At 61.3% G+C, this 57671-nt stretch carries 47 protein-coding genes and 1 pseudogene (2 of these 48 running past the window's edge); 19 read left to right on the top strand and 29 right to left on the bottom strand.

All coding sequences use genetic code 11. From position 1 onward, the window contains the following. A protein-coding gene (locus NKI54_RS04560; protein ID WP_352576428.1) for an ABC transporter substrate-binding protein crosses the window boundary here: on the bottom strand, positions 1-558 show its 5' portion. It extends 714 nt beyond the left edge of the window; 558 of the gene's 1272 nt are visible here — the first part of the coding sequence; it begins with the start codon at positions 556-558; its stop codon lies off the left edge, out of view. A gap of 244 nt (positions 559-802) precedes the next feature. On the opposite strand from NKI54_RS04560, the gene NKI54_RS04555 reads away from it, so the two are divergent. Continuing rightward, positions 803-2005 (top strand): ROK family transcriptional regulator, encoded by a 1203-nt coding sequence (locus tag NKI54_RS04555; RefSeq protein ID WP_352569054.1) that lies wholly within the window; start codon positions 803-805, stop codon positions 2003-2005. Positions 2006-2031: 26 nt separating this feature from the next. On the opposite strand, the gene NKI54_RS04550 is transcribed toward NKI54_RS04555, so the two are convergent. The 6 genes from NKI54_RS04550 to NKI54_RS04525 all read right to left on the bottom strand — a co-directional run bounded on the left by NKI54_RS04550 (position 2032) and on the right by NKI54_RS04525 (position 11026). Next, positions 2032-3402, bottom strand: a complete 1371-nt coding sequence (locus tag NKI54_RS04550; RefSeq protein WP_352690769.1) for an alpha-glucosidase/alpha-galactosidase — start codon at positions 3400-3402, stop codon at positions 2032-2034. A 21-nt stretch (positions 3403-3423) separates the two neighbouring features. Next, complete coding sequence (locus tag NKI54_RS04545) at positions 3424-5091, bottom strand: ABC transporter ATP-binding protein (protein ID WP_352636082.1); 1668 nt, start codon at positions 5089-5091, stop codon at positions 3424-3426. A gap of 10 nt (positions 5092-5101) precedes the next feature. Then, entirely contained in the window at positions 5102-6235 is a 1134-nt protein-coding gene (locus NKI54_RS04540) for an ABC transporter permease (protein WP_352467677.1), read from the bottom strand. Position 6236: 1 nt separating this feature from the next. Further along, entirely contained in the window at positions 6237-7244 is a 1008-nt protein-coding gene (locus NKI54_RS04535; protein WP_031211897.1) for an ABC transporter permease, read from the bottom strand. 112 nt (positions 7245-7356) lie between these two features. Then, a complete protein-coding gene (locus NKI54_RS04530) occupies positions 7357-9441 on the bottom strand; it encodes an ABC transporter substrate-binding protein (RefSeq protein ID WP_352635919.1) in 2085 nt (694 codons plus the stop codon). Between the two features lie 118 nt (positions 9442-9559). Beyond that, positions 9560-11026: an alpha-glucosidase/alpha-galactosidase gene (locus tag NKI54_RS04525; RefSeq protein WP_023677174.1), complete on the bottom strand. Its 1467-nt coding sequence runs from the start codon at positions 11024-11026 to the stop codon at positions 9560-9562. A 71-nt stretch (positions 11027-11097) separates the two neighbouring features. Between NKI54_RS04525 and NKI54_RS04520 the strand changes: the two are divergent. The 5 genes and pseudogenes from NKI54_RS04520 to NKI54_RS04500 all read left to right on the top strand — a co-directional run bounded on the left by NKI54_RS04520 (position 11098) and on the right by NKI54_RS04500 (position 16437). Next, positions 11098-12101, top strand: a pseudogene (locus NKI54_RS04520) (AraC family ligand binding domain-containing protein). Between the two features lie 499 nt (positions 12102-12600). Further along, entirely contained in the window at positions 12601-13038 is a 438-nt protein-coding gene (locus NKI54_RS04515; protein WP_031211895.1) for a CBS domain-containing protein, read from the top strand. Between the two features lie 186 nt (positions 13039-13224). Beyond that, positions 13225-14079, top strand: a complete 855-nt coding sequence (locus NKI54_RS04510) for an NADP-dependent oxidoreductase (RefSeq protein WP_352690768.1) — start codon at positions 13225-13227, stop codon at positions 14077-14079. A 358-nt stretch (positions 14080-14437) separates the two neighbouring features. Beyond that, a complete protein-coding gene (locus NKI54_RS04505; RefSeq protein WP_352635915.1) occupies positions 14438-16129 on the top strand; it encodes an FAD-dependent oxidoreductase in 1692 nt (563 codons plus the stop codon). After that, entirely contained in the window at positions 16126-16437 is a 312-nt protein-coding gene (locus NKI54_RS04500) for a UBP-type zinc finger domain-containing protein (RefSeq protein WP_036238601.1), read from the top strand. The genes NKI54_RS04505 and NKI54_RS04500 overlap by 4 nt, the downstream gene beginning before the upstream one ends. Before the next feature lie 219 nt (positions 16438-16656). On the opposite strand, the gene NKI54_RS04495 is transcribed toward NKI54_RS04500, so the two are convergent. The 3 genes from NKI54_RS04495 to NKI54_RS04485 form a co-directional block, all read right to left on the bottom strand. Beyond that, positions 16657-17826, bottom strand: coding sequence for a GNAT family N-acetyltransferase (locus NKI54_RS04495; RefSeq protein ID WP_352635913.1), 1170 nt, complete (start codon positions 17824-17826; stop codon positions 16657-16659). Next, positions 17823-18818, bottom strand: coding sequence for a sterol desaturase family protein (locus NKI54_RS04490; protein ID WP_023677167.1), 996 nt, complete (start codon positions 18816-18818; stop codon positions 17823-17825). The genes NKI54_RS04495 and NKI54_RS04490 overlap by 4 nt, the downstream gene beginning before the upstream one ends. A gap of 223 nt (positions 18819-19041) precedes the next feature. Beyond that, positions 19042-20970: a heparinase II/III family protein gene (locus tag NKI54_RS04485; RefSeq protein WP_352635910.1), complete on the bottom strand. Its 1929-nt coding sequence runs from the start codon at positions 20968-20970 to the stop codon at positions 19042-19044. 116 nt (positions 20971-21086) lie between these two features. Between NKI54_RS04485 and NKI54_RS04480 the strand changes: the two genes are divergently transcribed. Beyond that, positions 21087-22328, top strand: a complete 1242-nt coding sequence (locus NKI54_RS04480) for a glycoside hydrolase family 5 protein (RefSeq protein ID WP_352569044.1) — start codon at positions 21087-21089, stop codon at positions 22326-22328. Positions 22329-22495: 167 nt separating this feature from the next. Next, entirely contained in the window at positions 22496-24421 is a 1926-nt protein-coding gene (gene asnB, locus NKI54_RS04475) for an asparagine synthase (glutamine-hydrolyzing) (RefSeq protein ID WP_352635908.1), read from the top strand. Here the strand turns inward: asnB and NKI54_RS04470 are convergent. Next, entirely contained in the window at positions 24395-25513 is a 1119-nt protein-coding gene (locus NKI54_RS04470; protein WP_352635906.1) for a glycosyltransferase family 4 protein, read from the bottom strand. The two genes, asnB and NKI54_RS04470, sit on opposite strands and share 27 nt — an antisense overlap. A 169-nt stretch (positions 25514-25682) precedes the next feature. Between NKI54_RS04470 and NKI54_RS04465 the strand changes: the two genes are divergently transcribed. After that, positions 25683-27122, top strand: coding sequence for a lipopolysaccharide biosynthesis protein (locus NKI54_RS04465; RefSeq protein ID WP_352690767.1), 1440 nt, complete (start codon positions 25683-25685; stop codon positions 27120-27122). A 44-nt stretch (positions 27123-27166) separates the two neighbouring features. On the opposite strand, the gene NKI54_RS04460 is transcribed toward NKI54_RS04465, so the two are convergent. From NKI54_RS04460 to wecB, 3 genes are read right to left on the bottom strand one after another with little or no spacing between them, the layout of a single operon-like run. Then, entirely contained in the window at positions 27167-27970 is an 804-nt protein-coding gene (locus NKI54_RS04460) for a WecB/TagA/CpsF family glycosyltransferase (RefSeq protein ID WP_031211886.1), read from the bottom strand. Continuing rightward, positions 27967-29298 carry a UDP-N-acetyl-D-mannosamine dehydrogenase gene (gene wecC, locus NKI54_RS04455; RefSeq protein ID WP_352635903.1) on the bottom strand — a complete coding sequence of 444 codons (1332 nt, stop codon included), beginning with the start codon at positions 29296-29298 and terminating at the stop codon, positions 27967-27969. Before wecC ends, NKI54_RS04460 begins: the two co-directional genes overlap by 4 nt. Continuing rightward, positions 29291-30445: a non-hydrolyzing UDP-N-acetylglucosamine 2-epimerase gene (wecB, locus tag NKI54_RS04450; RefSeq protein WP_352635901.1), complete on the bottom strand. Its 1155-nt coding sequence runs from the start codon at positions 30443-30445 to the stop codon at positions 29291-29293. The genes wecC and wecB overlap by 8 nt, the downstream gene beginning before the upstream one ends. A gap of 201 nt (positions 30446-30646) precedes the next feature. Between wecB and NKI54_RS04445 the strand changes: the two genes are divergently transcribed. Beyond that, the gene (locus NKI54_RS04445; protein WP_352690766.1) at positions 30647-32089 is read left to right on the top strand and encodes a glucosamine inositolphosphorylceramide transferase family protein; all 1443 of its coding nucleotides are present in this window, start codon (positions 30647-30649) and stop codon (positions 32087-32089) included. Between the two features lie 19 nt (positions 32090-32108). Here NKI54_RS04445 and NKI54_RS04440 read toward each other — a convergent pair whose 3' ends face one another. Next, positions 32109-33419 carry a VpsF family polysaccharide biosynthesis protein gene (locus NKI54_RS04440; protein ID WP_352635899.1) on the bottom strand — a complete coding sequence of 437 codons (1311 nt, stop codon included), beginning with the start codon at positions 33417-33419 and terminating at the stop codon, positions 32109-32111. Positions 33420-33586: 167 nt separating this feature from the next. On the opposite strand from NKI54_RS04440, the gene NKI54_RS04435 reads away from it, so the two are divergent. Further along, positions 33587-35137, top strand: coding sequence for a GumC family protein (locus NKI54_RS04435; RefSeq protein ID WP_352635897.1), 1551 nt, complete (start codon positions 33587-33589; stop codon positions 35135-35137). A gap of 8 nt (positions 35138-35145) precedes the next feature. Further along, on the top strand, positions 35146-36252 hold the full coding sequence (locus tag NKI54_RS04430; RefSeq protein WP_352455346.1) for a glycosyltransferase: 1107 nt from the start codon (positions 35146-35148) through the stop codon (positions 36250-36252). Positions 36253-36346: 94 nt separating this feature from the next. Here NKI54_RS04430 and NKI54_RS04425 read toward each other — a convergent pair whose 3' ends face one another. Further along, positions 36347-37207: a hydrolase gene (locus tag NKI54_RS04425; protein WP_023677154.1), complete on the bottom strand. Its 861-nt coding sequence runs from the start codon at positions 37205-37207 to the stop codon at positions 36347-36349. A gap of 238 nt (positions 37208-37445) precedes the next feature. On the opposite strand from NKI54_RS04425, the gene minC reads away from it, so the two are divergent. Genes minC through minE form a run of 3 tightly spaced genes read left to right on the top strand, consistent with a single transcriptional unit; the run spans position 37446 to position 39269 of the window. Continuing rightward, on the top strand, positions 37446-38165 hold the full coding sequence (minC, locus tag NKI54_RS04420; protein WP_352587357.1) for a septum site-determining protein MinC: 720 nt from the start codon (positions 37446-37448) through the stop codon (positions 38163-38165). Between the two features lie 19 nt (positions 38166-38184). Further along, positions 38185-39000: a septum site-determining protein MinD gene (gene minD, locus NKI54_RS04415; protein WP_023677152.1), complete on the top strand. Its 816-nt coding sequence runs from the start codon at positions 38185-38187 to the stop codon at positions 38998-39000. Then, positions 38997-39269, top strand: coding sequence for a cell division topological specificity factor MinE (gene minE / locus NKI54_RS04410; protein ID WP_023677151.1), 273 nt, complete (start codon positions 38997-38999; stop codon positions 39267-39269). The genes minD and minE overlap by 4 nt, the downstream gene beginning before the upstream one ends. Before the next feature lie 181 nt (positions 39270-39450). Here minE and NKI54_RS04405 read toward each other — a convergent pair whose 3' ends face one another. The 6 genes from NKI54_RS04405 to NKI54_RS04380 form a co-directional block, all read right to left on the bottom strand. After that, positions 39451-40770 carry an ABC transporter substrate-binding protein gene (locus NKI54_RS04405; protein WP_352449655.1) on the bottom strand — a complete coding sequence of 440 codons (1320 nt, stop codon included), beginning with the start codon at positions 40768-40770 and terminating at the stop codon, positions 39451-39453. 94 nt (positions 40771-40864) lie between these two features. Then, the gene (locus tag NKI54_RS04400) at positions 40865-41713 is read right to left on the bottom strand and encodes a carbohydrate ABC transporter permease (RefSeq protein WP_031211878.1); all 849 of its coding nucleotides are present in this window, start codon (positions 41711-41713) and stop codon (positions 40865-40867) included. Beyond that, complete coding sequence (locus tag NKI54_RS04395; protein WP_051406145.1) at positions 41710-42627, bottom strand: carbohydrate ABC transporter permease; 918 nt, start codon at positions 42625-42627, stop codon at positions 41710-41712. Before NKI54_RS04395 ends, NKI54_RS04400 begins: the two co-directional genes overlap by 4 nt. Positions 42628-42646: 19 nt before the next feature. Beyond that, entirely contained in the window at positions 42647-43738 is a 1092-nt protein-coding gene (locus NKI54_RS04390) for an ABC transporter ATP-binding protein (RefSeq protein ID WP_023677147.1), read from the bottom strand. A gap of 49 nt (positions 43739-43787) precedes the next feature. Beyond that, on the bottom strand, positions 43788-45299 hold the full coding sequence (arfA, locus tag NKI54_RS04385; RefSeq protein ID WP_352635893.1) for an arabinosylfuranosidase ArfA: 1512 nt from the start codon (positions 45297-45299) through the stop codon (positions 43788-43790). A gap of 184 nt (positions 45300-45483) precedes the next feature. Next, positions 45484-46410, bottom strand: a complete 927-nt coding sequence (locus NKI54_RS04380; RefSeq protein WP_352455343.1) for an ArsR/SmtB family transcription factor — start codon at positions 46408-46410, stop codon at positions 45484-45486. Between the two features lie 249 nt (positions 46411-46659). On the opposite strand from NKI54_RS04380, the gene NKI54_RS04375 reads away from it, so the two are divergent. The 4 genes from NKI54_RS04375 to NKI54_RS04360 are packed head-to-tail and all read left to right on the top strand — an operon-like array spanning position 46660 to position 50689. Next, positions 46660-47538, top strand: a complete 879-nt coding sequence (locus tag NKI54_RS04375; RefSeq protein WP_023675645.1) for an ABC transporter permease — start codon at positions 46660-46662, stop codon at positions 47536-47538. Continuing rightward, a complete protein-coding gene (locus NKI54_RS04370; RefSeq protein ID WP_023675644.1) occupies positions 47535-48356 on the top strand; it encodes an ABC transporter permease in 822 nt (273 codons plus the stop codon). Before NKI54_RS04375 ends, NKI54_RS04370 begins: the two co-directional genes overlap by 4 nt. A gap of 22 nt (positions 48357-48378) precedes the next feature. Then, entirely contained in the window at positions 48379-49521 is a 1143-nt protein-coding gene (locus NKI54_RS04365; RefSeq protein WP_023675643.1) for an extracellular solute-binding protein, read from the top strand. Beyond that, on the top strand, positions 49514-50689 hold the full coding sequence (locus NKI54_RS04360) for an ABC transporter ATP-binding protein (RefSeq protein WP_352690765.1): 1176 nt from the start codon (positions 49514-49516) through the stop codon (positions 50687-50689). Before NKI54_RS04365 ends, NKI54_RS04360 begins: the two co-directional genes overlap by 8 nt. A gap of 20 nt (positions 50690-50709) precedes the next feature. On the opposite strand, the gene NKI54_RS04355 is transcribed toward NKI54_RS04360, so the two are convergent. From NKI54_RS04355 to NKI54_RS04325, 7 genes are all read right to left on the bottom strand, one after another. Then, positions 50710-51687, bottom strand: coding sequence for a branched-chain amino acid ABC transporter permease (locus NKI54_RS04355; RefSeq protein WP_352690764.1), 978 nt, complete (start codon positions 51685-51687; stop codon positions 50710-50712). Position 51688: 1 nt separating this feature from the next. Next, a complete protein-coding gene (locus tag NKI54_RS04350) occupies positions 51689-52570 on the bottom strand; it encodes a branched-chain amino acid ABC transporter permease (protein ID WP_352690762.1) in 882 nt (293 codons plus the stop codon). A gap of 111 nt (positions 52571-52681) precedes the next feature. Beyond that, positions 52682-53674: an ABC transporter ATP-binding protein gene (locus tag NKI54_RS04345; RefSeq protein ID WP_352690761.1), complete on the bottom strand. Its 993-nt coding sequence runs from the start codon at positions 53672-53674 to the stop codon at positions 52682-52684. Further along, positions 53671-54696 carry an ABC transporter ATP-binding protein gene (locus NKI54_RS04340; RefSeq protein ID WP_352690760.1) on the bottom strand — a complete coding sequence of 342 codons (1026 nt, stop codon included), beginning with the start codon at positions 54694-54696 and terminating at the stop codon, positions 53671-53673. The genes NKI54_RS04345 and NKI54_RS04340 overlap by 4 nt, the downstream gene beginning before the upstream one ends. Continuing rightward, positions 54686-55660, bottom strand: coding sequence for an ABC transporter permease (locus tag NKI54_RS04335; RefSeq protein WP_023675638.1), 975 nt, complete (start codon positions 55658-55660; stop codon positions 54686-54688). The genes NKI54_RS04340 and NKI54_RS04335 overlap by 11 nt, the downstream gene beginning before the upstream one ends. Continuing rightward, on the bottom strand, positions 55660-56688 hold the full coding sequence (locus NKI54_RS04330) for an ABC transporter permease (protein ID WP_352449667.1): 1029 nt from the start codon (positions 56686-56688) through the stop codon (positions 55660-55662). Before NKI54_RS04330 ends, NKI54_RS04335 begins: the two co-directional genes overlap by 1 nt. 107 nt (positions 56689-56795) lie before the next feature. Next, positions 56796-57671, bottom strand: the 3' portion of a protein-coding gene (locus NKI54_RS04325; RefSeq protein WP_352690759.1) for an ABC transporter substrate-binding protein. The gene runs 798 nt beyond the window's last position; only the last 876 of its 1674 coding nucleotides appear in the window; the start codon falls outside the window, past its right edge — the gene reads right to left on this strand; its stop codon occupies positions 56796-56798.

The following is a 57671-nucleotide window of genomic DNA, read 5'->3' as shown; positions in this document are numbered from 1 at the left end:
GGCAGCCTTGGACTTCTGGCCGTAAGCCAGGAATTCGTCCCAGGTCGCCGGCACCGTCAGTCCGTGCTCGGCAAAGACGTCCTTGCGATAGAACATGCCCCACATCGTGCCGCCAGTCGGCAGGCCATACTGCTTGCCGTCGACAGTGACGGCACCGGTCATGGCACCCAGCACGTCCTTGTACTTTTCCTTCTCGAACAGATCCGAAATGTCGTCGAACAGGCCGCGGGTGACGAAGGCGCGCATGCGGTTTCCGGAGAACCAGAAGCAGACATCCGGCGCCCCGGCGACAAGGTAGTTGCGGATCGCGGTCTTGTGGGCCTCGTGATCCATATTGTTGATCACAACCTTGGTGCCGGACTGCTTCTCGAAGTCGGCCGCAATGCGCCGCAAGATCCGCAGGGCATCGGCATTGTTTTCGTCTGAAATGATGGTGACTTCGCTCGACTGGCTGAGTGCCGGCATCGGGAAGCCCGCGAGGGCTCCAGCGGAAATGCCCCCAGCTCCCTTCAGGAAATTGCGCCGCGTCGACGGCTTTTCAATCCACTTGAACGTCATTGTTACTCCTCCCGTGTTGTCAATTTCTCTACTGGCACACCGGCCGGCGCGGTTGTTCTTCTCACCGGCACCGCTCACCTCCCGGGCAAGGGAATATGCTTGCCCGCTCCTTCAGAGCGCGGTGATATTGCTAACCGGATTAATTTCGCTGACCCCCGGTTCGGGTGTTGAACAGTCGGGCAAACTTATGCATACGTTTTCTCGAGAGGCAATAATTAATTTACAAAATTAAGAAAGCGGATCCGTGAAGCTCAAGGGTGACCCGAGCACGACTCGGGCGATGAACCGCAGACTGATCCTCAATCTCTTGCGGCAGGAAGGAGCGCGCAGCCGGGCCGACATAGCGTCAGTTACCGGCCTTAGTCCGGCAGCGGTCACCTTCGTCGTGGCCGACCTCATCGAGGATGGCCTGCTGATCGAAGGCAAGACAGTCGTGGGCTCGGCTGGGCGCCGCCCTATCCCGGTGGATATCAACTATGCCAACGGCCTTGCCATAGGTTTCAAGCTGATGGTCGGATCGGTCGAATGCGTGGTCACCGATCTTGCGACCAATCCGCTGGGCTCTCTGCGCGTCAAGCTCTCGGACAGCGATCCCGACCATATCATAGCGACCTTGGCCAAGGCGGTGCCGGAGCTGATTTCGATTGTCGATCGGCCCGCTGCCAAGCTTGCCGGGATCGGCATTTCAATGCCTGGCGTCATAGACAACCAGAAGGCTGTGTGTATCCGCAGCAATCGCTACAACTGGGACAACGTTCCCCTTGGCCCGATGCTGGCCGAACTGGTAGACGTCCCCGTGTGGCTTGAGGACGACACCAATGCCTATGCCATTGCCCAGCAACTCTTCGGCCTCGGACGCCAGCACCGCAATATGGCCGTGCTGGCGATCGGCGTCGGAATCGGCTGCGCGCTCGTCTTCGATGGCAAACTCTATCGCGGCGCGAACGGTGCCGCCGGCAAGTTCGGCCACAGCTCTTATGAGGAGAACGGCCGCCTTTGCGAGTGCGGAAAACGCGGCTGCTTGATGGCCTATTACGCCGAGCCGGCGATCCTGCGCACCTGGCGCGAAGCCACCGGGCACAACGAAACGGATAGCAAAGTCAGCCTTATGGCAGCCTTGGCAGACCGCGAACCGCGAGCCGTCGCCATTCTCGAAGAAGCCGGACATGGCATCGGCCGGCATCTCGCCAATCTTGTCAACATCACCGACCCGGAGGTCATTGTCGTCGGCGGTGAAGCCGTGTCGTTTGGCGATGCGCTGTTTGGCCCAATGCGGCTGACGCTTGGGAAAAATACCTTTCGCGCGGCACCACCAATGCTGCTGGACTGGGAGGACAATTCCTGGGCAAGGGGAGCGGCTGCTCTCGTAACGCAGAAACTCTTTGATTTCGAAACATCTGCCGGCAACGCCGCTCCGCTTTCAAAGCCGGCCCTATGGTCGGCATAGGTGAGTGAAACAGACAGCCCTGCGCCTCAGGCCGCCCGAACGCTGCGCGCTCCACGCGCCCAGGCCGGCAGCCAATCGCGATGCGCAACCAGCAAATCATCGACCAGCGACCATATCTGGTCGAGGTCGAGCTCGGCCGCCGTGTGCGGGTCCATCATCGCCGCGTGATAGATGTGCTCGCGGTTCTCGGTCATCAGCGCTTGGACCGTCAGCTCCTGGACGTTGATATTGGTGCGGATCAGCGCGGTGAGCTGCACCGGCAGGTCGCCAATGAACGTGGGTTGAATGCCGGAGGCGTCGACGAGGCATGGCACCTCGGCCGCGCAATTATACGGCAATGTCGTGATGCAGCCATTGTTGCGGACGTTGCCGTAGATCACCGACGGCTCGCCGGTCCAGACCGAGTTCATGATCGAGGACGCATATTCCTTCGACTGCTCCACTTCGATCTTGTCAGCCGAGCGATAGGCTTCCGCTTGCCCCTTCCAGCGTTCGATCTGCTCGATGCAGCGCTTCGGGTATTCGTCGAGCGGGATACCGAATTTCTCGATCAGATCCTCGCGCCCGTCCTTGATGAAATAGGGCGTGTATTCCGCGAAATGTTCGGAGCTCTCGGTGACGAAGTAACCGAGGCGCTTCAGCATCTCGTAGCGCACCTTGTTCGGGCAGCGCGGATTCCATCCAGGCTTCGGCGCCCGCCCTTCGCTGTAGGCGCGCAGCAGATCCGGATAGAGATTGCGGTAGGAGCCGTCCGGCTGGCGATGCTCGAACTTCAGGTAGAAGGCCATGTGATTGATGCCGGCCGAGCGGTAGCGAATCTCTTCGTAGGGAATGTCGAGATCATGCGCCAGTTCCATCGCCGTGCCTTGCACCGAATGGCAGAGGCCGACCTGGTTGATGTCAGGGTATTTCTCCGCGATCGCCCAGGTGTTGATCGCCATCGGGTTGACATATTGCAGCATGATCGCCTGCGGGCAGACCGCGAGCATGTCCTCGCAGATCTTCCAGAGATGCGGCACGGTTCTCAAGCCTCGCATGATGCCGCCGACACCGAGCGTATCGGCGATGGTCTGGCGCAGCCCGTATTTCTTCGGAACTTCGAAATCAGTTACCGTGCAGGGCTCGTAGCCGCCGATCTGGAAGGCGACGACGACGAAATCGGCGCCCGCCAGCGCCTTGCGCTGGTCCGAATAGGTTTCGGCTTTGGCCTTTACGCCAAGCGTCGAGATCAGCTTGCCGACGACGATTGCGCTTTCCTCGAGCCGTTGCGGATTGATGTCCATCAGCGCGATCGTCGCGCCGGATAAAGCCGGACGCTGCAATATGTCGCCGACGATGTTCCTCATGAACACCGTCGAGCCAGCTCCGATGAAAGCGACCTTGGGATTTCTTGCCACAACAACCTCCGGCATAAGCAATTAGGCTACCTCGAAAGCGGCTTTGACCAGCCGTTCGGTGTAAGCGGTCTTGGGATGGGACAGGACTTCGTCGACCGGCCCCTCTTCGACGATCTTGCCGTGCTGCATGACGATGACGCGGTGGCACAGCGCCCGCACGACCTTGAGGTCGTGCGAGATGAAGATGTAGCTCAGGCCCCGTTCGCGCTGCAGCTTGCGCAGCAATTCGATGATCTGCGCCTGGACCGAGAGATCCAGCGCCGATGTTGGCTCGTCGAGTACGATGAATTCCGGTTCGAGCGCGACGGCGCGGGCAATCGCAATACGCTGGCGCTGGCCGCCGGAAAACTCGTGCGGGAAGCGCGAGAGGATATCGCCGGGCATGCCGGCGCTGATCAGCGCCTCGCGCACGCGCTCGATCCGATCGTTCCTGGTGGCGCCCATGCGGTTGACGACCAGCCCTTCCTCGATGATCTGGCCGATCGTCATGCGCGGGTTGAGCGACGAGAACGGATCCTGGAAGACGACCTGCATGCGCGACCGCAACGGCCGCATCTGCGCGCGCGAACAGCCATGGATCGGCTGGCCATCGAAATAGATCTCGCCGCTGTCCGTGGTGTTGAGCCTGAGCAACGCCTCGCCGAAGGTGGTCTTGCCCGATCCGGATTCGCCAACGAGACCCAGCGTCTCGTGCCGCCGAAGGGTCAGGCTGAGGCTGTCGACGGCGACGAGTTCGCGCAGGTCCGGCCTCATGAACGTGCCATGCCGCAGCATGAAGGAGACGCGCACATTCCTAGCTTCAAGAATAATGTCGGCGCCTTCCGGCAACGGATTTGCCTGGCCGCGCGGCTCGGAGGCAAGCAGGTGACAGGTGTAGGGATGCTGCGGATTGGCGAACAGCTTCTCCGTCACATTGTGCTCGCGCATCTCCCCATGCTGCATGACGTAGACATAGTCGGAGAACTGCCGCACCACGGTCAGGTCGTGCGTGATCAGGATCACCGCCATGCGCAGTTTCTTCTGCAGGTTTCGGATGAGATTGAGGATCTGCGCCTGAACCGTGACGTCGAGCGCCGTCGTCGGCTCATCGGCGATCAGCACATCGGGATCGTTGGCCAGCGCCATGGCGATCATCACACGCTGGCGTTGGCCGCCGGAAAGCTGGTGCGGGTATTGTTTCAGCCGCGCCTGGGGCTCAGGAATCTGTACCTGCTGCAGCAGCTCGAGCGCTCTTGCTTCGGCCTGCCTGCGGCTCATCTTGCGATGCACCCGTATCGCCTCGACGATCTGGCTGCCGATCGTGTAGATCGGGTTAAGCGAACTCATCGGCTCCTGAAAGATCATCGAAATGCGGTCGCCGCGCAGTTTGCGCCGCGCACGCTCGGAAAATTTCAGGATGTTCGCCCCGTTGTATTCGACAGTCGATTTCGGCGACACGACTGCGCGCTTCGACAACAGTCCCATGACGGTGCGCGCCGTCACCGACTTGCCCGATCCCGACTCGCCGACAATGGCGATCGTCTCGCCGCGATAGAGCTGGAAGGAGATGTCCTTGACGGCTTCGATCATGCCGTGTTCGACCTTGAAATCGACGGCGATGTTGCGGGCATCAATGACCGGGTTTTCCGAACGGCCGTCATGGTCGAGCCGGACAGGCGGTGCGAAGGATTTGACGAGCGCGTGTTGCATCATGTCATGCTCAATAAGGATCGACCGCATCGCGCAGTCCATCGCCAAGCGCGTTGAACGCGAAGACGGTGACAAGCACGAAGCCGACCGGCGAAAGGATCCAGGGATAAGTGCCGATGACCGAATAGGTCGCGGTGTCTTGCAGCATCAGGCCCCAGGAGATCAGCGGCGGCTTCACCGCGAAGCCGAGAAAACCGAGGAAGGATTCGAGCAGGACGACGCTGGGGATCGCCAACGTGACCGCAACGATGACGTGGCTCATCACGTTTGGAAAAATATGCTGCATGATGATGCGGCCATCTGTGGCGCCGACCGCCATCGCCGCACGAACGTAGTCGATCCGCGCCAGTGCCAGGGTCTTGCCGCGCACTTCGCGCGACATCTGCGCCCAGCCGAGTGCCGACATGACGACGATCACGAAGGCCAGGAAGACATTCGTCGGCGCCGTCACCGGAACCAGCGAGGTCAGCGCCAGATAAAGCGGCAATTGCGGAAACGCGAGCACCAGTTCGACGAAGCGCTGGACCCAGACGTCGAATGTGCCGCCGAAATAGCCCGACACCATGCCGACCGTCGTGCCGATCACGGTGACGATGAAGACCACGGTCAATGCGATCATCAACGAGATGCGCGAACCATAGATCGCACGAGCCAGCACATCGCGACCGAATTTGTCGGTGCCAAGGAAGTGCACCGGCTGGCCGTCGGTCGAGCCGAAGAAGTGCCGGTTCGCGGGAAGCAGGCCGAGCAGTCTGTACTCCGCTCCCTTGACGAAGAAGCCGAGCAGCCGCGGATGGTCGTAGTCCGGCCCGACGACGGGTTGGAAGGTAACCGGGTCGAGGTCTTCCGAATCCGCCAGGGCATAGACGCGTGGCTGGAAGACGAAGTTGCCGTCCTTGTCATGGAAGCTCATCATCTGCGGCGGGGCGAAGCCGACATCGGTCACCTTGGGATCCATCGGTGCGAAGAAGTCGGCAAACACCGCCAGCAGCACCAGAAACGCGACCAGGATGAGCCCGGCCATGCCGGTCCAGGACCGTTTCAGGCGGCGCCAGACGAGTGCGATGTAACTCTCATTGCCGCGCGGCTTGATCTTGGCCGGTTCCTCGGCAAGTGGCGGCAGCGAGGGCTCGAAAGCAAGCATCTCAGGACCCTGCATATTGGCGCACACGCGGATCGAGCATGACGAGCAGCATGTCGGCGATGATGTTGCCGACGATCAGCGTCGCCGACAGCACCATCATGAATGTCGCCGTGACATAGACGTCGCCGACCGCCATCGAGCCAACGATCGCCGGGCCGACGGTCGGCAGGGCAAAGATGATCGCGGTCTCGATCTCGCCGGTCAGCATATAGGGCAGCACCACGCCCTGATACATGACCAGCGGATGCAGCGCATTGGGCACCGCATGGCGCATCACGACCGCACCGCCGCTAAGGCCCTTGGCGCGAGCGGTTTCGACATATTGCGCGTTCAGCGTGTCGAGCAGATTGCCGCGCATCACCCGCATGTTGTAGGCGAGCCCGCCGAAGGTGGCGATGGCGACAACCGGCCAGACATGCCGGACGAGATCGACGAACTTCGCCCAGGACCACGGCGCCCCGCCAAATTGCGGCGAAAAGAAGCTGCCGATCTCGGAAACGTTGAACTGGAAGACCAGCAGATAGACGATGATCAGCGCCATCAGGAAGCGCGGCACCGTCATGCCGAGGAAGGAAATCGCTGACAGCGTACTGTCGATCCAGCTGTACTGCCTGGTCGCCGCCCATATGCCGAAGGTGATACCGAGGACCGAGGCCAGCAGATGGCACACCAGCGCCAGGAGCAGCGTGCGCGGCAGGCGCTCGCCCACCACATCGGCCACCGGCTTATTGTAATAGAGGCTGTAGCCGAAATCGCCGCGGGTGATGATGCCGCCGATCCAGTTGAGATACTGGACGGGCAGCGGCTTATCGAGACCATGTTCTATCCGATAGGCCTTGGCCTGCGCGTCGGCCTCGGCGAATGAGGCCCCGCCCTGATTGATCAACTGCGAGCGGATGTAGTCGGCATAGTCGCCCGGCGGCGCCTGGATGATGGCGAAGGTGACCAGGCTCAGAATGGCGAGGACCGGGATCGCCGACGCTATGCGCGTGAGCAGGAATCGCAACATCGGTCGGTCCGCTTCCTTGTCTGGCCGGTCGCTCTCTTTGAGCGTACGGAGGTTTGCTTTGTCCGGCCGCGCCAACTGGCGCGGCCGGAGTTCTCAGTCAGGGGAGGTAAACCTAGTTCATCGGGCCCTTGTCTCCGGGCTTGCCGGGAAGCTCTTCGGGGAATAGCTCGTATTTGGCCTGCTTGTCGGCAGCGACAAAGACCCGCTCGCGGACGATCGAATCCTCGGCCCAGTTGAACATGAAGATCGGCGTGCCCTGCGGGATGTTGGAGAAGCGTTTGTTGATGATCAGCGCGCCGGGATATTCCGTCAGGCCGACATTGTAGACGTGCTCGGTCGAGATCTTCTGGAACTCTCTCATCAGGCTGGCGCGCTCGTCATTGTCCGCGGACGAGACAAATTTGTTGACGATGTCGACGAGGTCCTTCTCGAAAGGCATCATATCGACCTCGCCGTTTTCCGGCGCACGATGGTCCCAGCTGGTTCGTGGACCGACCGGGGCCAGTTGATCGGTATTCTGGACGACGGAAGTCAGCTCCTGATCGTTGCGCCGGACCAGCCAGTCGAAGCGGCCGGAGTATTGCGAGGCATCGCGCTGGGTGCCGTTGAGTCCGTTGAGCACGATCCGCAGCCCTAGCTTTTCCATCTGGGCGACGACACCTTCGGCAAGGCTCTTGTCGGTGGTGTAGTCGTTGTTGACGAGCATCACGATCTCGACATTCTTGCCGCCGGCGGTACCGGCAGGAAAATTGACGAAGCCGTCGCCGTCCGTGTCCTTCAGGCCTGCCTTGGCGAGTTCCGCCTTGGCGCCTTCGAGATCGAAGGGGTAGTAGACCGTCGACTTCCGGTCGTAGAAGCTCGTGCCCGAGGATAAGCCGCCCGGATAGACGGCAGTGAACGGACCCTTGACCAGCGAGTCGCCGAGCGCCTTGCGGTTGAGCGCCATGGTGACGCCCTTGCGGAAGTCCTCGTTGCGGTTCAGCTCGCGTATCGCCTGTCCGCGCTCGTCGGGGTTGCCCCAGCCATTGGCTGAGAAATTCATGCGCAGATTATAGCCGATCAGCCGCGCGCCGAACGCAAGCCGTGCCGGTGCGTCCTTTTGCGCCGCGCGCTTCAGCGAGGCGACGAAGTTCTCCGGCTGCTCCAGATTGGAGAAGTCGCCGGCTCCCGCGACGGCCTGAACGTCGCGGTCGGCCCAGGTCGACAATTTGTAGTGCAGTTCATTGAGATACGGCAGTTGGTTGCCCTTCTCGTCGACCTTCCAATAGTACGGATTGCGACGCATGACGATGATGTCGTCGGGGCGGTATGCCACTGGCACCCAGGCGCCCATCACCGGCATGTTCATATATTCCGGCGGGAACGCGTTCTTGAACTGCTCGTAGGTGTTCTTCGAATATTTCGGATGCTGCGGCTTGAGGATATGCGACGGGCCCGGACAGAAGGTGCCGTAAGCCATGGCGTAAAGGTATTGTTTCGGAAAGGCGCCCTTGAACGTCCACTCGACGGTGTAGTCGTCGATTTTCTTCAACGTCGTGCCGACGCCGAAGGTCTCCTGCGTCGCGCCGTTCAGCGGCGACACATTGGGGTCGATCACCTCGTCGTCCCAGTAGAACATCACATCGTCGGCGTTGAACGGAACGCCGTCCGACCATTTCGCGCCCTCGACCAGATGCATCGTCAGCGTGTGGCCGTCCTTGGACCAGTCCCAGCTCCTGGCGAGGTTCGGCAGCGGCTCCGTGTCCTTGGCCTCGACCTGGAACAGCGGCGCGGTGCGCGTCAGGCATTCGGAAAGGCCGATGTCGATACCGCCCCAGCCTTGCGTCTGGCCGGCGCCGTAGTTCCAGCCCTCCGGCCGGCCGCCGATGACATGACGCATCGTATCACCGTAGACACCGACGCCGTCCGGCATATTGCCGGTCTTGAAGACCAGCGGCTCCTTCGGCAGCCGGTCCTTGACCGGCGGCAGCTTGCCTGCCTTGACGTATTTGTCGGTGACCCAATCGGGTTCGTGGTATTCCGGAAGTGCCTTGAACTCCAGGATGGAGTCGCGCGCGACGTATTTGATCTTTCCCTCGGCGGGAAATTGCGCGGGCACCGGCGGCACGGTCGGCTCGGATGCATACGCGTTCAGCGCCGAGGCCGAGACGCTAAGCGCCAGCCCGGCGAGAATGCCAATGTTTCGAAAATTCCTCATCGTCTCTCCTCCCTGTTGTTCAGGAGCGCGTTGACGCCGCTCCATTTCTCCTCGAACGAATGTACAGACGGGTGCGGAAAATCCTCCGAAAGCTCGCCGCGATCCGTCCTGGCGAAATTCAGACGGCCTGCTTGAGAGCCGTTTTTTCCGCACGCAATTCCTCGATCGAACGGACGTCGCGCCTTGCCGCACCGGCCCATTCGCGGGTCTTGACCCTGGATTTCGAAAGCCGCTCCCTCGCGGCCGGCACCGCATCGGCATATTGAGGCAGCCAGCGGGCCTGGGCGACGACCATTTCGTCCACCATCTGCCAAACCTCTTCCGGCGTCGAAACCGCGCCGACCAGCGGATCGTGCAGGACGGCGAGCTTCAGCAGGTCGATATCGCCGGAGATCGCCGCATGAACCGACATGCGCTGGACGTTGATCGAGGAAATGCAAGTGGCGGCGCAGGCCTCCGGCAGCGCGATGCCGGCGGCCATGTTGATGCCGAAGCGGTCGACAAAGCCGGGCGACTCGACGATCGCATCCTGCGGCAGGTTGGTGATGATGCCATTGTTCTTGACATTGAAATGGCCGCGATAAACGCGGTTCGTCTCCAGCGCCTCGAGAATGTGGCTGGCATGCTCGTTGGAGCGCTTGGCGGGGTCTATCGGCCTGGCGGCGGATTCCAGAAATTGCGGGAACTCCGTTTCGAACCAGTTGCGTGTTTCGGTCGAATAACGAAGGTAGCCGCCGGTCTCGCCGTGGATCCAGTCGGACATGTCGATCCAGCGGGTGATTTCGTCCGGCCGCTTGCGATACCAGGGCAGGTATTCGGAAAGATGGCCGTTGCTTTCGGTCGAATAGACGCCGAAGCGCTTCAGGACATCGATGCGCAGCTTTTCCTGCTGCGAATAGACCGGATGCGCCTCGAAGGCGGCAACCAGCTCGTCCTTACCGATCTTGCGGCCGTTGAGACGCAGGTCGATGAACCAGGTCTGGTGATTGATGCCGGAGCAGACGTAGTCGAGCTCGGTGCGCGACTTGGCGCCGAGCACTTCGGCGATCTGGTCGGCGCCATGCTGGACGCCGTGGCAGAGGCCGACGGTATCGACCCTGCCATATTCGATCGCCGCCCAGGTGTTCATAGCCATCGGATTGGCGTAGTTCAGGAATTTCGCCCCAGGCTCGGCAACTTCGAGGATATCCTTGCAGAAATCGAGGATTACCGGAATGTTGCGCTGGCCATAGAGGATGCCGCCGGCGCAGATCGTGTCGCCGACGCACTGGTCGATGCCATACTTCAAGGGAATGCGGATATCGTCCGCATAGGCTTCGAGACCGCCGACGCGAACGCAGCTGATAATGTAGCGGGCGCCCTCGAGGGCAGCACGGCGGTCTGTCGTTGCCGTAACCTTGGTCGGCAGCCTGTTGAATTCGACGACCCTGTCGAGGATCGACTTGATCATCTGGAGGTTGCGCTCGCTGAGATCGGTCAATGCGAATTCGACATCCCTGAATTCAGGAACGCACAAAATGTCGGTGAAGAGCTTCTTGGTGAACCCGACGCTTCCCGCACCGATGATAGCGATCTTGAAACTCATCAGCCTCACCTCGACCTGATCGAATGCTAGGGCAAAGGCGGAGAAAAGAGGCCTGGCCCGCCTGCCACGCTATGCAGGCTGGAATCCGGCACTTCCTCCCATCCGCTCTTTGACCGCGGTTTCTTTTGCTTTTCTCGAGGGATTATGCGCCTTATTCGGCACGCGACCAGAGAAGGATTATGCTTTTAGGGGTAATTTTGTGCTGCGGAACTTGATCGACATCGGGCCGGCGGGCAGGACGGTATCGCTGCCGCGCGGGCGCCAGCGCCTACACACCATGCCGACAAGCACCGGCTATGAAGTGCGCGAGAACGAGGTCTACGACTGGGATGGGCGCAAGCGCGGCCTGACGCCGTTTACCGTGCTCCAGCATACGATCAGCGGCACCGGCCGATTGCGCTACGAGAACCGGAACTACCGCCTGCAAAAGGGCGACACTTTGCTGGTTCTCGTGCCGCACAACCACCGTTACTGGCTGGCCAAGGGCGAACGCTGGGAGTTCTTCTGGATATCGATGAACGGCGAGGAGGCACTGCGCATCCACAAGTCGATCCTTGCCGCCGTCGGTCCGGTGCTGCGGCTGCAGCCCTCGACGATCGATCATCTGGCTGATTGCAGTGTGCGCCTGATCACGGGCGCGGTCTCGCCGGGAGCCGCCTCGGCCGTCGCCTATGAAGCAGCCATGGCGCTCTACGACGATGTCTTCGGCTCGCATGCCGTCACCGACGACAAGAGCGCCATGCAGCCGGTCATCGATCACATCAGGGCCAATCTCGACAGGCCGCTCCGCGTTGCCGATCTCGCTGAGATCAGCGGCCTGAGCCGCGCGCATTTCTCGCGCTGCTTCGCCGAGAGCGAGGGACTTCCGCCCGCCGAATTTGTGCTGCAGCAGCGACTGCAGCGCGCGGCGAAGTTGCTGACGAAGACCGATTTCCTGCCGGTCAAGGAAGTCGCCATCATGTGCGGCTTTGAGGATGCCAATTACTTTTCGAAGGTCTTCCGCCGCCTCTACGGCATCAACCCGACGCAATTCCGCACCAACGGAATGTATGCCAGCCTGGGAACCGCCCGATAGATTGGCACCGCGCGTGGCGTCGGAAGCGGGAACGCTTTTGCTTCCCCTTGGTTTAGGACAAGAGAGCCTGCTCGCCGCTGCGGCAACCCGCTCTTGGCGGAGATCAGGTCACAGTTGTCAGGGGAGTGATCGATGAACAATCCCGATCCGAATAACCCGAATCCACTGCCGGACAATCCCAATCCGGAGCCGGCCCGGCCGCCTGCCCCGCCGGAGACTCCGCCGGGAGAACCTCCAGGCGTACCCCCGCCCTCGCCGGATCCAATTCCGACGCCGGACCAGGAGCCGATCGGAGTTCCTCCCGGCACGCCTTCCGAAATTCCTTCGGAACCGACCTTTCCCGGGCCGACCGCCTGAAGGGCGGTCGGGTGGAGGATGGCAAGGGTGATTTCGGCGAAGCGCTCGAAACGGGTCTTGCCATGGAACGTTTTGCGCTGGCGCTCATTCACCCTTCCATCATGGAAACCCGCGGCGGGTCCTGCAACCAACGGAGGTTAAAATGAAAGTTAGCAACTGCATGACAAAGGACGTCGAGATCGCCAGTCCGCAGCAAACCCTGCGCGATGCGGCAGAAATGATGGGTCGCCTCGACGCCGGCGCAATGCCGGTGGGCGAGAACGATCGGCTTGTCGGCATGGTAACGGATCGCGACATCGCAATCCGCGGCGTCGCCCAAGGCAAGACACCTGACGCCAAGGTACGGGAAGTGATGAGCACCGAGGTCAGGTATTGCTTCGAAGACGAAGACGCGGAGGATGTTCTGCGTAACATGGCTGACCTGAAAGTGCGCCGCTTGCCGGTGCTGAACCGCGACAAGCGCCTGGTCGGCATCGTTTCGCTGGGCGACCTCGCCACCAACAGCGAAACGGCGACAGCAGGTGAAGCGCTGAGCGGCATCTCGCAACCCGGCGGCGAGCACTCGCAAACGATACACTGACGGCGCACCACCGGCCGGCCTTTGCTACGATCGAACCGCCGGCTGGATAGACGCCGGCCTGCCGGCGAAACTGTTCAGAGCGAACTGGACTGCAACCCGACGAGGAGCAAGCCATGATTACGATGAAGGCCGTCCGTATCCACGATTTTGGTGGACCCGAGGTTTCTTTCGCTGGACGCGGTTCCGTTGCCTCAGCCGCATGACGACGAGGTCACGCTCAAGGTCTACGCGGCAAGCGTCAATCCCGTCGACTACAAGGTTCGCGAGGGCTCTTCGGGCGCGGATCTGCCCGTCACGCTCGGCCGCGACGTATCCGGCGTGGTGGAACTGTGCGGCACGCGGGCCCATATGCTGAAGAAGGGCGATCCACTATATGCCATGCTCGGCAACGACCGCGGCGGCAACGCCGAATATGTCGTCGTCAAGGCAACGGAGGCGGCAGCGAAACCGCAACGCTTAAGCCACGCCGAAGCCGCCGCCGTGCCACTTGCGGGCCTTACCGCGTGGCAAGGCCTTTTCGATCACGGCGGCCTCAAATCCGGGCAGCGGGTCCTTATCCATGGCGGCGCCGGCGGCGTCGGTCATCTGGCGGTGCAGTTCGCAAAGGCCGCGGGCGCGTTTGTCGCGACGACCGTTTCCGCGCAGGATTTCGATTTCGTCCGCGCGCTTGGCGCCGACCAGGCGGTCGATTACAAGAACCAGCGCTTCGAGGAGCTTGTCGAGGACGTCGACCTCGTTTTCGACCTGGTAGCGGGTGAAACACAGGACCGCTCGTGGGACGTGCTCAAGCCCGGCGGGACGCTCGTCTCAACGCTTTCCGAACCGTCGGCGGAGAAGGCCCGCCTGCATCGGGCTCGCGGCGTTTCCTATTTGACCAAGCCGAACGCGGCGCAGCTTGCCGAGATCAGCCGCCTCATCGACGCCGGGAAGGTCAGGCCATTCGTGCAGGCAATCTATCCTCTTGAGGAAGTCGCCAGGGCCGAGGAACAGCTCGAGAAGCAGCATACGCGCGGCAAGATTGTGCTTCAGGTAGCTGCCTGAGCACTCGCCGAACAACAGGCCGCAGGCCAGTTTGCGGAGTGCTCGGACACAGGCCGTTTTCTGCTGTCCAGAAGCCCGGCGGCCGAGAGTTTGACACAGGACGGCCCGCCGGGCCTGGCCGGCTTAGGCAGGTGCCGGCTGAAGCAGCATGCGCCGGGTTTGCCGGGATGCGCAAATCAAACAAATCAAGGAGATGCAACGGATTGTGAGGCACGTCGCGACGACACCTTCGCACCGCCGCCGTCAGTTAACTGCGAAGCGCAGGACACAGCGTTTGCCGACAGGCGGGCTAGTTCCTACCGGCCGCAAGCCGCAAAAACCGCTTCAAACTGTCGGAAACCGGCGATAGGTTCGAACCATGTCTCAACCCGCCAATCCGATCTCCATTGCCCGTCGCGATCAGATGTTTCCAGTGCTGGCTGAGGCGGACCTGGACCGCATGGGCCGTTTCGGCGAAGCTGTGTCCTATGCTGCAGGCGAACAGATCGTCAAAGCCGGCGAGCTGGCGCCCGGTCTGATCGTGGTCCTGTCCGGCAAGGTGGATATCATCCAGGGCGGCAGCTTCGGCCGGCGCGAAACAATCGTCACGCACGGTGCAGGCAATTTCGTCGGCGAGTTGGCGCAGCTTTCAGCCCGACCCTCACTGGTGGATGTGGAGGCGGTCGAGCCGGTCGAGGCGCTCGTCATCCCCTCGCAAAAGCTGAGGGACCTGATGGTGCAGGAAGCAAACCTCGGCGAGCGCATCATGCGGGCGCTGATCCTGCGCCGTGTCGGCCTGCTCGAGAGCGGCACAGCCGGCCCGATCATTGTCGGACCGGTCGACAGCGGCGACGTTTTGAGGCTGCAAGGTTTTCTGGCTCGCAGCGGTCAGCCGCATCGCGTTCTCGATTCGGCTGCCGATCCCTGCGCCAGGACCCTGATCGAACGCTTCCATGTCGATATCCACCATTTGCCGATCGTGCTCTGTCCGAACGGCAAGCTGCTGCTCAATCCCGGAGAGAACGAGCTTGCCCGCTGCATCGGCCTGGTGAGGCCGATCGACGCCGGCAAGCTGTACGACGTGGCCATTGTCGGCGCCGGACCGGCCGGCCTCGCGGCGGCCGTCTACGCGGCTTCCGAAGGGTTGTCGACGATCGTGCTCGATTGCCGTGCCTTCGGCGGACAGGCGGGTGCCTCCTCGCGCATCGAGAACTACCTCGGTTTTCCGACCGGCATTTCGGGAATGGCGCTGATGGCGCGCGCTTACAACCAGGCGCAGAAATTCGGCGTCGAGATGGTGATACCGGACGAGGCGAAGCTGCTGGGCAGCGCAAGCGACACGTCCGGTGCCCACTACACGCTCGCCGTCGGCGGCGGGGAGACCGTGCGGGCACGGTCGGTGGTGATCGCCAGCGGAGCGCGCTATCGCCGCCTCGACATGGCAAACCTGGCGCAATTCGAGGGAACCTCCGTGCATTACTGGGCTTCGCCGATCGAAGCGCGGCTTTGCGCCGGGCAAGAGGTAGCCCTTGTCGGCGCCGGCAATTCGGCTGGTCAGGCTGCCGTCTACCTGGCGGCGCATGTGAAGAAGGTATGGCTGCTGGCGCGCGGCAGCAGCCTCGATGCGAGCATGTCGCGCTATCTGGTGGAGCGCGTCAGGGCACAGCCGAACATCGAAGTGCTGGCTGAGACGCAGATTGCGGCACTGGAAGGCGACGACGGCAATCTTGGCAAAGTGCGCTGGCGCAACCGCGACACCGAGACAGCACGTCCGATCCGCCACCTCTTCCTGTTCATCGGCGCCGATCCGAACACCGACTGGCTGGCGCAATGCGGCGTGGCGTTGGACGCGAAGGGCTTCGTTCGCACCGGGCCTGACATTGGCCAGGAACGTGGTGCACTGGAGACGAACCGCGGCGGGGTGTTCGCCATCGGCGACGTGCGCTCCGGCTCGATCAAGCGCGTCGCCGCTGCCGTCGGCGAAGGCGCCCAGGTGGTTGCAGCGCTGCATGCATATCTCGCGCGAAACGGCAGTCTCGCCGTGGCGCCACAACTGGTCAGGAGCGTATGATGGCAGACGAATGCAGGCACGCCGGGGACATTCGCGACGTGACACCGAGCGCGCTCGGCTGCGAGGAATGCCTGAAGAGCGGTTCGCAGTGGGTGCATCTGCGGCTCTGCCGCACATGCGGCCATGTCGGCTGCTGCGACGACTCGCCCAACCGTCATGCCACCAAGCATTTTCGGGCAACCGGCCATCCTGTCATCGAAGGCTACGATCCGCCGGAAGGTTGGGGATGGTGCTACATCGACGAAATCTTCCTCGACCTCGGCGACCGCACCACGCCGCAAAACGGTCCGATACCGCGCTTCATTTGAGCTTTTTGCGAGCGGGCCGCTACAGCAATTCCAGGAAAAGTGTGAACGGTTTTCATCCGGAATTGCGTCAAAACAAAAGATGGAGCTGTTCGGCGTTTCCGTGAAACGATGAACCATTCTAAAGCATGTCGCGCAAAAGTGCAGCGGTTTTGCGATAACGACATGTATAAAACAAGAATCTAAAGCGCGTCGCATGAGGCCGATCGAACGCGACGCGCTTTAGTCCAAGGCTGCTTCGGCTTGAGCGGGCGTATCGCGTCCCTCTGGTGGTGCCGATGACCGCTCGCGCATATGCCTGACGGTCTGGAGGACACGATCGGCAAGAGATGCAAGCGCACCCTGTGCCGTGCGCGTCCCGATGACGGATTCCAGCGTAACCGACTGCGTTGAGAATTTGTGTTTGAACGACTCTGCGCCACAGAGGAAATCGACCATGCTCAAGCCGTGATCGATCGACCACTGCACGTAATCCATCAACAGGATCACACCTGGCGACGCCCGGCCGAAATCCGGATCGAACGTCGTCACGAAGGCCATCATCATGTCGTGCTGGACGAAGTTGATCGACACCGCGACCATCACGCCATTGCATTCGAGGACGAAGATATGCAGCACGCCGGCGCGCGCCAACGCATCGACGAGCGCGGCGAGTACCGGCACGCCCTCTTCGAAGAGGTCTGATTCACGCATGCGCTCGGTCAGCCATTTCCGCTTCAAGGCCGCGAGGCGCTCCAGTACCGGTTGCAGCGGCTCGTCGGGCGCAAGCAGGCGAAATCTCACCTCTCCGGTTTCTTCCAGCGCCTTGATGCCGCGCCGATAGTTCTGGCGCGTCTTTTTCGACTGGTCCGCCAACCATGCCGCTCCGCTTTCCCATTGTCCGGCAACGCGATAGCTGACTTCCGTTCGGTGAAAGTGACGAAGCCTGATGCCGTCGGAAGCTCCCGGCGTGAAAATTTTGCGGGCCGCCGCATCCGGCGAGAGACGACTGATCAAGGCAAGATCGAAGCCACCTGCATCGCAGAGTTGGGTCCATAGCTCCTGCAGCGCCGATAACGAGCATTCCGGAGCGACGAGAATATCCCCATAGTCGGTATAGCTGCCGGCCGCCCATTCGAGAAACCGCAGCCCCCTGCGCCTGCCGATCGCCAGCGGAACGACAGCAACGAGTCTCTCGCCCTTCCAGACCAGGCCGATCCGCAACGCGCGCTGGTCACGGCGTTGTACGGTACTCCACCATGCCGAAATCCAGGCATGGCTTTGAAAGATCAGCCCGTCGGTACGATGCCAAAGCTCCATCCAAGCGGCTTCGATCGCAGCCAGGCGATCCGCCGAACGGACGATTTCCAGGCGCTCCGCGCCTAGGACGTCGATGGAAACAGCGGTGTTCATGAAGGAGAACTGTCCTGTGGCTGCGCGACCACATTGGGCCGTCTGTGAAACAGTCGCATGACATGCCTTGCCATCTTCTTGAGCGGCAGGATGTAGAGCCCAAAGAGCGACTGGTAATCGCGCACATCGCGATCGACCAGGCCAAATTTCAGGTCTTCATCCGGCTCCGGGACAAATTGCGTTCCGAACAGACGATCCCAGAACGAAAAAAGCAGGCCGAAATTCTTATCGTAGTGACGCGGGTCGATGCTGTGATGCACCTGGTGCCAGTGCGGACACAGGATGATGTTGTTCAACGGGCCGAACGATATCTTGAGATGCGTATGGCGAACAAAGTCCATCATCAGGATGTTGCGGATGACGTAGACGTTGATGCCGAAGATAGCGACCTCTACCGGATCGAGTGCGATCAGGCTCCAGACACCGAAGCAGATGCCCGGGATGACGCCATCCCACATACGGTTCATCAGATCGTCCAGCGGATGAACCCGGTCCTTGGTGATCCCCACCATCACTTCGGCCGAATGATGTACCTTGTGCAATTCCCACAGGAACGGGAAACGGTGCTGGGCGACGTGGTAGAGGTAGTATGAAATATCATAGGCGACCAGCATGGTTGCGGTGAAGATGACGATCGTCACCGGTCCCGCCGGGCCGCCGAGAAGCGGCGCGTGGATGTTAAGGAGCCAGCCAATTGCCTCACGTGTGCCATAGCCCACCGCGACGACGAAGGTGACGCCGGCAGGAATAAGCAGGAAAGGCATCATCGCCCGTTTCGTGATCCAGAACAGGGCGTCGGCTCGCGCCGACGGGTGCAGGATGACTTCCTGTGGGAAGGCGAAGTCGAAAAAGTCCCTGAGGGACTTATGTTCGGCAGTTCGCCAGTAGGCGATCACCGCGCTGCCCAGTGCGGTGAGGAGAAGCAGGCCGAGCGTGGTCAGATTGACGTTCGAAAGCTTTTCCACAATCGCTCTGGCAAATTCGGAAAACATTGATGCAGCGGCTCCTGGTCGTAAGTCGTAAGAAGGCGATCTGGCGAATAGCAAAGCACAAAATTCCCGCCAAACTCGCTACGCCGCCTGCAACCAGTGGCTGTTGCGGGCGCAGCGGGCAAAGCAGGCTGGATGGTGCGAGACTAGCAGATCAACGGTAACGAAACCGCTAAATGTCCAAACGTAATTAATGTCGAATACGGCTGGAACTCGCCCGGCAACTCTACGTTGGCACCGGTTTTTGCTGTTGCGGCGGGTGAATTGGGGCAAGATGGATATCGATCCCGGCTTCGCCCACTTCACCGTGCCAGGCGAGGCGTTCGGCTTGCTGCCTGGTGCCAAAACGCAGTGAAACCCAACCGCCTTGGCCCGGCATGTCACCGCCGGCGCCGATATCGAGCGCAGCATCAGGAAAGCGGATGGCCAACAGTACCTCGTCGCCGCGCAATACCGTGACCGTATCTTCGTGCCGGTCGGCATGGAGGCCGGCGGCCAGTTGGAAGACGATCTCGGACTGGCGCCTGCCGCCGAGCAGTTGGTCGGTGATGAGGATGCCATCGGCCTGGCGCGCCAAAGTGCGCTGATGCACGACGCCGAGGCGGCTTCTATAGCCGTCATGCCGGGCGCTCAGCCTCCAGTGCGGTCCCGGCTCGCTCTCCACCAGCGCTGCGACTGCCTTGTGCGACCAGTTGAAATTTCCAGCGATGGTGCTTTGGCTCTTGCCCTCGATGTTGAGCGTGTTGTGCGCCGGTGTGGAGCGGAACCAGTCGCGCCATGCGCCTCCCGAACCGTAGAGCCAGGTGCCGGGATCGACCAGCACCGGCTCATCGTCGATGCACAGGGTGAGCGACAGCGCGTCGGCATGGCCGTGCGCCGCTATCGAGAGATAGCCGAGCGGTCCATGGTCGAACGTCAGTTCGACATTGCGGCCATTCATTGCTCCGCGCCAGACGGAGAGCCCGCCTTGCGTGAATGTCTGCAAGCCATGCACCGCGGGCGCCGGGCCTGACGGCGCACCAAAGAAAAGCGAACGAAAATCGTCAGGCTCCGGCGCGTTGCCCGGCGTCCCCAGTAAGCCGTGGATGGCGGCCGCGACGGATCGGATATAGTTCGGCTCGTCGCCCAGCTTCAGCACATGGCCCTCATCGTCGTCGCCGAAGCGGGCGGCTTTCTGTGGCAGCCAGCCGACGAAATTGGCGAAGGCGCCCAGACGCGCTTCGACGGCCGAGGGAAACGGCGTTCCCGCCTGGCGTGCCGCGGCGGCGCACAGCAAGATGAGTTCGGCGCTGAAGGCTGCATAGGTCGGCGTTTGCTCGGCACCGGCGCCGTCGGCAAGAATCTGCTTGTGCGTCTCATTTAAGAGGGCGCTGCGGGCAATTTCGGATTCGGCCCCGAGCGCCAGGCCAACCAGATATTCGCCAGCCAACTCTGCGACGAGATGGTTGTTGGCGGAGGAATATCGCGACGGAAACCGCGGCAGCCAATAGGCGCTTGCCGCGAGTATCTCACCAGCTTTCCGCAGCGTCGCCGGGTCAAGCCGGTCACCGATAAGGTCCAGGGTGACGATCAGGCTGATGGCTCGCAGCGCTACTTCGATGCCGGAAGCCCAGCCAATGCCTCGGAACGGCGGATTGGCGGAATGCCAACTGCCGATTGCCGCCTCAATGGCACTCCGGGATCGATTGTCCTCGCTGAGGAGCAGGTGTGCAGCCAGTACTGGCAATTGCTGCAGCCGGTTGACCTCCCAGACATATTTTATATCGCCAAGGTCGCCGCCATCGCGAAAATCGATATCGAACGTATGAGCCTCGGCGCCAGGCCAAAGCCTGCCGGTTACCGGATCAAGACGCCAAAGCTCAGCAGGAAACAAAAGATCGGGCTCACGCTTTGGCCATGTCCGCCCGAGTGCCGAAAACCGGCCATGCAGCATCTCTTGCGCGGCCGCCGCTATGGACTGCCGTTGAGCGTCGGTCGCTGCCAGCGCAGCATGGCGAAATCCAGGCAGCACTGGGTGCAACTGCGGCGATGGATAGCGCTCCCACCCATCATCGCGGCGGCGCGACGCGATCCTTCGACGTTGCTCGCCCAGCCGGTGCAACACCTCGGCCGGTCCCATGCTGCGCAATCGGTTGATGTACCAGCCGATTCTCATGCACGCCCCGTCAACGTTTCGGTCCTTGTATACCATGCCGTCGAAAAGCTGCGGGCCGGCAATCTTCTTTCCCGTTCGTTGCGGTTAATATCTCCCGCGAGCATGCGGAGGTAGCGATGCGAAAAGCGGTGTATGTTGTTGCCTGGGTGCTCGTCTTGCTTGTGGCGGCCGAGGCAGAGCCCGTCCCTCTCAAGCGCGGCGTTGGCGTGCATCAGTGGCTCAACTGGTCGCCGGTGGAGAAAGACGGAACCTACGTTTGGCCGCCCTATCGCAGCGAAAAGGAGTGGCTTGCGGAAAGCAGGCCGCTCACTGACCGGCCGGCCGGGGAGGTGTTTGCCCACATCCGATCGATGGGCTTCGACTTCGTCCGGCTGAGCGTCGATCCCGGCCCGCTGCTTGCCAGCGGGGACGCCAAGCGGCAGCAGGCGCTGGACATACTTGCCGCCGCCGTCGAGCGGATCACGTCGACCGGCCTCAAGGTGGTTTTCGACCTGCATGGCGTCACTCAGATTCCCGACTACAGCATGGAGATGATCTATGGCGGCGCCGACAGCGAGGGCGTTGCCCGCTATCGTCAAATGGTTGTGGCGGTCGCCGCCACGCTGGTCAAGATAGGCACCGACAAAGTCGCCCTCGAACCTTACAACGAGCCCGCGTACTACCCTTGCGATGCGAGCGGCAGCGATCACTGGCAGCGGATCATGGCAGGGACCGTCCACGACATTCGAGCGGTCAGCAGCGAACTTACCATCGTTGCAACCGGCGCCTGCGGCGGCAGCATTGCCGGATTGGTCAACCTCAGCCCCAGCTTTGATGACCCAAACCTCTATTACAGCTTCCATATGTATGAGCCGCACAGCTTCACCCACCAGCGGCCCGATGACACGATCAGCTTTGCTTCGGGACTTCCCTGGCCGGCCGACAGCAGTACACCCGAAGTGGTGACCGAAACCCTTAGAGCACGGATGGAAGCTGCCGGCTTGAGCAGGGTCGAGCAGGTCATGAACATGGCCACCGCGCGCCAAGCAATCGCGAACTATTTCGAGCAGAACTGGGGCCAGAGCCAACTGGAGGCGAGCTTTCGCCAGGCTGTCGACTGGGCTGAAGGCCATGGCATTCCCAGCCGGCGGCTCTTCATGGGCGAATTCGGCGCTATCCTCATGTCCGCGGACGGCCGCATGGGCGCCTTTGAGGCCGACCGTTCGCGCTATCTCAAGGCAGTGCGCCGAGAGGCCGAACGCTTCGCTATCCCATGGTCTGTCTGGGAATTCTCCAATCCCTATGGGATGAGCCTCATCCCGCCCGATGGTCCCCCGGTTCCCGACCCGGAGATGCTGCAGGCATTGGGCCTGCCATAGGTGCCGTCACTCGCCCTCACCAGCGAACAACCGGTGGCAACCCCTGACCGCCAGGCTCGATCGAGGAACGGCCCGTGGCAGCTTTCTCCCGGTTGGGTTGTATTGGCACGAAGTGTTTAACACATTTGTTGTACTGAATTGAGGAATGCGCGCGCCTAGGGGGAACAATGTGTGGAATTGCCGGATGGATCGGTCGAAGGGCTAAAAATCCACAAGAGCGGGCCGCCAGAATGTCAAACGCATTGCGGCATCGCGGTCCCGATGCCGAAGGCACCGAGATATTGGACCTGAATACCGGCGAGCAACAATTGGCATTGGTCCATCGCCGCCTGGCGATCATTGACTTGGCGCCTGAGTCAAATCAGCCGATGCAGATTGAGGACGGCCGTCTCAAAATAATTTTCAACGGAGAGATATATAACTACATCGAGTTGCGCCAGGAACTGATCGGCCTTGGCCATCATTTTCGAACGCGCTCCGATACCGAGGTGCTGCTCCGAGCCTACGATCAATGGCGCTTGTCCATGTTCGACCGGCTGAGCGGCATGTTCGCCTTTGCACTCTGGGATGCTCAGAGGCAGGAATTGATCCTCGGCCGGGATCCCTTCGGGGAAAAGCCGCTTTACCTCATGCAAAGCGAAAGATTGCTGCTGTTTGCCTCGGAGATCAACGCATTGTTGTCGGCGCAGCAAGATGCGCAGCAACTCGATCTGGATGCGGTGGACGAGTATCTGAACTGGCGTTATGTGCCGGGACCACGCACGCTTTTTAAACAGATCCGCAAGCTCAATCCCGGAAGCTATGCTGTCTGGTCGCAAGGGGTGGTCAAGGAAACGCGCTACTATACGCCTCCGGATCAGGCGGCCCTGACCGAGCGGATCGACGGAAAAACCGCCAAGAAGCGATTTCTGGAACTGCTCGACCATTCCGTCGAGATCAGGATGCGCAGCGATGCACCTTTTGGGGCCTTTCTCTCCGGAGGACTCGACTCCTCGGCTATCGTCGCCCTGATGGCCAGGCATAGCGCCACGCCCATTCGCACGTTTTCCGTCGGGTTCGACGACGCAGCCTATAGCGAACTTGGATTCGCCCGGCGCGTTGCCGATCATTTCAAGACCGATCATTGCGAACTTGTCATTCAGCCAGGCGATCTGATGGATCACCTGCCCGCGATGGTTCGCCAACGCGGGGGACCTGTTTCGCAAAGCAGCGATATTCCAATTTACCTGATGTCGGAGCGCGCCTCGCAGGACGTCAAGATGGTGCTCACCGGAGAAGGAGCCGACGAGATTCTCGGCGGCTATCCCAAGCATCGCGCGGAATCACTGGCCGGGATCTACCAGTCGCTTGTTCCAGCCTCGCTGCACGATAACGTCCTTTCCCCTTTGGTACGCGCCATGCCGGGCGCGTCGGCCAAGGTCGATACGTTTGCCCGCACCGCCGGCGAAAGGGACTTTGCCGCCCGGATGGTCTCCTGGTTTGGAGCCGTTTCGGCGCAGCAGCGCGCTTGCCTGATCGGCGCGTCCGCAAATCGCCGTTATGAGCGCAACGACTTTCCGTTCTCGTCAAGCGCTGCGGCTTCCCATCTTCGCCGCGTGCTGTTTTTCGATCAGACATCGTGGCTGCCTGACAATCTACTGGAACGAGGCGACCACATGATGATGGCCGGTTCAATCGAAGGAAGAATGCCGTTCCTCGATCGAGACCTGGTTTCATTCGTCAGCAAATTGCCCGATCGCTACAGGCTGGGTTGGTTGCACAGCAAGCAGATCCTGCGCGACAGCATGGCCAATATCCTCCCAGAGGAAATTCTCAGCCGCCGCAAGGTCGGGTTCAAGGTACCGGTCGCCGAATGGTTTCGCGGATCGATGAGGAACTACGTGCATGACCATCTTTGCTCGCCTCACTCCGTCATTCGCAGCTATCTGAGTCCGAAACAGCTAAATCAAATCGTCTCGGAACACACCACGCGTGCTGCAGATCACGAAAAGCTGATATGGGCGCTGTTGAATTTGGAGATATTCCACCGCGAATTCAGGCTTGAAGCGCCGCCGTCATCATCGGCGTCAGCGCTTGACCGGTTGACGGCTTGACGCCGCCGACCGCCAGACATCGCAGATTGCGCCGACAAACGGGGCGAGCTCAAGCCGTTCCCGATGCACGGCCATGGCACCGGCACCAAGCTTTGCCCGCAGTGCCGGGTTCTCCACGAGGCGGCTCAGCGCCTCGGTCAACGCTGTAACATCGCCTGGCGGCACCAGCAGCCCGGATTGCCCGTCGGTGATTATGTCTTCGACGGCGCCAACCGGGGTCGCCACCACCGCCAAACCGGCTGCCATGCCTTCGATCACCGACATCGGCAGATTTTCGGCGAAGGATGGAAGAACCAGAATATCGGCCGAAGAAATCAGCGATGCGACATCGTCCGGTCCCACCCAACCCGGAAAGGCGATCCGGTCTGCAATCCCCAGCGCGGCCGATTTTGCCCGTGCCGCCTCGACTTCGCCATCGCCGGCAATCGTGGCGCGCCAATTCTTGACAGGGCTCATGCGGTGCAGTGCCTCGAGCAATTGCGGTACGCCCTTGCGGTCGCCGATGCGGCCCAGGAACAGGATATGCACATGGTCGCCGCCGCCGACATGCGCCAGCGACGGGACTTCGGTCGCATTGGGCACGATCACGATATTGCCGGCTGCGCCCGGCGCCCGGCTGGCGACGAAATCGCGCCAAAGCCTGCCCAAAACGATCACCCGATCGGCATGCTCGAACAGAGCTTTGATAAGGCGGCTTATGAAACCGCGGTCGGCTTTCCAGAATGTCTGATACTGCGCCCCGTGCAAATGCAGGACATAGGGTATCGACAGCAGCCGTGCGCAGGCGGCGATCACCATCTTGCGGTAGGTGCTGCCGGAAACTGAGATGTTGATATGAATGACATCGGCGCGTCCAGCCAGACGCGCTTTAAGCATCCGTAAGCAAAAACCGAGCATATAGAAGATCGAAAGTCCGACATGCCCCGGGCCACGACTGGCAAGGAAGCACACATCGATGTCGGCGATTTCTTGCCGTTCGAACTCCTGCTTCAGCGCCCCCATGATGCGGTCGATGCCGCCCTGCCCCGAAACGCCCGAGGGCGTCGCGACCAGGACATGTATTTTTCGATCGGATATGAGGCGCTGCAACATGATGGTACTCTAAATAACACAGACCGGGTAACTGCAAAGCAAACGTTCCCGATAAGGTTTACGGCAAATCTTTTAGTTCAAACTGAATCTGTTCACCCTTCGGCGTCATCGGGCTGGATTTTCCGCCAGTCGGCGGCTAGTCGAAGGTGAGTTTTCCAGGGACACGCCCTTGCTGCTCCGTTCCACGCTCATTTATGCTCCGGCGATCCTGCTGACGCGAATTTCGGCGCTGCTCCTGCTGGTCGTCGTGACGCGTTTGATCGACCAGACCGAGTATGGCCTGCTCACCCTGGTGGTGACCGTCGGCGAAATGACCGACATTGCCGTCACCAACTGGCTGCGCATCGCCTTGCTCAGGCTTGGCGGCAAGGGCGAAGTCAGCCGCGGCAGCCTGATGCTGGCCGGGCAGGTGTTGCTTGCCACCACGGCACTGGCGCTGGTCATATCGGTAGGCGCGTCGGCGGTGATCGTGCCTGAACGCTGGGTCGAGTTCGCGATCGCAGTCTGCGGCTATCTGGTCGCCGGGTCCATCAGCCGCTTCGCGTTGACGGTGCTGCAGATGCAGCAGCGCCATTCGGTCTATTCGATGCTCGAAGCCCTGCGTGCCCTGCTGCAACTCGCGCTGCCGATCGGCGCTATCCTTATCTTCCAGGATAGCTTTCTGACGGTATCGCTCGGCTCGAGCTTCGGCGCCTTGATTGCCGGCATCGTGGCGGGCATCATGGCATCGCGACGGCTCGTTGCCGGTCCGCCGCGCTTCACCCACAGGGACTTCTTTGCGCTCGGTGTGCCGCTGATCATCATGGCGCTGGTAGGCTTCGGGCTCAACAGCGCGGAGCGTCTGTTCCTCAAGATCTATTACGATGCCAGCGCTGTGGCGATCTTCGCCGCAGCCTATGCGCTGGCCCGCCAGCCGATCGACATGGTCGCCAACGCCATCAACATGGGCGCCTTTCCCGAGGTGGTCAGCCGGTTCGACGAGGATGGGCCCGCGGCGTCGGGCCGGCTGCTGTCGCAACTGATGGCGCTGACGATGCGGCTTTGCCTGCCTATTGCAGCGATGCTGGTCGCGCTCAGCAGCGATATCACCGAGCTTATGCTGCCCTCGCAATATCACGGCCGCTTCGGCCTGCTGTTTCCGATCATTGCCTTCAGCGTGCTGTGCGCCAACCTCACCAGCTTCGTCTATGGCGTCGTGGTGCACGCGCACAAGCGGCCGTGGCTGCTGATCATCGCCAATCTCTTCGGCTCGGTGGCAACAATCGCATTGTCCCTGCTGTTGATCCCCCCGATGGCGGAGATCGGCGCCGCTTTGGCGCTGGCGGGCGGCTCGGTGGTGGGCTCCATAACCTGCATCATCATCAGCGAGCGGCTCACACCGGTGCCGGTGCCATGGCGCGACATCGGTGTCTCGGTGGTCATCTCGCTCAGCACGGGGGTGGCCGCCAAGCTTGCCAGCATGGTGCCCGGCGACGTGCCGGCAATCTTCTCGCTTGTCGCCGGCGGCACTGCCGGTGCTGCGGTTTTCTTCGGGCTGACCTCGTTGTTCCACCCTGTGGCAGCGACGCAATTCGTCGCCCAGCTGCGGGCGCGGCTACGGATCGCGTAAAGCGAAGTCCAGGGTCAACGCCTGTTTTGTGGGGGAACGCGAAACTATAAACCGGCGTTTCGGCGCCAGCGACGCTCCCAGAACTCCCGGCACAGCAGTCCCGCATAGGCAGTGTTGGTGTCGTAGTAGCGGCGCCACAAGCGTCGCGGCTCCTGGACGACGCGGAACAGCCACTCCAGGCCGGCCGCTTGTATCAGCTTCGGCGCACGGGCAACCTTGCCCCCATAGACGTCGAAACTGCCGCCCACGCCCATCACGAAGCTTGAGGCGAGTTCATCGCGGTAGCGTTTGAGAAAGCGTTCCTTGCGCGGTGTCGGCATGGCCACCAGCAGGCAGTCGGCGCCCGAGGCGTTGATCGCCGCGACGATCCCGGCCTCGTCCTCCGGCTTGAAATAGCCGTTGCGCATTCCCGCTATGACGAGGCTCGGATGGTCCTTGGCAAGTCTCACTACAACCGCGTCGAGAACGTGCTGTTCGGCCCCCAGCAGATACGGCCTGAATCCACGCTTCGCGCAGAGGCTCAGCAGATTGATCATGATGTCGACGCCCGCCACCCGCTCGGGCAGCGCGACGCCGCACAGACGTGCACCCCAAAGCACGCCGATGCCGTCGACATTGACCACGTCCGCCCCGGCCACGTCCTCGCGCAGCTCGGCATTCTGGCGCATGGTCACCAGCTTGGCGACGTTCACGACCACATGATGCAGCGGCCGCCCCAGGGTCATCGCCTCGTCGGCGATGGCCAGTGTCTCGGCCATGGTCAGCGCATGGATCGGTGCACCAAGGAACTCCCGGCGCCGTGATGCCAACAGGGAATGCTGCGCCCATGCCGGGGCGTGCGCGTTCATGCGGCCTGCTCCCTTGCAAGCGTCACTTGTGCGACCTCTGGTTTCTTGCCTTCGATGCGGGCGTCGGGCTTGCGTGCCTTGCGCCACGTCCACAGACCCCTCGTATCGACGAGCTTCTTGTCCTTGAGCGCTTCGGGGTCGACCAGATTGAACTGCCGATGGTCGACCAGGAGGACGACGATATCGGACTTGTCGATGGCCGAAAGTGCGTCGGTGAACACGATGCCCCTGCCCTCGAGCTCATGCGGCAGCGCATTTGTGTTGGGTTCAGCCGCAATGATCTTCACATTGGGGATATCGGACAGAAGTTTCACCACCTTGACGGCCGGGCTCTCGCGCAAATCGTCGATGTTGGCTTTGAAGCTGAGGCCAAGACAGGCGATCGTCTGTTTGCGGGAGGGGTCGAGCAAGGCCTCGATATCCCTGACCACCGACATCGGCCGTTCGGAATTGATCCGGCGTGCCGAAGCCATCAGCCGCGTGCTGTTGGGTGCGGCGTCGATGATAAAATATGGATCGACCGCAATGCAGTGACCGCCAACGCCCGGGCTCGGCTGGAGGATGTTCACGCGAGGGTGTCGATTGGCGAGATCGATCACTTCCCATACATTGAGCGACAGATCCTGACACACGGCGGCAAGCTCGTTGGCAAAGGCGATGTTGACGTCGCGGAACGCGTTCTCGGTCAGTTTCACCAGCTCAGCACTTTCGGCCGTTGTCATGAACAGGTCGCCGGTGACGAAGGTCGAATAGAGTGCCGCGGTCCGCTCCGACGATTTGCGGGACAATCCGCCGATCGAGCGATCGTTGTTGATCAGCTCGGTCAGCACCTTTCCCGGCAACACACGCTCGGGCGAATAGGCGACCAGCACATCGGCGTCTTCGCCATGCTGGACAGGAAATTTGAGATCAGGCCGCAACTCGGCAAGCAGCCCGGTCATGATACGCGTGGTTCCAACCGGCGATGTCGATTCCAATACCACAAGGTCTCCCCGCTTCAGCACGGGGGCGATGCTTCGTGCCGCCGCGAGCACGTAGGTCACGTCCGGCTTATGATCGTGGGTCATCGGGGTCGGCACGGCGATGATATAGGCGTCCGCCGGCTGCGGCGTGCTGTAGGCCATGAGCTTGCCGTTCGCCACGACCTTCTGGATTAGACCGTCAAGGTCCGGCTCGACGATGTGGATTTCGCCGCGGTTGACCTTCTCGACCACCGCTCCGTTGACATCGACGCCAATGACGTTGAGCCCGCGGCTGGCGAAAATGGCGCAGGTCGGCAGGCCGATATAGCCCATGCCGATTACGGAAACGGTTTTGATTTCAGCCATGATGCAGCAGTTCCTCAACAATCCGGTTACTGGCCCGGCCATCGCCATATGGGTTGTGTCGTTCCGCCATGCCGCGATAGGCAGCCTGATCGTCGAGCAGGCGATTGGCGTTGAACAGGATTTTCTCGACATCGGTGCCGACAAGACGGGCGGTGCCGGCCACGATCCCCTCCGGTCGCTCGGTATTTTCGCGCATCACCAGCACCGGCTTGCCGAGCGAAGGCGCTTCTTCCTGCACGCCGCCGCTATCAGTAAGCACCAGATAGCTCTGCTTCTGCAGGTACAGGAACGGCAGATAGTCCTGCGGCTCGACCAGATGGATGTTCGGCACGCCTTCCAGCTCTGCGTTGACCACCGAGCGCACATTGGGGTTTGGATGGACAGGGTAGACGATCTGCACGTCTCCGCGCGCCGCCAATCCCTTCAACGCCGTACAGATGCGCTGGATGCCGCCGTCGAAATTCTCGCGGCGATGTCCGGTGACGAGGATCATCTTCTTGGAAGGGTCGAGGAAGGGGAAGCTGGCAGCGAGCTTCGCGTTCATCAGCCTGTCGGCATCGATCGCGCTTGAAAAATGCAACAGCGTGTCGATCACCGTGTTGCCGGTCACGAAGATGGTGCTTTCGGCCTTTCCTTCGGCGATGAGGTTGTCGCGCGCCTGAACGGTCGGCGCAAAATGCCAGGTGGCGATGTCGCCGGCAATCTTGCGATTCAGTTCTTCAGGAAACGGCGAGTTGATGTTGTGGCTGCGCAATCCTGCTTCGACATGAGCGACCGGGATGCGTTTGTAGAAGGCAGCCAGAGCCGCGGCCATCGCCGTGGTGGTGTCGCCCTGTACCATGACGATATCGGGCTGCGACTTTTCCAGCACCTCGGCCATGCCCAGGAGCACGCGCGAGGTCACGTCGAACAGCGACTGGCCGGGTTGCATGATGTTGAGATCGTGATGCACCGGCAGGCCGGTCAGCTCGACAACCTGGTCGACCATTTCACGATGCTGGGCGGTGATGCATATTTCGGTGATGAAGCCTGGATGAGCAAGGGCGGCACGCGCCACTGGAAAGCATTTGAGTGCCTCCGGCCTAGTGCCGAACACGATCAGCAGTTTCTGCCTGGATGGCAGTTTTGGACGTGAAAGGACGTTCATCGCTGATCCTGGTCGCCTGCAGCCTTCGGGACATGCCGACTATTGCCCGCAAGAGCCATAATAGCGCCGGAAAGCGCCTTCGTGATCTCAATTCTTAATATATGATTAACAACCAAGGCCGCGTTCTCCCGGTTTAACTCTTGTGAAAGGTTGGGCTGACAAGTAGTCTATGACAGTAGTCTTGAAAAAGAATATATTGGATTGACTAATATTTTAATCATCGGCCACGCCGACACATCCCGGCGCTGGGAAAATGAGCTTCTGGCGCGGTTGAGTGCAGCTGGACATGCGGTTTCGAGTTGCCGCGCGCCGACGCCTGAACCCAATGCGCGCACGATGGATAACGTGCTGGCGCTCGAGGGCCGGCGCTTCGGCCCCTCACTGGCAAGCCGTTCCCGGCCGTTGCCGTCCGGCGACACCGGCCCAGTCGATCTTATGGTCGATCTCACCGCTACCGCCGCACGACGGGGCACGCCTGTCCTGACGCTCGAATTTTGCGGCCAAAGCAGCTTTGCCGCGGGCATGACCGAGATGCTGGCGAGCGGGCGGCTGCCCGAACTCACCGCTCGGCTCGACGGCGTTGCCGTCGCCAGAGCGCGGCCGATGATCAGCGACAGGTTGTGGCTGTCTCGAACCAGCAACGACCTGCTCGCCGGCGCCATCTCCCTGATTGCCCAATGTGTCGCCCGCTTTTCCGCGGGCAAACTTGCGCCGATTGCCGAGAGCCCGGCGCCGCCCCTGCAGAAAGGCGGATTTATCGGGCGCTATCTGCCCTTTTTCGGCAGGGGGTTGGTCGACCGCGCCGTGCAAAAACTGCGACGTGGTCGGCGCCCCTTCTATTGGCAGGTTGCTTATCGGCTGATCGACGGTCCAGGCGTCGCCGAAACCGGACAGCTGGATGGTAAGCCGTTCACCGTGCTTGCCGATGACGGGCAGCGCTTCTACGCCGATCCGTTCGTTCTCGAGCGCGACGGCCGTCATTTTCTGTTTGTCGAGGAGTTTCCCTACTCCACCGGCCGCGGGGTGATTTCTGTCGCTGAACTTGGCACCGACGGCACTTTCGGCGTGCCGAAAGTGGTGCTGGAGGAAGCGCATCACCTGTCATATCCGCAGGTGTTTGCTCACTCCGGCGAGATTTTCATGATCCCTGAAAGCGCTACGGCGCGAGAACTGGTGCTCTACCGTGCCGAGCAGTTTCCTGATCGCTGGGTACGCGATACGGTGCTGATGACGGACAGGGATTTCAACGACGCCACGCTGCTCGAATCCGACGGTCGCTTCTGGCTGTTGGGGACTGAGCGGTTCGGTCACGGCAGCGCGTCCGACACGATGGCCGTCTATTCCGCCCCGGCGCTGCGTGGGCCGTGGGCTGCGCACGCGCTCAATCCCGTCGCAGTCGACCACTCCGCCACTCGGCCGGGCGGCGCCTTTATCCGCCAGGGCGACGCTTTGCTGCTGCCGGTGCAAAACGGGTCTAGAGCCTATGGCGGCGGCCTGGGATTGATGCGGCTGGATCGGCTTGATGATTTCGACGTCCGTTTTGAACTGCCCCGCTCAATCGATCCCGGGCCGGCATGGGCTCGGTCCGGCATTCACACGCTCAATCGCGCGGGCGGTGTCGAGGTCGTGGACAGCGCCGGCTGACCGGATCCGAGGTCCGTGCTTAACGAGATCCAGCCGGGTTTGGGCTGGATGCAGCGGCCGAAGGCATGCTCTCGAGCGAGCCTCCATGGGGCTGCTTCCTGTAGGCAAGCAGCAACACCACGATGATCGTCATGTCCGGCGTTTTTGACGAAAGCGCGTTGTTTGACAGCGCGGCAAGCAAGAACGTTATGGTGCCGATCCATGCCGGCAGCGGCGCCCCGCGCAGCAGCCGGAAGACGAACCAGAATATCAGCGCTGTAAACAGCAGGGCTATGGGCAGGCCGAAGAGCAAGATAATTACCACCGGCGCGCTTTCGATGTAGGGCAGATGCAGCTTCTGCCGGACGATCGCCAGCAGGTCGTCAACGTTCATGCCGAACAGGATGTCGTTCCAGCTGACCAGTCCGAACACCTGATAAATGGTCACCCGGGCCATGAAGTTTTCGTCGAAGATGGTGTTGCTGAACCGATTCAGCAGACCGCCCGCAAACAGTACCGCTACGAGCACCGCGCCACCCGTCACGGTGAACATCAGCACGACAAATTTGGCCTGCCGCTCATATTTGAGCGACAGGCCCGGCCAAGGCACGAACAGCAGCAGAATGAGGATTTCGCCGGTGGCGAGCATCAGCGCGGCGCGAGCGCCCGATGCAGCGCAACCGATGAACAACAGGAAGATCGCCATCACCCGCGCCCATATGCGCCAGTGCGTCAGCGGCACGAATCCGATGGTTGTGGCGCAGAGCGCGCCCAGTGCCAGCGGATGGGCCGACAGGCCAGTTGGCCTGAATTGCAGTTCGTTCAACCCATAGGGCAACAGCCGATGTTGACTCACCGCCTCGATGGTGCCGATGACAGCGCTCAGGATCGCCATTCCAAGCACGACGTCCCCCAGCGCCCGCCGCACCTCTGCATTCAATGCCAGCATCAACAGGCCTGTGGCGCCGGCCACCAGATAGGTATCGATGATGAACCCGGAGGAGCCCGCACGGCCGGTAACGAACAGATAGGGCACCAGCGCGAACATCAGCACCGAATAGCGGATCAACGCCTTGAATATTCCAATTTCGTCGCCGTGCAGCAGAAACGGCCGGCTGAAAAGAACGATAGGAAGCAGCAGGATGATCGCATAGGTGCCGAAATGCAGCTTCTCGTAGAACGAGCCTCCCTGGGCCGTATAGTCGACGACCATGTTCATCACCTGCGGTGATACCGTAAAGCGAAGCAGGAGCGCGAACGCTGCGCATAGGAAAAACAGCAGCGACAGCGCGTTCTGACGGCGCGCTCGGCTGGACGATAATCGTTCCGAAGCGGCAGCGGGATAGCTCATGGCCCATCCAAATGGCGATATTCGAACGGCATTCTGGGCAACGAAATCCCTTCAACGTCCGCCGGACGGACAGCGTGAGCGGTAAAATGGGCCAACTTGGAAAATAAGATGTTAACGATGTTTCTGTAGAGCAGGCCAAGCGTAATGATTTAACAAGGGTTGTCACCATGTCTGCCGGTTCCGGCACACCCCCTATCTCCGCGACGGCTTCCAATAACAGTGCATTCGAGCGTATCGCCAATGCACGGCGCAGGGCATTGCTGCAACAGCATGGCCCAGTCGCGGCGCTAAGCTCCGCGCCGGTGACGCCGCAACCTCCAGAGCCTGTCGCAACGGTGACCCTGGACAAGATCGGCGATTTCCTCGAGCTCGATTTTCGACGCCTGTTCGTCTGGCTGCGGGCCGGCCTCGCCCTGGCCTTCATGCTGGCGGTAATCGGCGGCATTGTCGGCGGCGCCTATGCATTGCTGAGCAAGCAGCGTTACACCGTCACGACCGAGGTCCTCATCAACCCATCCAATTTGCAGGTTGTGGAAAACGACCTCTACTCGCAACCGGGCCAGGTCGATAGCCAGCTGCTCAGCACGCGCAGCAAGCAGCGCATCCTGACCTCGGGCAACGTGCTTTCCCGTGTGGTGGACGAACTGAATCTGACTCACGATCCGGAGTTTTTCGATCCGGACCGGAGCACATCCTCGTCCGGCGCCGTGGCGAAGCCCGACCCGGGGCTCATCGCCTTGAAGAACCTGGCGGACCGGGTAGACGCCATCGCGGATCCGACCTCGTTTGTCACAACCCTCTCGGTATCTGCGGAAACCACCGCCAAGGCGATCCTGATCTCGCAGGCCATAGTCAAAAACTTCCAGGAAGAACTGGCTAAGGCGGAAGCTGCCGGCGCCAGCCGTGCCGCGGCTGCCCTTGACAGCCGGCTTGGCCAACTCAAGAGCGACGTGCAGGCAGCCGAAGAGAAGGTCGAGAGCTACAGGCGCAGCCACAACCTGTCGTCCAGCAATGGCCAGCTCGTCAGTTCGCAGACGCTGACGCAGCTCAATGGCGAAATCGTCGATGCGCAATCGCGTGTCATCGCCGCGCAGGCAAGCTACGACGCCCTGGTTGCCTCCGGTATCAACGGGGCCAATCCCGACCCCACGGTTTCGGAAGCGCTCGCGGCGCTGCGCGACAGGTCAAACAGCCTGCGGCAGCAGATCGATTCACAGTCGATGACCTTCGGTCCGCGCCACCCGACGATTGTCAGGCTCAGGACGGAACTCGAGACCGTCAACTCGCAACTCCGGGCCGAGTTCTCCCGCACCATCGGCACGGCAAAGGCCAGCCTGGACAAGGCCGGGGCCTCGTTGGCTTCTCTCAACGCCAGGATGAACGATCTGAAGAGCAATGTATTCACCGACAGCGAATCCGAAGTCGCCCTGCGTGAACTTGAACGCGATGCCGCCTCGAAGAGAGCGGTCTATGAGAGCTTCCTGTCACGTGCGCGCCAAATCAGCGAGCGCGAGCAGATCGACACCACAAACGTACAGGTGATTTCGACCGCGGTGCCCCCGCCAGCGCGCTCATGGCCCCCGCGCACTGCCCTGGTGGCAGGCGCAGGAGCGTTCGCAGGCTTTGCCCTGGGCATGCTGCTGGCCATCGGCATGGGCATCATCCGCGACATGCGCCGGCCGCCGAACCGATCAGGCCTTGCCGCCAGCCGAGCCTGAAGCAAGGTATGGTGAAGCGCATCGTTTTCCACATCGCCAGCCTGAGGGGCGGCGGCGCCGAACGTGTTTTCGTCCTGATGGCAAATGAACTGGCGTCGCGTGGCCACGAGGTCACGCTTTTTACCTGGAACGCGGAAGGCCCTAACGCCGCGCTGCGTTCAGCTGCCGTGCATCTGGTCGACTTCGGCCTTCTCTTGCGCGGCGAGGGTTACGCCAAGTCGGCGACGCTGAAAGGCATCGTGCGAAGCGCAAATTTGTTCCGCCGCCTTGATCCTGATGCGGTCTATAGCGCCCCGGAATTCGCCAATCTGGTGATGGCGCTGTCACTCATGTTGGCCAGAAGCCGGGCAAAATTCTTTCCAAGCTTCCATGCCGCCGCCTCGCTGCCTGCCAGCGGCCTCGGCGCGAGGCTGGCGATCTGGCTTTCCGCGCTGGTTGCAGCGCGCGCAACCAAAGCCATCGCCGTTTCAGCGGGTGTCGGCCGTGACATCATCGCCCGCGGCTTCCCCGAATCCAAGGTCGTCGTCATCAATAACCCGCTGCCGCCGGCTGAAGCACCGCCGGGGACTTCCTATGCCTGGCAGGCAGCGTTGGCGGCGATGGGCGATGCGCCGGTCATTGCCACCGCCGGGCGCCTGGTGCCGGTCAAGGACCACCGGACTTTGCTGCGGGCCTTCGCTGCCCTGCGCGCCGGCCGCCCCGCCCGGCTTGTTATCTTCGGCGAAGGTCCGCTGGCTGCCGAATTGCACGCCTATGCCGAAGAGACAGGCATAGGCGGGGACGTGCTCTTTGCCGGCTATGTCAACGATCCCGCGGCTTGCTATGCCGCGGCCGATCTGTTCGTTCTGTCATCGACCAGCGAAGGCTTTGGCAACGTCTTGGTCGAGGCCATGGCCGCCGGTGTCCCCGTAATCTCCACCGATGCTCCGCATGGCCCGCGCGAAATACTCGCTGACGGCCGTTTCGGCACCTTGGTGCCGGTCGGTGACGCCGCGGCCCTGGCGAAGGCGATGGCCGAGATGCTGGACCACCCCACCCCTGCTGCCGTGCTGAAAAACAGGGCGGCGGATTTCACAGTCGACAAGATTGGCGATCAATACGAAGCGTTGCTCTAGTCGTTACGCACTGCCAGCAGATCGCGGTTGGATGCGGTCGACGTGGTCGGGCTTTGATTGCGATAATCTCTTCACGGGCTGGGGCGCAACGAATTTATCGTGAGGCATTCCCTCGTTCCTTGAGTTGTTGGGCGAGGAAATCCTTGACCGAATCGAGAACCGCATCCCGTTCATGAGATACGCCTGGCAGCAAATCGAAGCGCACGCGCGCCCCCGCCTCCTCGAACGATCGACACAATGCCATGAGGCGTTCCGGCCGTGTTCGCCCCGCATCGTTGGCGCCCGGCATCCAATGGGTGCTGCCTTGGACATGAGTGATCTCCCAAGTCTCCAGGTCAGCGTCGCCGACGATCATCTGGAAAGGCACTTTTGCCAGCGCTGCGGCATCGAAGGTGATGCCGAACTTCTCCGGCAGATCGCGAATGCCCACCCACCAGTCACGCGTCGGATCGAGCAAGGTCACCGAGCCTGGCGCGCCGATTGAGGCCGCCCAGAGCCTGTCGGGATGCAGGATAGCAAAACGATGCGTGAAATGCCCGCCGCCGGAAAATCCGAACATGGCAAAGCGGCTCCAATCCTGACTGTATTTGGCGCTGACCTCCTCAACCATGGCGAGCAGCACCTGATCGTAGCGTATGTTGCCCTCGAGCAAATATTTGTATCCGCTGCGGGCATCATCCCCGAGAACGCCGATTGGGAACAGCGGACACAAAACGGCGCAGCCGTTCCAGCGTCCGAACTCGGAAAACGCATCGCGGAATCCAAGAAAAGAGGTGCGGCCGGTGCCATGGACAGCGACCATCAGATCGACTTTGGCCCCTTCCCCAACCGCGGGAGGCACATACAGGCAATAGTGAAAGCGCGGGTCTGATTTGGAAGCAAAGATGGCGGTCGCGCCAAGGTCATAGGTAGCGCGACCGCGATCCGCGACAGGCCCCTTGGCAACGCTTGTCAAATCGATAACTCCTTAATAGGCCCGGCATTCCGGCAACAATATACCGGTCGGCCGACCTCGTGAACTGGAGGCGCCTCCAGGCAGCCGCGAGGAGGACCTCGTCGTGCATCGGAAGCAGGGCGCCGGCGGGGCGATCAGGGGCAAAAAGAATGCCTCCGCCAACGCCTCGGGAAGCCGCCATTAACTTTTCGTTAACCATGCCGGGCTAGCCTTAACCAATCAGTAAGGACTCGCCTCTGTGACCTGCGTCTCTCCCATCCAAAACAAGTCCATACGCTTTCGAGCGCGCTCGTTTGTAGCCTTCACCCTCACCCCTGAGGCCCCGCTAGGGGAATGGCTGCAAAGCCTCGATCACTGGACCGAAAACTCTCCCGGCTTCTTTGCCGGCCGCCCGGTCGTGCTCGATCTGAATATACTCAAGCCCGAGGTGGGCGAGATGCGGGATCTGGTCTTACAACTCGCGGAGCGCGGGATTCGCATCTACGCGATCGAGGCCGATGGCAATGTAGCTCTCGATGCCGATCTGCCGCCGCTCCTCGTTGGCGCCAAGGAGGCCACCGCCGACGCGCTTTACGTGCAGCCGCACCCGAAGGCCGCAGCTGAGGCCAAGACGGAAGAGCCGCAGGCGCCGAACTCATTGATGATCAAGGCACCGATCCGCTCCGGCCAGTCGATCTTTCATCCCGATGGCGATGTGGTCATTGTCGGCTCCGTCAGTTCCGGTTCCGAGATCATCGCCGGAGGATCGATCCACGTCTACGGCACGCTGCGTGGACGTGCGTTCGCCGGCGCCACGGGAAATTCCGCGGCTCGCATCTTTTGCCGGAAAAACGAAGCCGAACTTCTGGCGGTGGACGGCTGGTACCGCACTGCCGAGGAGATGGACGCCTCCTCGCGAGGAAGGCCGGTACAGGCCTTTCTCGAGGACGGCGCACTTTGCGTCGCACCGCTCAACTAACAACATTGGAGGCACAAATATGGGCAAGGTAGTGGTTGTCACATCCGGCAAAGGGGGTGTCGGCAAGACGACCTCGACGGCCGCTCTCGGCGCCGCGGTCGCGAAAACCGGCAAGCGGGTGGCTCTCGTCGATTTCGACGTCGGCCTGCGCAACCTCGATCTGATCATGGGTGCCGAGCGGCGCGTTGTTTTCGATATCGTCAACGTCATTCAGGGAACCGCCAAGCTTTCGCAGGCGCTGATCCGTGACAAGCGACTCGAAACGCTGTTCCTGCTGCCGGCCTCGCAAACGCGCGACAAGGATGCTCTCACCGAGGAAGGCGTCGCCGATGTCATCGACAAGCTGCGATCGGTTTTCGACTACGTCTTCTGCGACAGCCCAGCCGGCATAGAGCGGGGCGCGCAACTTGCCATGCGCTTTGCCGACGAGGCGGTAATCGTCACCAACCCGGAAGTGAGCTCGGTCCGCGATTCCGATCGCATCATCGGCCTGCTCGACTCCAGAACGATGAAAGCCGAGCAAGGTGAATCGATTGTCAAACACGTCCTCGTCACGCGCTACGATGCTGCGCGCGCTGCCCGCGGCGAGATGCTGAGCATCGATGACGTGCTCGAGATCCTGTCGACGCCCTTGCTGGGAATAATTCCCGAGAGCCAGGACGTGCTGCGCGCATCCAATGTGGGCGCGCCGGTTACGCTCAGCGAAAACACCAACCCCGCCGCACGCGCCTATATCGACGCGGCAAGAAGACTCGAGGGCGAGGACCTGCCGGTCATTCTGCCTTTCGAGCGGAGGGGCCTCCTCGACCGGCTGTTGGGAAGGAGGGCAGCATGAACCTGCTCGATATCTTCAAGCGCCGCGGCAGCGCGCCGGTGGCGCGCGAACGCTTGCAACTGCTGTTGGCTTACGAGCGTCGAAGCCGCAACCAGCCCGATCTCGTCTCGGTGTTGCGCGAGGAGATCATGGCGGTGATCGCCCGGCATGTTCAGGTCGACCAGGATTTCCTGCAGGTGAGCATGGATCACGGCGAAACGACGTCGAGATTGGAGATCGACATCCAGATCCCCAACAAGGTCGCAATGCCCATGGCCGCGGCGTTCTAACGGAATCCTCCGGCCAGGGCTTGCGTCGGCTGCTGCCGAGGTTGCGGCGCCGTGGTTGGCGTGTTTGACCCGGTCGCCACCGGCAAGTTCTCGCAATTCGAGGACAATAACCACTCCCTCACCAAAACCCCGCGGCCGTTTCCAGCCGCGGGGGCCTTGGGAGGGCCTTTCGAAACCGTGGTCAGATGTTGGCGAGCAATTCGTTGACGCGGCTTTCCATGTCGGCAAGGGCGGTGTCGACGTCCTTCTGGCCACTGATTGCTGCACTCATCTCTTCGCCGATAATGTCCTGGATCGCAAACTGACGCTGTACGGCGGACGGCAGCGGCTTGCCGAGATCAGCGACCGCAGAGATCGTGTTGCGATGCGGCAGGGCCTTGAACGCGTCCGAGGTGATGACGGCCTTATAGGCCGGCAGGTGACCGGTGCGTGACCATTCGAAGTCGTTGTCGGCGAAGAACTTCAGGAATTTACCGATGGCCGCGATCTGTTCAGGCGTGCGGTCTTTCTGCGAAACGGCCCAGGTGTGGCCGTCGGCATATTGCGCGTGGGCGCCGCCAAACAGCTGCGGATACGGATAGACCGCATAGCCGCCCTTGTTGAGCGCCGTACCCTTGGTCTCGGACTGGGCGTTGTAATCGCCGACCACCCAGGTGCCGTTAAGGTGGACGCCACCCTCGCCGGCAAGGAAGGCGTTGATCGAGCCGCCATAATCGAGATCCTTGGTGGTGTAGCCCTTCTCGAAGATCGCCTTGTACATCTCGACGACCTTCTTGGCTTCCGGCGTATTCAACTTCACATGCTTCGGATCGGCGAAGAAATCGGAATCCTGCTGGAAAAGATAGGTGTAGAGGTTGCGTGTGTAGAGTGCAGTCTCATTGGTCAGGTTCTGGACGAAATAAGGCTTGCCCGTCTTCTGCTTGAACTGTTCGGCCTGGGCGAGCAGTTCCTCGGGCGACTTTGGAAAAATCGGCGTGCCGTCGGCATTGACCAGGCCGGCTTGTTTGAAAAGATCCATGTTGACGTGATAGAGCATCGTCCAGCTGTCGATCGGCAGGCCATAGACCTTGCCGTCTTTGGTGGCGCCATTGCGTGCCGCGTCGGTGAAGGCGTCGGGTGTCACGCCGACCGACTTCAAGAGATCGTCGAGCGGCATCAACAGGCCCTTCGACTGATAATCCGACAGTACGGATTCATGGATCGTGACGATGTCCGGAGCGTCGCCTGAAGCGAACTGCGCGGTCAGCTGATCATAGCCGGGCCATTCCACGGTGGTGACGTTGACATGGACATCGGGATTGTCGGCGTTGAACTTGTTGATTAGCGAGGTGATGATGCCGCATTCGCCAACGGCCTTGGTGGCATCGGTGTTGGTGCCGAAATCGGCATCGCAGGCGCCGAAAAAGCGCTGCACGCTCAGCTCCGTGGCCGCGAAGCTTGGACTTGCGAGCATCATTGCGCCCGCAGAGACTGCTGCAAACAGTATTTTCTTCAGTTTCATATCAGTTCCTCCTACTGAGTTTCCGCCGCTCCACCCTGGATTGGCTTTCGTGCTTCAATCGCTGCGCATTCCCCCGGCCGTCAGGCAATCTTCGTTATCTCACCGCAGCGCCGGAGACCGCCGTGACGATGTATTTCTGGAAGAACAGGTAGACGATCAGGATCGGTGCACCGGCGAACACCGCCTGCGCCATCAGGAAGCCGATGCCTTCGGACTGGGCGAAGTTGGTCTGGGTCGAGGCCATGCCGACCGTCAGCGTGAACATGTCCTTCTTCGTCGCCGAAATCAGCGGCCAGAAGTAGTCGTTCCAGGCGCCGAGAAAGGTGAAGATGCCGAGCGTCGCCTGCGCAGGCAGCGTGAGCGGCAGAAGCACCTTCCAGAAAATTCTGAGCCGGCTGGCGTTATCGAGCATGGCGGCTTCGTCCAGCTCCTTCGGGATGGCCTTGAAATACTGGGTCATCAGGAAGACACCGAACGGAGCCGAAAGGCCCGGCAGAATGAGCCCTTGATAGGTGTTGTGGAACTTCAGCATGCTGAAGATCTGGTGACGGGCGACAAGCACGGCCTGTTCCGGGACCGCCAGACCGAACAGCACGATCACGAACAGCACGTCTCGGCCGGGGAAATTCAGCCGTGCAAAACCGTAGCCGGCGAGCGACGACAGGATCAACGTGCCGAGCGTCAATCCGCCCGAGACGATGATGCTGTTGCGCACCCAGATGAACACCGACGAGGTGCCGACGGTGTTGATGTAGTTCTTCAGCGTATAGGGCGCGTGAAACACCGAATTCGGATCGGCCATCAGCTCCGTATTGTCCTTGAGTGACAGGCCGATGACCCACAGAACCGGCGCGATCATGACGATCGAAAGCAGGATGACCAGGGCCAATAACAAATGGTCGCCAAATGCCCGGCCCTTGATGGAAGCTGCTGTGGCGCTCATGCCTGGTCTCCCCTGCTGCGTGTCACCAGGTACTGGGCCATGGCCGCGACCAGGATGAGGATGAACAGGATTTCCGATGCAGCGGCGCCCAGGCCGAGATCCCAGCGACGGAATGCGGTATCGTAGATGTAGAGCACGATCGGCTTGGTCAGGTTGTTCGGACCGCCGCGCGTCATCAGCCAGGCCTGGCCGAACAGCTGGAATTGCAGCACGATCTGGATGATGATCACCAGGATGAAGGTCCGCTTGATCGACGGCAGCGTGATCGAGCGTAGCGTCTGCCAGCGATTGGCATTGTCCAGCGCTGCCGCCTCGTAAATATCCTGTGGAATCTGCTGGAGCGCCGAGAGAAAGAGCATCATCGGCAGGCCGATACACCACCAGATGGTGGCAATGGCGATGCCGACCATCGCCAGGCTGGGATCGGAAATGAAGGCCGGAGCCGTTGCGCCGAACCATCCGTAGATCGTCGACAACAGGCCGACATTCGGAATGAAGACGATGCGCCAGATCAGCGTGACGATGGTGACCGATAGCACCGACGAGGAAAAGAACAGCGTCCGCAAAACCGCGGCAGTGCGCGTGCGGCGGTTGAGGCAAAGCGCCAGGAAAAGGCCGATCAGCGCCAGCGTCGGCACCGTCAGAAGCACGAAATAGAAGGTGTTCCAGATCGATTGCAGGAAGACCTTGTCGTGATACAGCCTGGCGTAATTGCCGAGACCGACAAAATTTCCGGACGAAAACGTGTCGGCCTTGTGGAAACTCAGCCACATCCCCCAGAGCAGCGGGAAGAGCAGCAGCGTGGTGAAGAAGAACAAGAATGGCGCAACGAAAATGACGTTTCGCCATTGCGGCGCATAGATGTCGGCGGTAGGGGCTCTGACGCCGACAGCAAGCGTCGCGGTCGGGGACATCGCCAGCCGGTCAGCCATCTCAGGCCTCCCTCGCATGCCAGGCGCGGCCGGTCTCGTTGAACAGATGCGATTTCTGGCCATCAAAGGCGAGCCCGATTCTGTCGCCGACGGCGACGCGGCTGTTGCCGGCATCCGAGCCGACGATCTGCTGGCCATCGCCCAGCCGCGCGTAGATCAGGGTGCGTTCGCCGAGCCGCTCGAGCACATCGACCACGCCGCCGGCATTGCCCTGTCCGGCGGCAACGATGCGCACGTCTTCAGAACGGATGCCGAAAGTGTACTTGCCATCGGTCAGTTGGCTGGAGGCGATCTCGGTCTGCACCGAGACGCCGTCCGCAAACCTGGCCGTGGCGTTCTTGCCGTATCTGTCAAGCGTCGCATCGACGAAGTTCATCGCCGGCGCGCCGACGAAACCCGCGACGAATTTGGTCGCCGGGCGCTCGTAGATCTCCATCGGGGTACCTATCTGGTCGATCTTGCGATTGTTCATGACGACGATGCGGTCGGCCAGCGTCATTGCCTCGACCTGATCATGGGTGACGAAGATCATCGTCGATTGCAGCCGCTGGTGAAGCTGGGCAAGCTCGATGCGGGTGCGGGTGCGCAACGCGGCATCGAGATTGGAGAGCGGCTCGTCGAACAGAAAGGCCTTCGGCTCCTTGACGATCGCACGGCCGATGGCGACGCGCTGGCGCTGACCGCCGGAGAGCTGGCCCGGCTTGCGATCGAGCAGATGCGGCATTTCCAGCATGCGGGCGGCTTCATTGATGCGCGCCTCGATGACCTTGCCTGGTACGCCGATATTCGCAAGGCCGAAGGCCATGTTGTCGCGCACCGTCATATGCGGATAAAGCGCATAGGACTGGAACACCATGGCAATGCCGCGCTTGCCCGGTGGCAGATGATCGATGCGCTCGTTGTTGATGGCAATCTCGCCGCTGTCGACAGCTTCGAGCCCGGCAATCATTCGAAGAAGCGTCGATTTTCCGCAGCCGGACGGGCCCAGGAACACGATGAATTCGCGTGCCCTTATGGAGAGCGACAGATGATCCAGCACCGTCATGGCACCGAACTGCTTGCTCACGTTCCTGATCTCGATATCGGCCGTCACGTCGACGCTCCTCCTCAGCGTTTGCGCTTTCTCGATGATCCGCCTGAACTCAGAGCCTCAGGCGTATGACCTGGTAGGAATAGGCCGGCAGTGACAGGCTCAGCTTGCCGCCGGCGAGCGAGGCGCCCTCACCCTTCCTGGGGCCGACATTGCCAGGGTTTTCGGCCGAATTGACGGCTTTCAGATCGGCGTGTGCCATCACCTGGTGATCGACGATCTCCGCCGCGCCGAAGCCGGTGAGGTCGACCACTGTTTCGATTGCCTCGCTCGAATGGCGGTTGACGGCGAAGAAGGTGACGTGGCCGGTTTGCCTGTCGTGCACGCCGGCAACATCGACATAGGCGACGTCGCCCGCAACGCTGGATTTGTAGGTCGGGCTTTCCACCTTGAGATCCAGCGCATTGCCGCGACCATAGTTAGAAGCAAACAGATAGGGATAAAAAATCGTCTGCCGCCATGCCGGGCCATTCGGAACGGTCATGATCGGCGCGATGACATTGACCAGTTGTGCCAGGCAGGCGATCTTGACGACATCGGAACGGCGGATGAAGGTGTTGAGGATCAGGCCGACCTGCAGCACATCCTCGAAATTATAGATGTCTTCGAGCAACGGCGGGGCGAACGGCCAGCCGTTGCTGCCGCCGAGTATCTTCCTGTCCTGCTCCTTGGAATGGTACCAGACGTTCCATTCGTCGAACGAGATGTAGACCTGCTTGTTGGAGCGCTTCTTGGCCTTGATATACTCGATGACGCCGGCGACCGAGACAATGTAGTCGTCGAGCTTTTCGCTCATGGCGAGATAGTTCGGAGCGTCGTTGGCGTCGTTGTCGAAATACATGTGCAGTGAGATGTAGTCGACCTCGTTGTAGGTATGGTCGAGAACCGTCGCTTCCCATTCAGGGTAGGTCGGCATCTTGGCATTCGAAGAGCCGCAGACCACCAGCTCGAGTGACTTGGAGAAGGCGCGCATGGCCTTGGCCGTCTCATGCGCCAGCCGGCCATACTCGTCCGCGGTCTTGTGACCGATCTGCCAGGGGCCATCCATTTCATTGCCGAGGCACCAGAGCTTGACGTCGAAGGGCTCCTTGCGGCCGTTGGCGATGCGCCTGTCGCTCCATTTGCTGCCGCCGGGATGGTTGGCGTACTCCAGCAGGTTGCGGGCTTCATCGAGGCCGCGCGAGCCGAGATTGACGGCAAGCATCATCTCGGTGTTGGCGGAGGTGCACCAATCGGCAAATTCATGCAGGCCGACTTCGTTGCTTTCCGATGTGTGCCAGGCGAGGTCGAGGCGCACTGGGCGCTGTTCCTTGGGGCCAATGCCGTCTTCCCAATTGTAGGCCGAGACGAAATTGCCGCCGGGATAGCGGACGATCGGAACATTGAGTTCCCTGACGAGATCGATGACGTCCTGACGCATGCCGCTGGCATCCGCTGTCGGATGGCCGGGCTCATAGATGCCGGTGTAAACTGCCCGCCCCAGATGCTCGATGAAGGATCCGTAGAGCCTCGGATCGATTTCCGAGACAACATAATGCGGATGAGCCGTAACGGCTGCCTTCATGCATTCCTCCCATCGATATCACAAACGATGATTTAAATCATCTTGCCCGATATCAAAGAGGAATTGGCAGCCCTTCGTCAAGCCAAAATACCCAAATGTAGGACAATTAGACGAACGCCTTGGCACAGCAGAAAGCCAGATAGTTGAAATTGCTGCGTTATCCTCAGAACCCGGTTTCATGATATCAACCAGTTTTGATCCTGAGCAGGATGTCCTGATCGTAATTTCCAAAGCCCTTGCCGAAAATATTGATCCCGCCGGGGCGCTTGGCGTCGTCCTTGACGCCGATACGGACGCGGATTGAATGATGGCTCTTCAGATCGAGTGCGGCGAGGCCGGTTTCGGAAATCCTGAGGCCGTCGACATAGGTGCCGTCATTGGCAATTCGCCAGTTCTTCAGCTTACCGTATTGCGAGCCCTTGAGCTTCCACCAGGAGGGCGTGAAGACGCCGCGCTTGTCGCCGAAATCCCCCGGCGACGTCCAGGTGCCGACATCGACGCCATTGATCGTCAGCGTGATGTCCGAGGGCCAATCGGCGCTGGTGCCCGGCACTTCCGAAGACAGCTCTATCGCAACTTCGAGTCCGGTGATCTCGGCATTGGCGAGCTTGGCATTGTTGGGGAACTGGTATTCGACAAAACCGCGCGTGAACCATAGCAGACCGGCTTTCATGCGGTCCGGATCAAGGAAAGTGTTCGGCACATCGAGCAGGCCGATGATGCCGTCCGGCGAACAAAGGCCGCAGGGCGCGGTAACCTCGAAGCCGGTATAAAGCCCGATCGGCATCGACACTTCGATCGCGTCGTTCTTGACCGCACGATATTCGCTCTTGAACACGACGAGCACTTCTTCGGCCGTCGGATAACAGATTTTTTGACTGCCTTTCTTCGCTTTCAGGTTCTCGGTGCGGATCAGCCCCGCATCCTCCAGCACCTGGATGTTGGTCGAGACGGTCGACTGCGGAAGCGACAGCACGGCGGCGATTTCGTTGACATTCATCGGCCCCTTCTCATGCAGCAGTTTCAGCATCGAGATCCGCGCCGAGGAGGCAAGCCCCTTGAGCACGGCAATGCCTTCCTCAGGTTCAATCACCAGAAAATTGCGACTCATGAAATTGCCCGGCCCATGTAAAATCTATATCCGAAATTACCCTGTATATCGGGATATCTGATTTAATCAATGTGCAGGCGGAACGCCGGGCAATTTGTTGAATCCGGCAGGGCGAGGGTCGCGCGGTGGCCCTGCACAGAATTTGTGCAGGAGCCATATGCAGAGTGGACACCTGAACGCCGATCGCCCAATCTAGTCCGGAGCCGAGCCCGGTGATGGCGGCTTGCACATAGAGTGGTTGGACGGGTCGTGACCAAAGGGTGGAAATTATACGATCAGCGACTGGCCTGGGTCCTCGTCGCGCCTGTGCTTTTACTGCTTACCCTGCTTCTGCTGCTGCCGATCGCGATGATGACGGTCTACACGTTTTTCACCTTCGTCACCGCGGGGGTGGAATCGGCGGTGCTGACCTTCGACAACTGGAAGGAATTCCTCACCGACAGCTACTATCACGGTTTTCTTTGGAAGACCGTTCGCGTCGGCGCCATCACCGCTGTGATCTGCGCGATCCTTGGCTATTTCCCCGCCTATTTCATCTGGGCCACGACCTTCAGGCACAAATGGCTGCTGTTGCTGCTGCTCATCGTGCCGTTCTGGATCAGCTTCACCATCCGGACATTCTCGTGGATCCATATTCTCGGCGAACAGGGGCTGATCAACGTCGTGCTCATCAGGCTGGGGGTTATCAACGAGCCGTTGCCGATGCTCTACACCGAGGGCGCCGTCATCATGGGGCTGCTGCATTTTCTGCTGCCCTATATGATCCTGAACGTCTATGTCAGCCTGGAAAGCATCGACCGCACGCTGATCGCCGCCGCCCGCTCGATGGGCTGTACCAGCGCGCAGGCGTTTCGCGAAGTGACCCTGCCGCTATCGATGCCGGGGCTGGGCGCCGGGCTGCTGCTCTGCTTCGTGCTGGCGGCCGGCTCCTATGTGACGCCGCAGCTGCTCGGCGGCAGCCGCGATGCGCTGTTCGGCAACTTGATCTACGACACCATCATGGGGCAGCTCAATTGGCCGATGGGCGCCACGCTTTCCATCGTCCTGTTCGTCCTGCTCGGCGCGGCCGCGGCCGCCTACAGCCGCTATATGGGCCTATCGCAGATCATGAAGGGCCTCAGTGCATGAGAGCGGATCATCCCAATCGCGAAGGCAGATGGGCGTGGCGGCTGACCGGCGCGATCACGGTGTGCGTCTACATCTTCATGTTTGCGCCGATCCTCGCCACGGTCGTGCTTTCCTTCAACGCCTCGATGTTCGGCGGCTTTCCCCTCACCGGCTTCAGCCTGCGATGGTACGAAAAGCTGCTCACCAACGAGCCGGTTCTCGACGCCTTCCGGACATCGATGTGGATTGCCCTGGTGACGGCAACGGTGACGACGCTGCTCGGCATCATGGCGGCATTGGCGCTGGTGCGCTTCGAGTTCCGTGGCAAGCAGGCGATCAACACGCTTGTCATTCTTCCCGCGCTGGTCCCCGAAACGATACTCGGCGTCGGCCTGCTGGTCATGATCAAAGCCGTCGACCAGCCGCGCAGCATGACGCTGCTGGTGCTCGGCCACATTCTGCTCACGCTCCCCTACGTGGTGCTGATCGTCCAGGCGCGCATGGTCGGCATAAAACGTTCCTATGAGGAGGCGGCGCTTTCGCTCGGGGCGCCGCGTGTGTCGACATTCCGCGAAATCACGCTGCCGCTGCTCATTCCCGCAGTGCTTGCCAGTGTTCTGCTCGCTTTCACCATTTCGTTCGACAACACCTCGGCCAGCCTGTTCTGGCGGCCGGCGGGCGTCGAGACCATGCCGACGCAAATCCTTTCGATGCTGAAGATCTCGATCAGCCCCGAGGTGAACGCGCTCGGAACCGTCATGATCCTTTTGACGGTCGGCATTCCCTTGGCTGGCGGGCTCGTCCTGCAAAGCCTCACCTGGTTCAAGGCAGGCAAGTGAAGATGAAAATGGGAGAATGGAAATGAAACTGACAACCACCAAACGACTGGAACGGCTCAACGAACGCTATGCCAATGGCGACATCAGCCGGCGATCGTTCCTGACGCTGACGGCCGCCGCTGCCGCCGCCACCGGGCTTTCCATGCCCTGGATGGGACGGGCGCTCGCCGCGGTTTCGGAAGTGCGCTTCGACGGATGGGGCGGCGTGGTGCAGGAGGCGATCGATAAGTACGCGTTCCAGCCTTACACCGCCAAGTCCAAGGTCAAGGTCGTCCAGGGCACCTTTGGCGACGAGAACGAGATCATCACCAAGATCAAGACGTCGAAACCAGGCGACTTCCAGATCGTCCATTCTTCCGGCGTCAACTACTATATCAAATACGTCAATGGCGGTTTCAATTCCGAGATCAACGAGGCGAACATTCCGAACATGGCGAATGTGCTGACCGCCATGATCGAGCCGTTCCGTAAGATCACGCCGAAGCTGTCGGCGGTGCCATATGATTACGGCACCACCGGCATCGCCTACAACAACAAGGTCATCTCGCCGGAAGAAGCCAAGGAAAAGGGCGCCAACCTGCTTACCGACACGAAATATGCCGGCAAGATCGGCGGCTACGCCGATATGACGACGCGCGTCTGGTATGCGGCACTGCAGACGAAACAGGACCCCAACAACATCCAGGACATGGATGCGGTCTGGGCCAAGGTTCGCGAGACCCGCGACCTGGCCAAGAAGTTCTGGAGTTCCGGCGCGGAACTCATGGACCTCCTGTCGCGAAACGAGATCGTCGTCACTGACGCCTGGTCAGGACGTGTCGCCGCCCTGCAGCAGCAGGGCCAGCCGATCGGCTATCTCGACCCTGCCGGCTCATACGCATGGATGGAGGACATGCTGGTGCTCAAGGGATCGCCGATGGCCGAATGCGAGGAGCTGATCAATTTCATGCTGGATCCGGCCACGTCGATCGCCGTCGCCGAGGGCCAGAACTATCCGCCATCGCTTGACCCGACCAAGGTGAAGCTGACCGACAAGATCGCGGCGCTTCCGGCCTTCGACCCGACTGGATCGATGAAATCGCTGACCTTCGCCGATCCGCTCTACTGGGCGAAGAACGAAGACGCCTGGACCAAGCAATGGGACAGGGTGTCGAAAGGTGCATGACGACAACAGCCACGACCAGCAGCCCCGGCCGGCTTCGGCCGGGGCTGATGGCGACCCGCTCGCTCAGAGCGAGCGGCAGCCGATAGGAAAGCCTGCGGTCGAGTTTCGCGACATCGATATTTTCTACGGCAAGTTCGCCGCTGTGCGCGATTTTTCACTGGCAATCCGCAAAGGTAGTTTCGTCACCTTGCTGGGGCCGTCCGGGTGCGGCAAAACGACGATCCTGCGCTCGATCGCGGGCCTGGTCGACATCTCCAGTGGCCAGATCTCGATCGGCGGAAAGCGGGTCGACGACATCCCGATCTATAAGCGCAACATTGGTCTGGTGTTCCAGAACTACGCGCTCTTTCCGCACAAGAACGTCTTCGACAACGTTGCATTCGGCCTGAAATACCGAAACGTGCCGAAACCGGAAATCGTGCGCCGGGTCAAGAAGGCGCTGGATATGGTGCGGCTGCCCGGCAGTGAGACAAAGCTGCCGTCGCAGCTCTCGGGCGGCCAGCAGCAACGCATCGCACTGGCCCGCGCCATCGTCTTCGAGCCGGAAGTGCTGCTGCTGGACGAGCCCTTGTCGGCGCTCGACGCCAATATGCGCGAGGACATGCGCGTCGAGATCAAGAAAATCCAGAGGGAGACGGGCATCACCGCTATCTTCGTGACGCACGACCAGGAAGAAGCCTTGTCGATGTCCGACCACATCGTCGTGATGAACGCCGGCCTGATCGAGCAGATCGGCTCCCCCGCGCAGGTCTATGACCAGCCGGCCACCGCATTCGTCGCCAATTTCCTGGGCAAGGCCAACATGCTGCCCGGCAGCGTGACAGTGATGGACGGCAAGATGGCGACGATCGCGCTGGCCACCGGCCATGTCGTAAAGGCGGCCGCGCCGAAGGCGCTCGCGACCGGCAGCGCGGTCACCGTTGTCGTTCGCCCGCAGAAGCTTACCGTCGGTACCGCCGGTGCTGCCAACAGGCTGGCGGGACGGATCGTCTCGACCTCCTATCTCGGCGGCAATGCGGTCTACGAGATCGACATCGGCGCCGGCACGCTGGTGCGCGCCAACACGTTGATCGACGGCCAGCCGCTGCGTGAAGGCGAGGCGGTCGATGTCTGCTTCGACCCGCTGGGCTGCGTGCTTCTCGACGCGCAAGGCTTACGCATCGCCTAGCGAGGCGGAACTGAGCCGTTTCAGTCTTTCGCGTCACCCTTTGGCCCGAGAAACCGCGCATAGACCTCACCGACAATACCGCGCCGGAAAACCAGCACGCAGACCATGAAGGTCAGGCCGGTGGCGATGGTCACCGGAAAACTCGAGGTAGCGAGCGTGTTTTCCAGGCCGACCACCAGACTGGCGCCGATGATCGGCCCGACCATGGTGCCGATGCCGCCGAGGAGCGTCATCAGGATCACCTCGCCCGACATCTGCCAGGTGACGTCGGTGAGCGTGGCAAACTGAAAAACGATCGCCTTGAGCGCGCCGGCCAGCCCGGCCAATGTTGCCGACATGACGAAAGCCGCCAGCTTGTAGTTGGCGACGGAATAGCCCAGCGAAATGGCCCGGCTCTCGTTTTCCCGGATGGAACGCAGGATCATGCCGAAAGGCGAGTTGATGATGCGCCAGATGGCGAACACGCCGATCAGGAAGACCGCCAGCACAAAATAATAGATGTTCATCGAGACGTTCAGGTCGAGCATTCCAAGCAGCCTGCCGCGCGGCACGCCCTGGATGCCGTCCTCACCTCCGGTGAACGGCGCCTGCACGCAGAAGAAGAAGAACATCTGCGACAGCGCCAGCGTGATCATGGCGAAATAGATGCCTTGCCGGCGGATGGCAAAAAAGCCCATCACAAGGCCGAGCAGCGCAGCTCCCAGGACACCGAGCAGGATGCCCGCTTCCGGCGGCCAGCCCCAGACCTTGACCGCGTATGCGGTGAAATAGGCCGCCCCGCCGAAGAATGTCGCATGGCCGAAGGACAACAGCCCGGTGTAGCCGAGCAGAAGGTTGAACGCGCAGGCAAACAGCGCAAAGCACAGCATCTTCATCAGGAAGATCGGATAGACGAAGAAAGGCGCCACCAGCAGCGCCACGATGCCGAGTCCCACCAGCGTCCATTCAAGCCATACCGAACTTTTGGCGCGCGTCTCGCGAAGTGTCAGTTCGGCCATCTCAGGCATCCCTTCCGAACAGGCCGGCTGGCCGGACCAGAAGCACGATCGCCATGATGACGAAGACCACCAGATTGGAGACTTCGGGATAGAAGACCTTGGTCAGGCCTTCGGCGAGGCCAAGCATGTAACCGGTGACGATCGCCACGAGGATCGATCCCATGCCGCCGACCACGACGACGGCGAAGACGACGATGATGAGGTCAGATCCCATCAGCGGGCTCACCTGATAGATCGGCGCGGCGAGAACCCCCGCAAGCCCGGCAAGAGCGGCGCCGAGGCCGTAGGTGAGGGTCAGCAGCAACGGCACGTTGACGCCGAAAGCCTGCACCAGCCCGGGGTTCTCCGTTGCCGCGCGCAGATAGGAGCCCAGCCTGGTCTTCTCGATCAGCGCCCAGGTGCCAAAACAGACGATCATCGAGGCGACCACCACCCAGCCGCGGTAATTAGGCAGGAACATGAAGCCGAGATTGGTTCCCCCCGAGAGCAGCGGCGGCACGGAACAAGGGCTTCCTGATACGCCATAGTAGTAACGGAACACTCCTTCGAGCACGAGCGCGAGGCCAAAGGTGAAAAGCAACCCGTAGAGCGGGTCGATGTCGTAAAGCCTCGACAGCGCCAGGCGCTCGACCACGACGCCGAAGCCGCCGACGATCAGCGGCGACAGGATCAGAGCCGGCCAGTAGCCGATGCCAAACCGGGTGAGAAGCAGGTACCCGACGAAGGCGCCGAGCATATAGAGCGCGCCGTGGGCAAAATTGATGACGCGCAACAGGCCGAATATGACAGCCAAGCCCAGGCTCAACATTGCGTAGAACGAGCCGTTGATGAGGCCGACCAGCAATTGGCCGAGGAATGCCTGAACGGGTATTCCGAAGATCATCGCAACATAGCGTCGGATCGTGCGGCGTCCAGATCGGCCGCTATCCTCGCCGAAAGGACGATTACGGCTGAACGGTCCTGATCCGATATCGCTGAACGAGAATTCCCGTCGTCAACCGCCGGCTGGATGATGGCAAGCAACCAGGCGGCCCTCGCCAATGCTTTGGAGAAGCGGACGCTCGCTGCGGCAGATCGGGGTGGCAGCTGGGCAACGGGTGTGGAACCGGCACCCTGAGGGTGGGCTCATCGGGCTGGGCAGGTCACCCTTGAGCACCAGCCGGCCGCGCCGCGCCCGGTCGATGCTGGGTATCGGCACGGCGGAACGCAGCGCCGCGGTGTAATGATGTCTGGGCGCCGCAAAGACCTCGTCGGTCGGCCCGCTCTCCACGATCGATCCCAGATACATCACCGCCACACGGCTCGAGATCTGACGCACCACCGAAAGGTCGTGAGCGATGAACACATAAGTCAGGTTGTACTCCTCGCGTAGGTCGGCGAGCAGATTGACGATCTGCGCCTGGATCGACACGTCGAGCGCCGAGACCGGCTCGTCGGCCACGATCAGCCGTGGCCGCAGCGCCAGCGCGCGGGCGATGCCGATACGCTGGCGCTGGCCGCCGGAGAATTCGTGCGGGTAGCGCGATGCGTGCTGGGGCGACAAGTCGACCCGGCGCAGGAGCTCGGCCACGCGGTCCGCCATTTCCGATGCCGAGAGGCGTTCATGGATGCGGAACGGATCGGCCAGCAGATCGCCGACCCGCCGGCGCGGATTGAGCGAAGCGCTGGGATCCTGAAAGACCATCTGCATCTGCCGCCGCAACGGACGAAGCTGGCGCTGGGAGGCGTCGCTGATGTCGCGGCCCTCGAATTCCAGCGACCCCGAGCTGATTTCGGTCAGACGCACCAGACACCGGCCAAGCGTGGATTTGCCGCAACCGGACTCGCCGACGATGCCGAGGGTCTCCCCAGGCCAGATGTCGAGCGACACCGTATCAACCGCATGCACGGTCCGGCGCTGCGCCGGGAAGATCGAGCGGCCGACGCTATAGCGCTTCGACAGGTCGCCGGCACGAAGCAGCGGACGTTCGCGTGGCATGGCATTCATCGTTGCATCTCCACCACGCCGCCAGGCCTCTGGGCAGCGAATTGTCTGCGCGTAGGCTCCGGCAACAGGCACGCGGCGCGATGGCTCTCGCCTTGCATGATCGGCAGTTGAACCAGACAGGCGTCGTGGCGAAAGGCGCAGCGGGGGCTGAAGGCGCAGCCCTTCGGCAGGTTGGAGAGCGACGGCGGAATTCCCGGAATGGCAGCGAGCCGGGCTGGACGTGGTCCCTCCATCGGCGGGATCGAGCCGAACAAGCCCCATGTGTAGGGATGCAGCGGCGCCCGGAACACGCTGCTCTTGCCGCCCTCCTCGACAAAGCGTCCGCCATACATCACCAGTACCCGGTCCGCGACTTCGGCGACGACGCCAAGATCGTGCGTGACCACGATCACAGCGGAACCGAACTGGTCGCGCAATCGTCCGATCAGTTCGAGGATCTGCGCCTGCACGGTAACATCGAGGGCTGTAGTCGGTTCATCCGCGACGAGCAGCGCCGGGTTGCACGAGAGCGCCATGGCAATCACCGCGCGCTGGCGCATACCGCCGGAAAGCTGGTGCGGGTAGCTGTCGATGACCCGATCCGGATTTGCGATGCCGACCGCATCCAGCAATTGCACGGCCCTCGCCCGTGCCGCTTTCGCCGACACTTTTTCATGCGCGCGGACCTGCTCGCCGATCTGGTTGCCGATCGTATGCACCGGGGTGAGCGCAGACATCGGATCCTGGAAGATCATCGCGATCTGGCGGCCGCGAATGGCATCGAGCGCACGCCGCTTGAGCCCGATCAGCTCCTGTCCCATGAAACGGATGGAACCGGAGACGATAGCGTTGGGGCTGTCGATCAACCCCATAATGGCGAGCAAGGTCTGGCTTTTGCCCGAACCGGATTCGCCGACCACACCGACGATCTCGCGCTGCTCGACGGAGAACGAAACACCTCCCACCGCGCGCACCAGGCCCTCGTCGCTGCGGAAGGAGACGGTGAGGTCCTTGACCACCAGAAGAGGAGCATCAGCCGACATCGCGAGCCCTCGGGTCGATGAAGACGAAGACCACGTCGACGACGAAGTTTGCCATCACCACGAAGAAGGCGGCGTAGATCACCGTGGCAAGGATCATCGGCAGATCGAGCGTCTGCAGCGCCTCGTAGGTCAGTTTTCCGACGCCCTGCAGTCCGAAGACCACTTCGGTCAGCAGCGCGCCGCCACCGACCAGGGCACCGAAGTCGAGGCCGAACATGGTAACAAATGCGACCAGCGAGGTCCTGAGGCCATGATGCAGCACCACCCGCCGCTCGCCGATCCCCTTGGCTCGGGCGGTGCGGATGAAATCCTCCTGCATCATCTCGATCAGGCTTGCCCGCAGCACCCGGCCGTAGAGGCCGACATAAAGGGTTGCCAGCGTGAACCACGGAATGACGAGCGCCTTGAACCAGCCCCAGGGATTCTCGGTCAGGGGGATGTAGCCGAGCGGAGGAACCCAGGAAAACAGCCAGCTGTCGTGCCAGCGGCTTTGCGTCAGCAGGTTGGCGACCTCGCCCAGCCAGAAGACCGGGATCGACACGCCTACCAGGCTCAGGATCATCAGCGCGCGATCAATGAATGTACCGCGCGTTGCGCCTGCGATCACACCGACGATCAATCCGCCGAGCACCCACAGCACTGCCGCGCCGCCGACCAGCGACAGCGTCACGGGAATGGCGCTTATCACGGTCGGAATGACGCGCTGCCCGCGATTGACGAAGGAGGTGAGATCGCGGCTGACGAAAAGCCGGTTCATCATCAGCCCATATTGCACCGGCAATGGCCGGTCGAGACCGAAATCGTGGCGCACCTGGATCAGCGTCTCTTGCGAAGCATTGCGGCCGGCAATGCGCGCCGATGGATCAGCGCCAGGCGTCGCAAAGAAGATCAGGAAAGCGACGACGCTGATACCGAACATAACCAGCACCATCTGGCCAAGCCGGAAGCCGAGCGCGGCAACCACTAGACGCCCCTCGGCGAGGATTTCGGATCGAGCGCGTCGCGCACGCCGTCGCCCAGAATGTTTAGGGCCAGCACCGTGATCACAATGGCTAGCCCCGGCGCCAGTGCCACGACCGGCCGCGAATAGAGCAGGCCCTGGCCGTCCTGGATGATCGTGCCCCAGCTGGCATCCGGCGGCTGCACGCCGATCGACAGGAACGACAGCGAGGATTCCGTCATCATGTTGAGCGCCAGGATCAACGGCACGAAAACGATGATGCGGGTCACCACATTGGGCATGATGTCGCGCAAAAGGATGCGCCAGGGCGATGCGCCAAGGCCGATCGCAGCGGTGACGAATTCGGCATGCATTAAGGTCAGGACATGGCCGCGGATCGGCCGCGCCACATAGGGCACATAGACGATGCCGATGATGAAGACCGGTAGCCACAGGCTGCCGGAGCGGATTTCGAACGGACCGATCTGGATACTCTGCGCAATCAGCACGATCGACAACGAAATCGCCAACAGGAAAATCGGAAAAGCCCAGAGCACGTCGAGAATGCGCGACAGGCCGATGTCGACGATGCCGCCGAAGAAGCCGGAAACGACCCCCAGGAATGTCGCGAGGACAAGGCACAGCACGGCTGCAGCACCCGAGATCAACAGCGAATCCCGTCCGCCGTAAAGCAGCCGCGCCGCGACGTCACGGCCCTGGTTGTCGGCACCGAGCATATAGGGGCCGATGCGCCAGGTCGGCCCGACCGGCGTCATGCCGAGGCCAAGGCCTTCGGTGGAGGGCTGCAGCACCGGCTGGGTCACCCCATCGACGACGATCTCGCCATTGAGATTGGTCACAAATGGATCGGTGCCGGAGACGTATCGCGCATAAAGCGGCGCCGCGAGCGAGGCGATCACGATGACGACGAGCACGGCGAAGGCAGATATTGCCGAACGATCGCCTTTCAGCTTGCGCCAAGCGGTGCGCCACGGGCCATCGGTGGCCCGGCGAACCGGGATGGCAGGCTGGTCCGCAATGACATTGACCATGAACAGGATTGCCTGGGAAAAATCGCGGCCTGGAAGATGCGCTGATCCGCCGGAAAAGGAAATGCGACGGAGAGCCAGCGGCACTCCGTCGCATTGGCTCCGGTCGGCTATTCCACCCAGGACTGGCTGACAATCCAGTAGAATTGCGGGCTGAAGGTGAAGTTCTTCAGCCTGGAAGAGATCACATCGACGCGCTTTGGCGTGAACAGGACAGCGACCGGAGCCTTGTCCGTCACAGCCTTGTCGATGGCGGTCCAGAGTGTCGCGCCCTTGGCCGGATCGGCGATGGTGGCTGCCTCTGCCTCGTCCATCGAGGCGTCGATCGACTTGTCGCAGAACCCCGAAATATTGACCGAGGCGTCGGAGCCCGGCGTGAACGAGGCACAGCTGAACAAGACCTGCAGGAAATTCGATGGCGCCGGGTAATCCTGGAACCATTGCGAGATCGAAATCTGCACCTTGTTATTGGTGTTCTGGATGTAGGTGAACTGTATGTTCTGCGAGATCGGCTTGACCGACGTCTTGTAGCCAAGCTGGTTGAGCACATCCTGCAGGTAGACGCCGATCGCCTTGGAGACCGTGGTGTCCTCGGTGATGATCGTCACCTCCTGACCTGCGGTTCCCGATTCCGCGACCAATTGCTTGGCCTTGTCCATATCCGGCGCCGACCACTTCTCACCTGGATTGGCGGTGAACGGGCAATAGGCTGCGAATGACGGGAAGCCCGGCGGCAGGATCTGACAGGCCGGCTGCGCCAGATTGCTGCCGCCGAACAGCTTGACGATCGCGGCGCGGTCGATCGCGAAGTTCACGGCTTGGCGAACGCGGATGTCGTTGAACGGCGCCAGATTGGTGTTCATCGGCGCATACCACATTGCCGTCAGCGGGTGAACCGTGACCTGCGCGGCATATTTGGTGCCGAGTTCGGCGAGACGGTCGGACGGCGGTGGGTCGAACATCCAGTCCGCCTGGCGATTCTCGAC

Source organism: Mesorhizobium sp. M0663 (assembly GCF_040320585.1).
In the GTDB taxonomy this organism is placed as follows: Bacteria; Pseudomonadota; Alphaproteobacteria; order Rhizobiales; family Rhizobiaceae; genus Mesorhizobium.
Note: the sequence above shows the minus strand (reverse complement) of the source record. Positions and strands in the feature narration are given on the sequence as shown.

Bases quoted from the DNA above. Each gene is read 5' to 3' on its own strand.
- minD (WP_023677152.1), top strand. From the start codon at position 38,185: ATGGGCAAGGTAGTGGTTGTCACATCCGGCAAAGGGGGTGTCGGCAAG.
- NKI54_RS04485 (WP_352635910.1), bottom strand. From the start codon at position 20,970: ATGAGAATCGGCTGGTACATCAACCGATTGCGCAGCATGGGACCGGCC.
- NKI54_RS04480 (WP_352569044.1), top strand. From the start codon at position 21,087: ATGCGAAAAGCGGTGTATGTTGTTGCCTGGGTGCTCGTCTTGCTTGTG.
- NKI54_RS04340 (WP_352690760.1), bottom strand. From the start codon at position 54,696: ATGTCGGCTGATGCTCCTCTTCTGGTGGTCAAGGACCTCACCGTCTCC.
- NKI54_RS04350 (WP_352690762.1), bottom strand. From the start codon at position 52,570: ATGATCTTCGGAATACCCGTTCAGGCATTCCTCGGCCAATTGCTGGTC.
- NKI54_RS04505 (WP_352635915.1), top strand. From the start codon at position 14,438: ATGTCTCAACCCGCCAATCCGATCTCCATTGCCCGTCGCGATCAGATG.
- NKI54_RS04535 (WP_031211897.1), bottom strand. From the start codon at position 7,244: ATGTTGCGATTCCTGCTCACGCGCATAGCGTCGGCGATCCCGGTCCTC.
- NKI54_RS04490 (WP_023677167.1), bottom strand. From the start codon at position 18,818: ATGTTTTCCGAATTTGCCAGAGCGATTGTGGAAAAGCTTTCGAACGTC.
- NKI54_RS04400 (WP_031211878.1), bottom strand. From the start codon at position 41,713: ATGAGCGCCACAGCAGCTTCCATCAAGGGCCGGGCATTTGGCGACCAT.
- NKI54_RS04460 (WP_031211886.1), bottom strand. From the start codon at position 27,970: ATGAACGCGCACGCCCCGGCATGGGCGCAGCATTCCCTGTTGGCATCA.
- NKI54_RS04370 (WP_023675644.1), top strand. From the start codon at position 47,535: ATGAGAGCGGATCATCCCAATCGCGAAGGCAGATGGGCGTGGCGGCTG.
- NKI54_RS04405 (WP_352449655.1), bottom strand. From the start codon at position 40,770: ATGAAACTGAAGAAAATACTGTTTGCAGCAGTCTCTGCGGGCGCAATG.
- NKI54_RS04345 (WP_352690761.1), bottom strand. From the start codon at position 53,674: ATGAATGCCATGCCACGCGAACGTCCGCTGCTTCGTGCCGGCGACCTG.
- NKI54_RS04395 (WP_051406145.1), bottom strand. From the start codon at position 42,627: ATGTCCCCGACCGCGACGCTTGCTGTCGGCGTCAGAGCCCCTACCGCC.
- NKI54_RS04470 (WP_352635906.1), bottom strand. From the start codon at position 25,513: ATGTTGCAGCGCCTCATATCCGATCGAAAAATACATGTCCTGGTCGCG.
- arfA (WP_352635893.1), bottom strand. From the start codon at position 45,299: ATGAAGGCAGCCGTTACGGCTCATCCGCATTATGTTGTCTCGGAAATC.
- minE (WP_023677151.1), top strand. From the start codon at position 38,997: ATGAACCTGCTCGATATCTTCAAGCGCCGCGGCAGCGCGCCGGTGGCG.
- NKI54_RS04365 (WP_023675643.1), top strand. From the start codon at position 48,379: ATGAAACTGACAACCACCAAACGACTGGAACGGCTCAACGAACGCTAT.
- NKI54_RS04530 (WP_352635919.1), bottom strand. From the start codon at position 9,441: ATGAGGAATTTTCGAAACATTGGCATTCTCGCCGGGCTGGCGCTTAGC.
- NKI54_RS04435 (WP_352635897.1), top strand. From the start codon at position 33,587: ATGTCTGCCGGTTCCGGCACACCCCCTATCTCCGCGACGGCTTCCAAT.
- NKI54_RS04500 (WP_036238601.1), top strand. From the start codon at position 16,126: ATGATGGCAGACGAATGCAGGCACGCCGGGGACATTCGCGACGTGACA.
- NKI54_RS04355 (WP_352690764.1), bottom strand. From the start codon at position 51,687: ATGGCCGAACTGACACTTCGCGAGACGCGCGCCAAAAGTTCGGTATGG.
- wecB (WP_352635901.1), bottom strand. From the start codon at position 30,445: ATGAACGTCCTTTCACGTCCAAAACTGCCATCCAGGCAGAAACTGCTG.
- NKI54_RS04540 (WP_352467677.1), bottom strand. From the start codon at position 6,235: ATGCTTGCTTTCGAGCCCTCGCTGCCGCCACTTGCCGAGGAACCGGCC.
- NKI54_RS04330 (WP_352449667.1), bottom strand. From the start codon at position 56,688: ATGGTCAATGTCATTGCGGACCAGCCTGCCATCCCGGTTCGCCGGGCC.
- NKI54_RS04440 (WP_352635899.1), bottom strand. From the start codon at position 33,419: ATGAGCTATCCCGCTGCCGCTTCGGAACGATTATCGTCCAGCCGAGCG.
- NKI54_RS04380 (WP_352455343.1), bottom strand. From the start codon at position 46,410: ATGAGTCGCAATTTTCTGGTGATTGAACCTGAGGAAGGCATTGCCGTG.
- NKI54_RS04495 (WP_352635913.1), bottom strand. From the start codon at position 17,826: ATGAACACCGCTGTTTCCATCGACGTCCTAGGCGCGGAGCGCCTGGAA.
- NKI54_RS04515 (WP_031211895.1), top strand. From the start codon at position 12,601: ATGAAAGTTAGCAACTGCATGACAAAGGACGTCGAGATCGCCAGTCCG.
- NKI54_RS04525 (WP_023677174.1), bottom strand. From the start codon at position 11,026: ATGAGTTTCAAGATCGCTATCATCGGTGCGGGAAGCGTCGGGTTCACC.
- asnB (WP_352635908.1), top strand. From the start codon at position 22,496: ATGTGTGGAATTGCCGGATGGATCGGTCGAAGGGCTAAAAATCCACAA.
- wecC (WP_352635903.1), bottom strand. From the start codon at position 29,298: ATGGCTGAAATCAAAACCGTTTCCGTAATCGGCATGGGCTATATCGGC.
- NKI54_RS04430 (WP_352455346.1), top strand. From the start codon at position 35,146: ATGGTGAAGCGCATCGTTTTCCACATCGCCAGCCTGAGGGGCGGCGGC.
- NKI54_RS04545 (WP_352636082.1), bottom strand. From the start codon at position 5,091: ATGCAACACGCGCTCGTCAAATCCTTCGCACCGCCTGTCCGGCTCGAC.